The organism is Kitasatospora sp. NPDC029367, from assembly GCF_055569135.1.
Genome location: NZ_JBVHYH010000040.1, coordinates 1 through 56,123, shown reverse-complemented (window position 1 = coordinate 56,123; position 56,123 = coordinate 1). Strand labels below are relative to the sequence as shown.

Here is a 56,123-nt window from a genome sequence, read left to right as displayed (position 1 = left end):
GCGCAGCTCCGGCTCCGGCCCTGGTTCCTGCCCCGGCTCCGGCTCCGGCCCTGGCTGTGACCGCGGCCGGGACGGGCTGGCTCTGCGAGACCGGCAGCCCCTCGCCGACCGGGCGCCAGCCGCCCTCGGGGTCCACCACCAGGTGGGCGCCGTGCAGCCCGGCGCCGGCCGTCGCCGCGAGTTCGCGGGCCAGCGGGGCGAAGCTCGCCGGGCGCATGTAGGCGGTGTAGTCGAAGCCGTCGGGGCGTCGGCGCCGGATCCCGGGGGTGTCGACCATGCCGGCGGGCAGCGCCTGGACGATCCGCAGCGCCTCGGTGCCCGGCAGTTCGGTGGTCTCCTCCTGGGCGACGGAGTCGAGCAGGGCAGCGGCGGCCGCCTTGGTGGCGGCGTAGCCGGAGCGGCCCGGTCCGGCGTTGTAGACGACCTCGGAGGAGATGCCGAGGAACACTCCGGGGCGGTCGGGTCGGCGCAGCACCGGGACGGCCCAGGACAGGGTCAGCCAGAGGCCGTGCAGGTTGACGTCGAGCTGGCGGCGCCACTCGGCCTCGGTGCACTCGCGGAAGAGGGCCCGCCGGTCGCCGTAGTGGACGGCCGAGTAGCAGACGGCGTGCAGCGGTTCGGTGGTGGCGAGGGACAGGTTCTCGGCGACCCGGTCGGCGTCGGTCAGGTCGGTGGCCGCCCAGCGCAGCCGCTCGGCCCCGGGGCCGGTCGGACGGGAGCGGCTGAGCACGGTGACGTCCAGCCCGGCCTCGGCCCAGGCGTCCGCGACGCCGCGGCCGATGCCGGTGGACCCGCCGACCACCAGGGCTCGGCGGCGGGGGCGGTCGGGTGCGGTCACTGGGCCTCCAAGGGTGTGGGCGGCGCCGGGGCGAAGCGCACCGCGAGTTTGACGAGCCGGCTCCCGGCGACGCTGCGCCCGCCGCCGACCGAGAGCCCGGTCATGATCCGGGCGGCTTCCGGCGGCCCGACGACGTGCGTCACCAGGTCGCGGTAGGCCTCGGGGTGGTGGCACAGCTCGGCGGCGGCCTCGGCGAGGTGGTCGTTGCCCACGCCGCGGTGGCCGGTCAGTCGGACGGGCCGGCCGTCGGCGGTGCGGGCGGTGGTGAAGGCGTACGGGACGGGGTGCCCGGCGCAGTTGGCGGCCCGGACGGCGGCGAGGTCGACGCCGGGCAGCTCGGCGGCGGTGGCGCCGGGCGGGAGGCCGCCGAAGAGGTCGACGGTCAGGTCGCCGGTCGGATCACCGGCCAGCTCACCCGTCAGGTCGCCGGTCGGGCGGTCGGAGCGCCCGGGGGTGCCGAGCCGCAGGGCGCCGGCGAGCGCGGCCAGGGTTCCGTCGCGCGGGGTCGCGAGCAGGGCCGCGACCGGCCCGGGGCCCACCGGGGGCGTCGCGTCGAGCGTCAACTCCACTCCGGGTACGGCCCGTTGGGCGCTCCACGCCAGTCCGTCCGGGGTGTGGTGGACGAGCAGGACGCGGACGTCGGTGCCGAGCCGGCGGCGGGCGGCCCGGACGGCGAGCTGCCCGATCGTTCCGTCGCCGTACACCACCAGGGTCCGGGGGCGGCCGGTGGCCAGCACGGCGAGGGCGTACCGGACGGCGGCCAAGGGCTCGATCAGGGCGCCGAGCACCGGGTCGGGCTCCTGCGCCAGCGGTACCACCAGGCCGTCCCGGACGGCCGTCGCGGGTATCAGGGTGCGTTCCTGGAGCAGGCCGTCGACGTTGTGCCCGAGCAGGAAGGACGGGTCCGTCCGGTGGGTCGGGTTGACCACCACCGGGGTGCCCGGGCGGCGCAGGGCGGCGGGGACGCCCCGGCCGGCGGCGACCACCCGGGCGATGCCCTCGTGGCCGATCACCGGCGCCGGGTCGTCGCGCAGCCCGCGCAGCATCTGGATGTCGGTCCCGCACAGCCCGGCGACCTGGGTGGCGACCAGGAGTTCGCCCGGGGCGGGCGCCTGGGTGGGGCGCAGCCGCAGCCGTACGCCGCCGGGCTCGCGGACCAGCGCCCGGTGGCTGGGGAGGCGCTCGGCCGGCGTCATGTCGACGCTCCGGCGGCGGCCGCGATCCCGGCTCCGGCCGCGATCCCGGCTCCGGCGAGGCTGTCGGCCTCGCCGGGAGCGGTGACGGTGATCCGCCGGTGCAGCCAGTCGGGGGTGCGGTCGCTGGTCAGGTAGAGGCCCTCGCGGGTGAGGTGGCCCAGCAGGGCGCGCCGGTAGTGGTGGCCGAGGCCGTGGACGACGCCGCCGGTCAGCACCACCTCGTCCAGCTCGGGGTCGAGGCAGAGCGCGGTGCGCAGGACGGCGGCGACGGGTGCGGTCGCGGCGTCGAGCAGGTCGGCGGCGAGCGTGTCCTGCCTGCCCCGCGCCTCCTCCCGCAGGTCCTGCGGGTCCTGCTCGTCCAGGGCCCGGCGCAGCGCCGTCTCGAAGGCGGTGCCGTCGGCGGTGAGCCGGCCGAGCCGGGAGGCCGCCCAGCGGGCGGGCTCCCGGCGGGCGAGGGTGTCGGCCAGCCGTGCGATGCCGGGGCCGGAGGCGTAGGCGGCGAGATGGCCGGGGCGGCCGCAGTCGCAGGTCAACTCGACGGTGCGGCCGAGGAGTTCGGCGTGGACCGGCAGGTGGCCGATCTCGCCCTGCAGTCCGCTGTCGTCGACCGGGATCCGGCGCTGCCGCTGGTCGAGCACCCGGCAGGCGATGCCCGAACTGATGGTGGCCAGCAGGACCTTGCGGTGGTTGCTGCGCCCGGCGGCCGCGGCGGCGTGCAGCAGGGCGGCGGTGACGTCGTTGACGATGTGCCACCGGACGTCCGGGCGCCGGGCGGTCAGCGCGGCCCGCAGGTCGTACGGCTCGCTGTGCGCGCCCCACAGCGGGGCGGAGGCGTAGACGAGGCCGGAGCGGTGGTCGAGCGCCGCGCCGAAGGAGATGCCGGCGACGGGGGCCGGGGTGTGCGGCACGCCCGCGCACAGCTGGCGGACCATCATGTCCTGGAGCTCGGCGACGGTGGCCGAGGGGAAGCGCTTGAAGTTGGGGGAGGGGTGGGTGGTGCGGGCCCCCAGCCCGCCGCGGCGCTGCCAGACGGCCCGGCGGATGTGGGTGCCGCCGACGTCGAAGACGGTGATGTCCGCGGCCGGGAGGCCGTCCGGCGGAGCGCCCCGGCCGCTGACCGGCGAGGCGTCCCGGTCGCTGCCCGGTAAGGAGTCCGGCATGGCGTCCGGCATGGCGTCCGGCGCGGCGTCCGGCACGGTGTCCGCGCTCATACCGGCGCGCCGACGAGCTCGGCCCGCGCACCCGTCGTCCAGGCGCCGATGAACTCCAGGGCCCGGCCGAGCTCCGCCGGGGTGAGGTCGTTGGCGAAGACGACGGAGCCGATGCCCCGGGTGAGCGGGACGCGCTGGAGGCCGTCCCGGTGCTTGACCGCGTCGGCGAGCGCCTCCTCCAGCAGCTCCTGGGTGAAGATCGGGTGGGCGACGGGGAGTCGGAAGCCCTGGAGGAGTCTCAGCGCCCGGTCGGTGTCGCGCTCGGAGAGGTGGCCGCGGAGGTGGGCGAGGGCGAGGCAAATCGCCATGTCGACGGCGACGGCCTCGCCGTGCAGCAGCGGCGGGTCGGCGCGCAGCTCCAGGGAGGGGCTGAAGGTGTGGCCGTAGTCGACGGAACGTTCCAAAACCTGTTCCCAGAGGTTGGGTTCCAGTTCGTCGAGCATGCCGGAGATGGCCCGGGACAGCACCTCGCTGACCGCCGAGCCGCAGCCGCCCAGGGTCTCGGGGGTGATGTCGCCGACGGTCGCCTCCAGCAGGTCGAACAGGACGGCGTCCTTGACCAGCGCCATCTTGATCACCTCGGCGATGCCGTTGGCGACGTGCCGGGGGTCGATGGTGCGCAGGAAGTGCGGGTCGATCAGGGCGAGTTCGGGAGCGAAGTAGGCGCCCAGGCGGTTCTTGTGGTGGCCGTGGTTGATTCCGGTCTTCACGCCGATGCCGGCGTCGATCTGGCCGACCAGCGTGGTGGGGACGCGGATGTAGGGCACGCCGCGGCGGTACATGCTCGCCGCGAAGCCGACGATGTCGAGGACGACGCCGCCGCCGACGGCGACGACCTTCTCGGCGCGGCGCAGGATGCCCATCCGCGACATGGCCTCGGTGACGAGGACGGCCTGCTCCAGGGACTTGGCGTCCTCGTCGCCCTGGACGACCTGCCAGGTCGCGTCGATCCGCCAGCGGTCGAAGTACGCGGCGAAGCGCTCGTGGTAGAGCGCGTCGACGGCGGAGTCGATCGCGAGCAGGCAGCGGAAGGGGCGGCCGTGCCCGCCGCCGACGGCGCGGGCGAGGGTGGGGTCGTCGAGGTCCAGCAGTCCGCGCACCATGCTGACGCTGTAGTCGACGGGTTGTTCGGCCCGGACGTTCCAGTGCAGGCCGGGCGGCTTGGGGAGATCGGCGACCGGGTTCAGGCCGGTCGGACGGGGGTGCGCGGTCGGACGGGGGTGTGCGGTCGGGCCGGGGAGTGCGGTACCAGACATGACGAAACCTCCGTGAGCGTCCTCGAGCGGGGGAGTGGGCGGTGGGAACGAGTCGACCGTCCGCCGGTTGTCGGCCTCGAACGCTAGTGCTCGATCCGTATACACGGCAACGTGATAGCGGTCACATTAGATGCATTCGAATGCATATATTTCTGCGCCGTTACTTCGCATGGAGTCCTGTTGCCGGGATGTGAACCGGCATGAAGCGGCCCCGGTCGCGGGCGGGGCCTGCGATCGGGGCCGGTACGGGGAGGGTGGGTGCTCAGTCGATCGGCACCGCGGGCGCGTACCGCAGCCGGGCGACGAGCGAGGCGGTGGAGTCGCTCAGGGCGGCCGAGTCGAGCGCCTCGGCGAGGGCCTTGCGCAGGGTCTGCTCGGCCTCCCCGGCCAGTCGCCGGCCGGCGTCGGTGATCCGTACGTCCACCCCGCGCTTGTCGTCCAGGGCGCTGCGCCGCACCACCCACTCGGCGTCCTCCAGGCGGGCGGCCATCCGGCTGACCGAGGGCTGGTTGGCGCCGAGGGTCTTGACCAGGTCCGACATCCGCAGGGTGCCGTCACGCTGCTCGGCGAGCGAGAGCAGGAGCAGCAACTCGTTCATGGAGACCCCGTGGCTGCGGGTCAGCCGCCTGCCCGCGGTCGCGTTGACCTGCTCCATCAGGCGGGTGAGCTGTCGCCAGATGGCGATCTCGTCCCGCCCGCTCCCCGGTCCCCATGTCTCCATCGACGCGGCCCCTCACTGAGTCCTTCGGAACGTTCTGCTTGTCCGTCCGCCACTGTTTTCCAGCGTAACTCTTTGCGGCAGTTGACCACCCAGGCACGTTCGTCCATTATCTATATGCAATCGCATACATCATCCTTGAACCTGGCTCCCTACGAAAGGCTTGGGTCGCCATGCCACTGCCCCTCCTGGCCCTGATGCTCGGAGTGTTCTGCGTCGGCACCGCCGAGGTCGTCATCGCGGGGATCCTGCCCGAGATGTCCGCCGACCTGGACGTGACCATCCCGACCGCCGGCCTGCTGGTCACCGGCTACGCGCTGGGGGTGACGATCGGGGGGCCGATCATCACCCTGCTGACCACCAAGTGGTCCCGCAAGGGGCTGCTGCTCAGCCTGATGGGCGTCTTCATCGTCGGCAACGTCATCGCCGTGCTCGCCCCCAACTACCCCACGCTGATGGGCGCGCGCATCTTCACCTCGCTCAGCCACGGCACCTTCGCCGCCGTCGCCTGGCACGTCGCCGCCCTGATGTCCCCGCCGGACAAGCAGGCCACCGCGATGGCCAAGATCGCGCTCGGCTTCAACTTCGCCAACGTGCTGGGCTCCCCGATCGGCACCTTCATCGGCCAGCACTTCGGCTGGCGCGCCACCTTCGGCTACGTCACCGGCTTCGCCGTGCTGTGCCTGCTGCTGATCGTCAGGTTCGTGCCCGGCGCGCTGTCCACCGAGAGCGAGGAGGGCGCGGAGGGGAGCCTCTCGCTGCGCGAACAGATGAAGGTGTTCCGCAAGGGCAGCCTGCAACTGTCCATGCTGATCACCGTGTTGGCCCAGGGAGCGGTCTTCACCACCTCCACCTACCTGGCCCCGCTGCTGCGCGACATCGGCCACTTCGCGCCCGCCATGGTCGGCATCCTGCTGATCGTCTTCGGCATCGGCTCCGTCCTCGGCAACATCCTGGGCGGCAAGGCCGCCGACGCCAACGTGATGCGCGGCGTGCTGCGCGCCCAGAGCGCCCTGCTGGTCGCCCTGCTGCTGTTCTGGCTCGCCGCGCCCCATCAGGTCCCGGCCGCGATCGCGCTGTTCCTGTTCGGCGCCGCGGGCTTCTCCATCATCCCGGCGCTCCAGGCGCGGATCCTCGCGGTGGCCGCCGCCGCACCCGCCCTCGCTCTCTCGGCCAACGTCTCCGCGTTCAACCTGGGCAACGGGCTCGGCGCCTGGCTCGGCGGCGCGACCATCGACCTCGGCTACGACGCCCGGGCCGTCACCCTGACCGCCGCCCTCGCCACTGCGATCGCCCTGACGCTCTCGGTGCTGATGTGGGCCCGCGGCCGCCGCGAGGCGCTGGAGCCCACCGCTGCCGCCGATGCTTCGGCCGCCGGGTCCGCCGCCGGTTCCGCCACCCACGTGGACGGCGTGGACGGCGAACTGGCCCGGAAGGCCTGACTCCCGGACGCCGCGCTCCCTGCCACGCGCCGCCCGCCGTCCCACCGGTGGGCGGCGCGGCGACGGTTTTCGGCCACCCCGGGGGAAGTGGAAATAGGCTTGCCGACATGACCGTTCGCGCTGGTGTGGACACGATCTTCACTCGCCCCGCGGAGCCCGACACCCGGCGCCGGACCGCCCGCCGCAGCCCGTCCGGCCGCAGCCCGTCCGCCCTCCTCCCGGGTACCGTGAGCCCACCGGGTACAGCGAGCCACCCGGGCACCGCGAGCCCGGGCCCGACCGCCGGCGGCGTGCTGGAGGAGCTGTCCGAGGTGCTCTTCGCCCCGCTGCCGCGCAGCGACCAGCGCGCCAAGGGCGCCCTCTACCTGCGCGGGCTGATCGCGGCGGAGGGCCGCAAGTCGATCCGGAACATCGCCGCCCAGGTCGGCGGGCCCGAACTCGCCCAGAGCCTGCACCACTTCATCGCCGCGTCCACCTGGGACTGGGAGCCGGTCAGCCGGGCGCTGCAGCGCCACGCCGACAACGAACTGCGCTTCACCGCCTGGGTGGTGCAGGCGCTGCCGGTCCCCCGGAAGGGCCGGCAGGCGATCGGGATGTGGGGCGTGGCCAGCGACGTCACGGTGCCGGTCAGATGGCACCTGGTGCCACTCGGCGAGCGGGCGGCCGGGTGCGTCGCGGCGGCCGCCCGGGTGTGCGACCCGAGCACGATCGGGCCCCGCCCGGTCGTCCTGGACCTCCCGGGGGCCGATCTGGGGCCGGTCTTCGACCGTTACGCCCGGGCGGGCGCGCCGCTGCTGTCCGCCGTCCCCGCCGACCTGCCGGTGTTGGACCGGGGGACGGGCCGGGGCGGCCGCTCGCTGCCCGCCGCCCGGGTGCTGCAACTGCACCGGATGCTCCGGCGGCCGGTGGAGTGGACGGACCCGGCGACGGGCGCCGTGCGCCGGAGCCTGGTCGGCGGCGTGCCGGTGGAGTGGGCCGGGCTGCCGCTGCTGCTGCTGGGCCAGTGGGACGCCGGGCAGGAGCAGCCGGTCGGCTGCTGGCTGACGAACCTGACGGCGACGCCGCTCGGGGTGCTGCTGCGGCTGGCGAAGCTCCCGCAGCGGGTCGAGCAGGACTTCGCCGGTTCCGCCTCGCACGTCGGGGCCCTGGACGACTACGAGGGGCGCGGTGCCGACGGCTGGCACCGCCACATGACCCTGGCGGCGGCCGCGCACGTGGCGCAGGTGGTGGCGGCCGCGCGGGCCCGGGTCCGTCCGTGGACCCACTGCATGGTGTCGATGGAGCGGATGGGCCGCTCGCTCTGAGCGTCCGGTGGGGAGGCGCTATGCGGCGCGGCCAACCACACAAATCAGACATCGCGCGTTTCAAACCTCGGAGTTTGCGATGTGTCACCTCGGCGGGAGGTTCTGACACAGGCAACGTGACCGCATCGCCCGGTACGTCCCCCCGGAGCCATCATCGGAAGCATGCGAATTCTGGTTGCCGGCGGTGGTGTCAGCGGTCTGGCCACGGCGGTTGCGCTGGGCGCGCGCGGCCATCACGTCCTCGTCCTGGAGCAACGGCCGGTGCTCACCGAGGGCGGGGCGGGCGTCCGGCTGGCGCCGCACGCGTTCCGGCTGCTGGACCTGCTCGGCGTCGGCGACGCCGTCCGCGAACGGTCCCTGGTGATCGACGAGTTCCGCGTGATGGACGGCGCGACCGGGGAGCCGGTCAGCACGATCGCCCTGCCCGCCCGGCACGGCGACGGCCGCCCGACGCACGCGACGGCCCACCGGCTGGACGTCCACGAGCCGCTGCTGGAGGCCTGCTGGGAGCTGGACGCCGTCCGACTGCTCGCGGACAGCCGGGTGGTCGGCTACACCGAGCACGGCGAGTCGGTGGTCGCGGCGCTCGCCGACGGACGCAGCGTCACCGGCGACGCCCTGGTCCTCTCCGGTACGGCCCGCTCGGTCGTGCGCCGGGACCCTCAGTGGGCGGACCGCACCCCTCGGTCGCGGCTCGCGGTCTACCACACCGTGATCCCGATGGAGCTGGTGGCGGACCGCTGGCAGGACGGTGCCGCCACCTGCTGGGTCGGCGCGCAGTGGCAGGTGGCGCACTTCCCGCTGCCCGACTCCCGCTACCTCAGCCTCTCCGCGACCCGCCACCAGCACACCGGAGCGGACCTGGACGGGACCCGGGTCGACCTGGAGCAGGTGCTCGCGGCCTTCCCGGAGATCGGCTACGCCGCCCGCAACGTGCTGACCATGGGCCGGGACTGGCACGCCTGGACCGTCCCCGACCAGGCCGCCGGGGCGGGCCGGGTCCGCGGCCGGGTCGCCCTGGTCGGCGGGCGCGCCGAGGCGCCCGGCCCGCTGGAGGACCTGGGCCTGCGGCACGCGCTGGAGGACGCCGTCGACCTGGGCACGGGCTGGGACGCCTCGGCGGGCGACGCGCTCCGCTGGCTCGCCGACTTCGAGGCCCGCCGCAGCGAGCCGGCCCCGGAGGTGGCGAGCGGCTGCGGCGGCGGGCTCCGCTGACCGCGCCGCCCCCGGAACGGCGCCCCGGCCCTGGGTGAGCGGCAACTCGCCGTCGTCAACTCGCCGTGCCGGAGCGCCCGTTCGCCCGCTCAGCGACGCCAGACCGGGTCGGTCACGAGCGCCTTCAACCGGTCGGTGTCGAGCGCCGGATCGCCCGGGCGGTAGGTGTAGGCGTTCTCGCCGTTGCCCTCCGAGATCTGCACCTGGCTGCCGTCCGGGTAGTGGACGGCGGCCAGCCAGTGCAGCACCGGGTCGGTCGCGGTCTTCCCGTTGCCGAAGCGGTTGGTGACGACGACCGTCCCGTCCGGCCGCTTCTCCCGTACCTCCAGCGGGGTCGGCGGGTTGCCGTCCATTCCGGCGAGCTCGTCGCGGCCGCGTTGGGACGGCGGCTCCGCGCTGACCATCAGCAGGCTGGTGCGGCCCTGGAAGCTGACGGTGAGCGCGGCGTGCGCGGGGTCCTGGCCCTTCACCTCGGCCCCGGCGGGCAGCAGCGGGACGAGCTTCGCGAGCAGGTCCGGGCCGGTGGGGACGGTGGCGGACGGTGTGGCGGCGGACGCTGCGGGGGTCGGGACGGCGGCCGGCCTCGGGGCGCCGTCGGCCGGTCGGAGGGTGGCGAAGACCCGGTCCCAGGCCGGATCGGTCACCAGGGCCGTCAGCTGGGCGTCGTCGAGCGGCGGGTTCGGCCGGTTCGCCGTGGCGGGCTGCCCGTTGTACTCGGTGAACTTGACCCGTCGGCCGTCCGGGGCGGCCCAGGTGGCCCGCCATTCGCGGCCGTTCTCGGTGTGCTCGCTGCGCAGCTTGTCGATCACCAGCACCGAGCCGTCCGGCCGGACCTTCCGGTCGCAGGAGTCCTGCGGCGTCTGGAACGGGTCCATGCAGACCGCGCCCGCCTCGGGCGCGAGGTTCGTCCGTTCCACGGTGAACATCACGATGCTCGCCCCCGCGCCGTCGTCGAACATCAGGGTGGAGCCGGTCTGGTGCGGGTCGATCTTCCCCATCGAGCTGGCGGTGAAGTCGGTCACCGTGCCCTTCGGCAGCAGTCCGGTGTACAGCGCGGTCAGCTCCTGGGCGGACATCCTCGGCAGGGCGGGGCCCGGCGGGCCGGCCGGGCCGACCGCCGCGAAGGAGCCGCCGCGGACGGCCGCGAAGCCGCCGGCCCCGGCCAGCACCAGCACCGCGAGGCCGCTCGCGAGGGCGGCCCGGCGGTTGCGCCGCCGGCGGCGGCCGCGCTGCTCGGCCTGCGCGGCCAGCGCGTGGTGCACCGGCTCGGGGGCCAGCTCGGCGGCGCCGCGCAGGGCACGGGCGAAGCCGTCGGTCAACGCGTCCGCGAATGCGTCGTCGTCACTGGGCATGGCGCAGCACCGCCTTCCGGGAGGGGCCGTCGGGGCCGGTCTTCGGGCTGGATCCGTCCGTCGCGGTCGCGGGTATTCCTGCCGTCGCGGTTCCGCTCGCCGTCGCGGTTCCTTCCGCCGTCGATCCGTTCAGGACGGCGTCGATGTCCTCGCCCAGGACGGCGCGCAGCCGCGCGAGGGCCCGTCGGGAGCGGGTGCGGACGGCGGGGCCGCTCAGCCGCAGTGCGGCGGCGGTCTCCTCGACGCTGCGGTCCTCCCAGAAGCGCAGCACCAGCACCGCGCGGTCCGGGGCGGGGAGTTCGCTGAGGGCGCGCAGCAGGGTCAGCCGCAGGGCCGGGTCCGGGTCGTCGACGCCGACCTCGGGGAACTCGTCGGTGACGCGCTCGGAGGCACTGCGCTTGCGCCGGTAGGAGAGGAAGGTGTTGACCAGGACGGTCTGGGCATAGCCGCTGGGGTTGTCCAGCCGGGATATCCGCCGCCACTTGACGTAGATCCGGCCGAGGGCCTCCTGCACCAGGTCCTCGGCGAGGTGGGCGTCACCGCCGGTGAGCAGGAAGGCGGTGCGCAGCAGGTGCCGGGCGCGGGCGGCGACGAAGTCCGGGAACTCCGGCCAGGGTGGTTCGGGCGACGCGTCCGCACGCGATTCTTGATCCATACCTTGGTAACGCGGTGGGCCCGGCATCGTGTGACAGTCCGTCCGCCGGGGGTTCGTCAGGGCCCCGTCAGGGATCCGCCGGGGCGCCCGGGCTCGGCTGCCGAGCCCGGCGGGAGCCTACCCGGGGCGGTGCGGGAGGGTCCGCGGGGCCCGGGGGCGGTCGGCCCGGGGCAGGGCGGCCGTGCCGAGGGCGAGCCAGCCGGCGGCGAGCAGCCAGCCGCCGAGGACGTCCAGGGGCCAGTGCACGCCGAGGTAGATCCGGCTGAGGCCGACGGCCGCCGCGAACAGCAGGGCGCCCGCGACGGCGGCCCGGGCGGCGGCCGGGCGAGCGCGGGTCACGGCGAGGGCGAGCAGGCCGGCGCAGAGCACGGAGGTGAAGGAGTGACCGGAGGGGAAGGAGAAGCCGGACGCGGCGGTGGCCCAGTCGGCGTGCGGCGGGCGGGGGCGGGCACAGGCCTCCATCAGGCCGTAGCGCACCAGTTGCCCGGCGATCAGCCAGAGCGGCGGGGCGAGGAGCAGCAGGGCGGCCCGGCGGGTGGGGCGCGGGGCGGGCAGGGCCCGGACGGCGACGGCGCCGGCGGCCAGGGCGAGGAGGTAGGGCACCGCGCCGGTGCCGAGCGAGGTGACCACCACGCCGGCCGTCCGGGCGGCGGCCGGCCGGTGGGCGGCGCTCCAGTCGGCGGCGTCCCGCTCGAAGCCGTACGGTGCCCAGCCGTGCGCGGCCAGTAGGGCCGCCAGGGCCCCGAACAGCAGCAGTGCGACGGCGGCCGCGGCCGCCCACCGGCGGGGCCGGGCGTTCGGCGGGTGGTCCATCGTGGCGGGCGCCCTTCCTCGGGAGACGGGGTGCGGGCTGGCGCCCCCGTGGCCGGGGCGGTCAGCCCGTTGCCATCGGACGGTACATGCCGACCGAGTCGTGGGTCGCGGTGTCCTTGAAGCCGAACCGCTCGTAGAGGAGGCGTGCGGGCCCGTCCGCGATCAGCGAGACGTAGGCGGTGGCGGGTGCCCGGCGGTCCAGTTCCTCGGTGAGGGCGGCCATGATGCGCTTGCCCAGGCCGCGGCCCTGGTGGGCCGGATGGACGCAGATGTCGACGATCTGGAACGCGGTGCCGCCGTCGCCGATGATCCGGCCCATGCCGATCGGCTCGCCCCCGTGGTGCAGGACCACGCCGTACCAGGTGTTGGGCAGGCCGATCGCGACGTCCTCGGGGGCCCGGTCGGAGAGGCCCGCGTCGGTGCGCAGGCGGCGGAAGACCTCGACGGTGGGGACGCCCGGGCGCAGCTCGTAAGGGCCATTCATGCTCTTCATGCATTACATCGTACAGGTCGGGTGGGACGGATCCCGTGCCCGGCGCGTATGCCCGAATCCTCCGGTCCGCCGCCACCCGTCCGTACGGCGATCATCCTTGACGGAGCGTCGGCGGGTGGCGGAAAGCCCGGATCCGCACCCCGGAGACCCCGGGGGGGGAGGTGCCCGAAGGCGGCCGGAGGTTCCGCCGTACCATGTCCGACCTGTGGGTTTCGTCGGGGTGTGGAGGGGGCGGGCGGGTGGCCAGGGTCGAGTGGGCCGGTGGGCTGGGACGGCTGGTGGGGGCGGCGGCCGGGCTGGGAGAGGCGGGCCGGCAGGCGGTGCTGCGCGGCGGACGGTCCGCGGCGGGCGGGCGGTGGGCGCTGGCGGCCCTGGGCTCGGTGGCCCCGCCGCCGGTGCCGGCCACCGAGCCGTGGAAGCTGTCGCTGGGCACGCTGATCGGCCGTCACCCCCGTACCCCGGCCGTGGTGCACAAGCTGCTCGGGCTGCTCGACGGCTACGGCGCGGTACACCTGGGGCCGGTGCGGGTCGGTTTCGACGGTGAGGAGGTCGAGTGGGACAAGGTCGTCGAGATCCGGACCCGCAACGCCTTCGAGGTGCTGACCACCAGCGCCCTGGAACAGGACGTGGACCGCATCCGCGAGTTCCTCCCGCCGGTGCCCGGCCGCAAGTGGGCGGTCACCAAGGCGGGTGAGGCGCTGGCCACGGTCGTCCTCGCGGCGCTCGAACGCGGCTCGGTCGACCAGCGGCTGGACGAGCTGACCGTTCCGGCCCAGATCGTCCACCGCGGTCTGCTCGGCCGGCCGCGCACCCTGGACGCGGGCTGCTTCGCGGCCGCCGTGCTGGTGATCGTCGGACAGGCGGGGGAGAGCCTGATCGCGACCGCCCGGCAGCGGGGCATCCCGGTCCGGCCCGCCGACGCGGCGACCGAGGCGGACCGGGCGGAGCACGTCGCGGTGCTGCGCGAGCGCACCGACGCCGTCGCCCGGCTGCTGGGCCGGATCGAGCGGAGCGACCCGGAGCGGCCCGAGCAGCTGGAGCGGCCGGAGCAGCTGGATCAGCCGGAGCAGTCGGGGGAACTGCCGGCGGTCTCCCTGGACAAGGCCCCGCCCGCCGCGGCCCCGGGCCCGGCCGGGCCGGAGCCCCGCCCGGCGGGATGATCCGATTGTCGGACGGCGTTGCGAGGACGATGGGGGAGCAGCCCGAGGCGGCGGACGTGACGGCAGTGACCGGAACGGTGTTCCGGGGTGAGGAGCTGCCCGCGAGCGAACGCTTCGACTGCTGGCGGGAGTTGCTGGAACGGACCCGGGCCTGCGAGGCGACCAGCGCCCATGCCGGCGACTTCCGGGCCGAGCTGCGGCGAGCCGAGCTGGGCGAGGTGGTCCTGCTCGGGACGTCGTTCCCGTCGGTGCGCTTCCGGCGGACGGAGCGCATGGTACGGCGGGCCGACACAGGGGTCTACCACCTGTCGTTCCTCCAGCAGGGCACCATGGCGCTGACCCGCGGGGCCGGCCGGACGGAGACGCTCGAGCCGGGCTCCCTGCACCTGGTGGACAGCTCGCACCCGTACGACCTGCGGACCTTCGGCGGCCCGACCGCCGGGAGCACGGTCCCCCGGCTCTCCGGGGTCGGCATCGACTTCCCGGCCGAGCTGCTGCCGCTGCCGCCGCACCGGCTGCGCGACCTGCTCGGCCGCGCCTTCGACGCCCGGGAGGGCTCGGCGGCGCTGCTGTCGCAGTTCCTGGTCGGACTGGACCGGCAGGCGACGGTACTGAGACCGGCCGAGGCGGCCCGGCTGGGGACGATCGTGGTCGACCTGGTCGCCGCCTGGGTCGCCGGGGAGCTGGAGGCCGAGGCGGCCGTGCCGGAGGAGACCCGGCACCGGGCGCTGGCGGAGGCGGTGCGCGCCTTCGTCCGGCGCAACCTCGCCGACCCCGACCTCACCCCCGCGACGATCGCCGCCGCCCACCACGTCTCCGTCAGCCATCTGCACCGGGTCTTCACCCGGCACGCGCCGGACGGCGAGACCCTCGCCGCCTGGATCCGGGCCCAACGCCTGGAGCGCGCCCGCCGCGACCTCGCCGACCCCGCCCGGCGCACCACCCCGGTGCACGCGGTGGCCGCCCGCTGGGGCTTCCTCCGGGCCGACGATTTCAGCCGCGCCTTCCGGGCCGCGTACGGGCACCCGCCCCGGGAACACCGTCAACGGGCGCTGGCCGAACGGGCGGCCGAGGGCGAGTGAGGCCGGGCGGGCCGGGTGCGGGCGGGTGCGAGCGCGGGCCTGGCCTGGTGAGCGGCGGCCCGGCGGTGCTACTCGGAGCGAGCGGCCCGCCGGGGTGCCCGGTGGTGGTGGCCGGAGGAGCCCTGGCCGTCACGGTCGGTGGCGGTCCGGGCGCCGCCCCCGGCGCTCCGGGCACTGCCGCCGCCGCTCCGGCCACCGCCGGAGCCGGAGCCGGAGGAGGGACGCCCGTACCGACCGTGACCGGCCGACGGGCCGCGTCGCGGCCGCTCGACCACGGGATCGGGAACGGTGACGGGCACGCCGCTGGGCACCCGGGCCCCGGTGATCCGGGCCAGGTCCTCGTCACCGGCGGTGACCCTGGTGGTGACGGGCGTGATCCCGGCGGTGCTCATCATCCGGACCGCCCCGCGGCGCTGCTTGGGCAGCACCAGCGTGACGACGGTGCCGGACTCGCCGGCCCGGGCCGTGCGCCCGCCCCGGTGCAGGTAGTCCTTGTGGTCGGTCGGCGGTTCCAGATTGACGACGAGGTCGAGACCGTCGATGTGGATGCCCCGGGCGGCGACGTTGGTCGCGATCAGCGCGGTCACCTCGCCGGTGCGGAACTGCTCCAGGGTGCGGGTGCGCTGCGCCTGGAGCTTGCCGCCGTGCAGGGCCGCGGCCTTCACCCCGTTCGCCAGCAGCTCCTCCACCAGCCGGTCCGCGCCGTCCTTGGTCTCGGTGAACATGATCACCCGGCCGTCGCGGGAGGCAATGTGGGCGATCGTGGCGCCCTTGTCGTAGTTCTGCACGTGCAGCACGTGGTGCTCCATGGTGCCGACCGTCCCCTCGGCCGGGTCCACCGAGTGGGTGACCGGGTCCTCCAGGAAGCGGCGCACCAGGCCGTCGACGCCGCGGTCCAGGGTCGCGGAGAACAGCATCGTCTGGCCGGCCCGGTCCACCTGGTCGAGGAGCTCGGTGACCTGCGGCAGGAAGCCCATGTCGGCCATCTGGTCGGCCTCGTCGAGCACCGTGACGCCGACCTGGTCCAGCCGGCAGTCGCCGCGCAGGACGAGGTCCTTGAGCCGGCCGGGGGTGGCCACCACGATCTCCGCCCCCCGGTTCAGCGTCCAGGCCTGGCGGCTGAGCGACGTCCCGCCGACCACGGTCGCCGTGCGCAGCCGTACGGCGCGTGCGTACGGGGTGAGCGCCTCGGTGACCTGCTGGGCGAGTTCGCGGGTGGGGACCAGCACCAGGACCAGCGGGCAGCGCGGCTCGGCCCGGCGTCCGGCGGTGCGGGCGAGCGCGGCGAGGCCGTACGCGAGGGTCTTGCCCGAGCCGGTGCGGCCCCGGCCGAGGACGTCGCGGCCGGCCAGCGAGCTGGGCAGCGTCGCGGCCTGGATCGGGAACGGCGTGGTGACGCCCTGACCGGTCAGCGTCGACAGCAGCGGCTGCGGCAGGTCCAGCTCGGTGAAGGACTCGACCGCCGGCAGCGCCGGGGTGGTGCTCGCCGGAAGCGCCGACTCGCCCTCTCCGGCGGGGCCTTGGGGCGTGTTCCGGCCGGCGGGGCGGCGGCCCCGGAAGGGCCGGCCGACGGAGTGGGAACCGGTGGTGGAGCCGATGTCCGAGTCTCGGTAGGAGGAGCGACCGGAACGGGTCATGCGGGAACCTTCCTCAGGGCGGCACGTCACGAGGAAGGCTCCGGTGGCGCGGGGCGCAGGGGAGACCGCAGGGAACGGGCCGGACGTGTGACGGGCGGAGCGGGGACGGTCGGACCGTGCGGGGTACGTCGCCGCAGTCGGCCCTCACCGCGGAGGGGCGGGTGCGCAGAACCTCGAACCGTGGGCGGTCGCGGCAGGGAAACGCAGAGGGGCCCGCACCGGGCATGTACGCGGTGCGGACCCCTCACCACCAGGCAGGTACCCTGGCGGGTGAACTACAGCGGGCGAATGTTCTCGGCCTGCGGGCCCTTCTGGCCCTGCGTCACGTCGAACTCGACCTTCTGGCCCTCAAGCAGCTCACGGAAGCCATTGGCGTTGATGTTCGAGTAGTGGGCGAAGACGTCCGGGCCGCCACCCTCCTGCTCGATGAAGCCGAAGCCCTTCTCCGAGTTGAACCACTTCACAGTGCCATTAGCCATTAAAAGTCTCCTTCAAGGGACTGTCCGAAGCGCGCACGGTGCGGGCTTCGAGTCACCGCATGAAGTGCCCACCGGGGAAGAGCCGGGGAACGAAAAATGCGCCTGCAAGATCAGCAGGCGCACACAAAGTTCATGGGAACCACTACTGCAACTAAGTCGACTGTAGCAGGCCGCCGCCCGCGGTGTCGGCACTTTTCGCGACGACGTCGAAATCGTGACGTCGAAATGGGTCCGTACCCGTGGTGCTGCGGCGCATACTGAATGACAAATGACGAATTTTTCAGCAGGTCGCCGCCCCCTGCCCACCAGCCCCTTCAAGCCCCGGACTGAGGCGCCACGCAAGCACTTCGCCGTCGGGGACCGGGTCACCCACGACGGGTTCGGCCTCGGCCGGGTCATCGCCGTCGAAGGTGACGGAGACATCGCGGTGCTCGTCGACTTCGGATCGCGCCAGGAACGCATCCCCCAGCCGTACACCGCGATGTTCCGGCTCTGACCCCGGCGCCCCGCCCCTGGAAGGGGTGACCGCCCGCGCGGGGCCCCCGCGCGGGCTCCCCGCTGGGGGCCGGGGTCAGCTCGGGCGGCTGGCGGCCAGCAGGCCGTGCAGGAGCGGCAGCAGCTCCTCGGGGTCGGCCGCCGCGAGTTCGCTGAACGCCCCGCTGGAGCGGGCCAGCACGACCCCGGCGAAGGCGGCCGCGGCGAGCTCGGCCCGCAGCTGCGGCCGGTCCACCCGTTCGGCGGTGAAGCGCTCGCGCAGCGGGTCCACCACCCGCTCGTACAGGTAGCTGCGGGAGGCCTGCTGCACCTCGGTGTTGTCGCCGGGCAGCACCGCGGACTGGAAGGACGGGCCGGGGCCGCGCTGGGTGAGCCGCACCAGCAGGGTGCGCAGCCGTTCCTCCTCCAGCAGGTCGGCCGGGGTCTCGTTGCCGAGTTCGAGCCGGACGGTGGCCAGGTAGAGCTGGGTCTTGCCGCCGAAGTACCGGGCGATCAACGCCGGGTCGACACCGGCCCGTTCGCCGATCTCCCGGGTGGTGGTGCGGTCGTAGCCGCGTTCGGCGAAGAGCTCCAGGGCCGCCTGGACCAGCAGTTCGCGGCTGCGGGCGGCGTCCCGGCGGCGCGGGGGCGCGGGCTCCGTACGGCCTTCGGCGTCTCCGGCCCGGTCGGGGGCGCCGGACGACGCGGTCACCGTTCGGCCCCCGCCCGCAGCACGGGTACCTCGCCCTCGCCGGCCACGGCGTCGGCGATGCTCTCTTCCACCATCAGCTCCTCGTCCACTCGCACCCCGTTCCGGGCGGCGGCCGCGGCACTGACCCGCGGCAGGACGATCGTAGTCAGACCGATCACCACCCAGACCGCACAGCCGATCAGCGCGGCGTCCCGGTAGCCGCTGTCGGCGGGCAGCAGTTGCCCGGGCGCGGTGTGCGCCTGGAGCACGGCGCCGCACAGCGCGCTGCCGGTGGAGTACCCGATGGTGCGCAGCAGTTGGTTGAAGCTGACCGCGCTGCCGACCTCCTGGGCGGGCACGGCGGCGACGATCAGACCCGGCATCACGGCGAAGGTGCAGCCCACCCCGAGTCCGGCGATCCCCATCACCACCAGGTGTTCCCACAGCTGGTCGCGGGCGAGGAGGAAGACCAGCATCGAGACGAGCGAGACGCCGCAGCCGATCGGCAGGACGAGGGCGGAGGAGGTGCGTCGGGTGAGGACGGGCACCATCTTGCTGGACAGCAGGCTGACCGCGGAGAAGGGCAGCAGCACCAGCCCGGCGACCACGACGGAGGCGCCCAGGCCGTAGCCGGTGCCGGTCGGGGTCTGGACGTAGCGGATCACCAGGGAGATCAGCAGGTACATCCCGACGCCCGCGACCAGGCCGGCCACGTCGGCGCTCAGCACCACGGGGTTGCGCAGGCTGCGCAGGTCGACCAGCGGGTGGGCGGTGCGCAGTTCGTGCCGGATCCAGGCGGCGAGCAGCAGCAGCGACAGCGCGGCCACCGTCCACAGCCGGCCGGAGGCCCAGCCCCAGCTCTCGCCCTCGCTGAGCACCAGCAGCAGGCCGACCAGGGCGAGGCTGAGCAGGACGGTGCCGGGCACGTCGAGCGGCCGCCGTTCGCGGTGCTTCGCCGGGGGCAGCACCAGCACGGCCAGCAGCAGGGCCAGGCCGCTGATCACCGCGCCGAACCAGAAGCCCGCGTGGATGCCGAAGGACTGGGCGATCAGCCCGGTGATCGGGTAGCCCAGGCCGACGCCGGCCACGGTGGTGATGGACAGCAGTGCGACCGCCGAGCGGGAGGCCGCGGCGGGCAGCGCGTCCCGGGCGGTGGCGATGGCCAGCGGGGTGAGGCCGACGCCGACGCCCTGGAGCGCGCGGCCGGCGATCAGCCACCAGAAGCCGAGCGGCAGCGCGGCCAGCACGCTGCCGAGCACGACCACGGCGGCCGCCGCCAGGGTGACCGTACGGCGGTCCGGGCCGTCGCCGAGGCGGCCGAGCACCGGGGTGGCGATCGCGCCGACCAGCATGGTGATGGTCAGTGACCACTGGGCCTCGGCGAGCGAGACGTGGTCGACGGCGGCGATGGTCGGGATCATCGGGGCGCCGAGGCTGCTGATCACCGCCACCACGGCGCTGAGGAACACCAGGACGGGCACCAGGGCCCGCTCACGTCGCGTCGACAGGCCCGTCGGGGTCTCCATGGACGCGCCCTCCCTTGTCACAGATCGAGAGATCGAACCGGGGAGCGGGATGCGGCCCCGGGCACCCCGGGGCAGAGCTGACCGAGGGATGTCACCAGTCGATGTCATCAGCTGATGTCTTCACATGATGACATGGCTGGCGAGGGTTGCGGGAGCGGGGTCCGAGCGGGCCCCGTGCCGGGGCCGTCCGGGTGATAGCCCGGTCCGGTCCGGGCGGCTTCACCGGGAGCGCTCGGTACGGGTGGTTGGCTGTCCGGCGGGCTGCGGCCGACCGGTCGTCGACGCCGAACGGAGCGTCGGCGCACGCCCGTTCCCTTCCCGGTGGCAGGCGGCCGACGAGCCGCGCCGCCCCGCGGATTCCCGGGCGACTGGAGGTGGTCGGTGGACACGGCGCACAACGGTGACGAACCGCCGGGGAAGCGGCCCCGACGGCTGGGCGCTGCGCTGGGCTCCCTCGGCCGGGCCGTCGGGCGCGGCCGCGCCGTGGTCACCGCCCGGGTGTCCGGCTCGGCGGCGGCGCTCGCCGAGCGGCTCGGCCGGTTGCCCGCGCCGCCCGGACCGTTCCGGCCCCGGTTCTGGCGCAGCCCGATCCGCGGGCCCTGGCTGACCTCGGTGTTCGGGCTGGTGCTGCTGCTCGGGATCCCGGTGCTCTTCGTGACCGGCGCCCTCTCGTACGCCGCCTACAACCCCGACCTCGACCCGCTCAACGACCAGACGCCGGACAAGGGCGTGCTCGGCTTCTACCTGTTCGACTGGCCGACCGATCCGTCCTGGCTGTACCGGCTCACCCAGGGCGTGCACGTGACCCTCGGCGTCGTCCTGGTGCCGGTCCTGCTGGCCAAGCTGTGGTCGGTGATCCCCAAGCTGTTCGAGTGGCCGCCGGCGCGCAGCGCGGCCCACGCGCTGGAGCGGCTGTCGCTGCTGATGCTGGTCGGCGGTGCCGTCTTCGAGTTCGCCACCGGCATCCTCAACATCCAGCTGCACTACGTCTTCCCGGGCTCCTTCTACACCCTGCACTTCTACGGCGCGTGGGTGTTCATCGCCGCGTTCGCCGTCCACGTCGCGCTCCGGCTGGGCCGGATGGTCCGCGCCCTGCGGTCCCGCTCGCTGCTGGTGGAGCTGCGCACCGGCCGCATCGGCACCCGGCCCGAACCCCCGGACGCCGACGGGCTGGTGGCGCCCGAGCCCGCCCCGCCGACGATCGCCCGCCGCGGGGCGCTCGCGCTGGTCGGCTCCGGATCCCTGGCACTGCTGGTGGTCACCGCGGGGCAGAGCATCGGCGGCCGGCTGCGCGGCACCGCCCTGCTGGCGCCGCACAACCGGGACCGGGACTCCGGGCCGAACGGCTTCCAGGTCAACAAGACCGCGGCCGCCGTCGGCGTCACGGCCGCGATGGTCGGGCCGGACTGGCGGCTGGAGCTCCACGGCAGCGGGCCCGCCCGGGTGTTCACCAGGGAGCAGCTGCTCGCCCTGCCGCAGCGCTCCGCCCGGCTGCCGATCGCCTGCGTGGAGGGCTGGTCCACCGAGGACCAGCACTGGAGCGGACTGCCGCTCGCCGACCTCGCCGCCCTGGCGGGACTGCCCGACGCCGCCAACGTCCTGGTGGAATCGGTCCAGCCGCCCGGCCCGTACACCTCCGTGGTGCTGCGGGGCAACCAGATCTGCGACCCCCGCTCGCTGCTCGCCCTGCGCGTCAACGGCGCCGAGCTCTCGCTCGACCACGGCTACCCCGCGCGGATCATCGTCCCGGCCAACCCCGGTGTGAACAACACCAAATGGGTCGGCCGCCTCACCTTCCGGACGGGGCCGGCATGACCGGGCCGAGGAGCCGCCGGGCGGCCTTCACCCGCTGGTACGGCGCCGGACCGCTGCGCCTGCTGGCGCTGCTCGCCTCCCTCGCCCTGACCGGCTACGCGGTCGAGCGGCTGGTGACGGTCCGGCCGCTCGCGGTGGCGGTCTGGTTCGTCGGCGCCGCCGTCGCCCACGACCTGATCCTGCTCCCGCTGTACTCGCTGGCCGACCTCTCGGCCCGGTCCGTGCTGCGCCACCGAGCCGTGCCGGCGCCGACGGTGGGCTGGATCAACTTCCTCCGGGTCCCGGCGTTCCTCTCCGGTCTGCTGCTGCTCGTCTGGTTCCCGCTGGTCCTCGACCTCTCCGCGCCCTACCCGGGTGCCACCGGGCTCTCGGAGGGGGTCTACCTCGGCCGCTGGCTCGCCGCCACCGCCGCCCTGTTCGGGGCCTCCGCCCTCGCCCTCGCGGTCACGCTGCGCCGCGCCCGGCGTCGGGGCGCCCGCGACGTTCGGGAACCGTAAGCAGGCGCCTCGCCCTACCCGTCCCGGTCCGCTCCTACATTGGTCGGGATCGGACTCCCGAGGAGAGGTTGACGAAGGTGACGGTGCATCAGGAGGGCCCCCGGGCCGAACTGGGCGTGATCGGCGGTTCGGGGTTGTACGCGCTGCTGGAGGAGGTGGCGGAGGTGCGGGTGGAGACGCCGTACGGTCCGCCGAGCGACGCGGTGTTCGTGGGGGAGGTGGCGGGGCGCCGGGTGGCGTTCCTGCCGCGGCACGGGCGGGGGCACGGAGTGCCGCCGCACCGGATCAACTACCGGGCGAACCTGTGGGCGCTGCACTCGCTGGGGGTGCGGCAGGTGCTGGGGCCGTGCGCGGTGGGCGGGCTGCGGGCGGAGTACGGGCCCGGCACGCTGCTGGTGCCGGACCAGTTCGTGGACCGGACCTCGGGGCGGGTGCAGACCTTCTACGACGGCCGGCCGTTGCCGGACGGCTCGGTGCCGGGGGTGGTGCACGTGTCGATGGCCGATCCGTACTGTCCGGCGGGGCGGGCGACGGTGCTGGGGGCGGCGCGTTCGGCGGCGTGGGAGCCGGTGGACGGCGGCACGCTGGTGGTGATCGAGGGCCCGCGGTTCTCCACCCGGGCGGAGTCGCGCTGGTTCGCCGCCAACGGCTGGTCGGTGGTCGGGATGACCGGGCACCCCGAGGCCGTGCTGGCGCGTGAACTCGGGCTCTGCTACAGCTCGTTGGCGCTGGTCACCGACCACGACGCCGGGGTGGGGAGCGGCGAGGGAGTCACCCATGCCGAGGTGCTGGAGGTCTTCGCCGGGAACGTCGACCGGCTGCGCGCCGTCCTGTTCAAGGCCCTGGAGGCCCTCCCGGTCGACCGGGACTGCCCCTGCCCGCACGCCCTGGACGGCCTGACCACCGGTCTGCCCGGTGTCCCCGGTGCCTGACCGCCCGGCGCTCACCCGGACCCTGCCCTGCGCCGCCGCCCTCGCCGCCCTGGTCGCCGCCCTCGCGGGCACCGTGACCGGTGGCGGCACGCTCGCCGACCGGGCGCCGCTGCACGACTGGTACGCCCTGGACGCCGCGCTCTTCGCCCTCGCCCTGCTCCTGCTGCGGCGGGTGGCGGAGCGCCGGGTGGCGCCGCTCGTGCTGGTAGGGAGCGTGCTGGTCGCCGCCGTCGGGCTGCTCGCGCCGCCTCGCACCAGCGACGACGCCTACCGCTACGTGTGGGACGGGCGGGTCCAGGCCGCCGGCATCTCCCCGTACGCCCACGCCCCGGACGACCCGGCGCTGCTGCGGCTGCGCGACCCCGGCCTGTTCCCCGCCGGGGGCGACTGCACGGCCTGGGACGAGCACCGGACCGCGGCCGGGGACTGCACCCGGATCAACCGGCCCGCCGTGCACACCATCTACCCGCCGGTCGCCGAGGCCTGGTTCCTCGCCGAGCACCCCTTCGGCGGCGGGGTGCGCGGGGTGCAGGTCGGCGGCGCCCTGCTGGCGGTCGCCACCACCGCCCTGCTGCTGCGGCGTGGTCGGCGGGCGGCGCTCTGGGGCTGGTGCCCGGGTGTGACGGTGTGGGCCGTCAACGACGCCCATGTCGACACCCTCGGCGCGCTGCTCATGGTGGCCGGGCTCGGCTGCGCCGCCCGCCGCCGGGCCGGGCCCGCCGGCGCCCTGCTCGGAGCGGCGGTGGCGACCAAGCTGCTGCCCGCACTGGCCCTGCCCGGGGCGTTCTCGGGCCTGCTCGCCCGGCGGCCCGCCAAGCGCGACCTGGTGCTGCTCGCGGCGGCCCTCGGCACCTTTGCCGTGGTCTACCTCCCGTACGTCGCGGCCTCCGGCGTCGGCGTCCTGGGCTACCTGCCCGGCTACCTGCGGGAGGAGGGGTACGAGCAGGGCCATCTGGAGCGCTTCGGCCTGGTGCGGGCGGTGCTGCCGGACCGCTGGGCGCCGTGGGCGGCCGCCCTGGTGCTGGCCGCGGTGGTGCTCTGGGTGCTGCGCCGGGGCGACCCGGACCGCCCCTGGCGGGGCGCGCTGCTGGTGACCGGGACGGCCCTGCTGCTGGTCGCGCCCAGCTACCCCTGGTACGGGCTGCTGGTGGTGGCCCTGGTCGGGCTGGACGGGCGGTGGGAGTGGCTGGCCGTCCCCGCCGCCGGGCAGGTGCTCTACCTGGTGGGCGGCGAGGACGCCCAACGCACCGCGTACGGTGCCGCGCTGGCCTGCGTACTGGCCGTCCCGGCGCTGCGTGCACTGGCCGGGGTGTTGGGGCCCGTCCTGGGATCGCGACCGGTGCGCGAGGGCGGGCCGGAGATGACGAAAGTCTGACGGGACGCCCCCGCCACTGGCCCCGGACCGGTCCGACCTGGTCGAATCCTCCCGTGGACAGTACAGACGAAGACGGCCGGGGCACCCCGGTCGGGCGCCGGGTGGTGCTCGGCCTGCTCGGCCTCGGCGCACTCGGCGTGGCCGCCGGGCCGTTCCTCCAGCGGGTGGAGTCCGGGCTGGCGGAGCGCGACCCGAGCGGCCTGTCCGGGCTGCTGCCCGGCAACAACGGCTTCCGCTACTACTCGGTGGTGACCTCCGTCCCCGAGCGGACCGCCGCCGACTACACCCTCACCGTGGGCGGCCTGGTCGAGCGCCCCGCCACCCACCGGCTCGCCGACCTCCAGGCCATGCCGCAGCGGCGGCTGGTCAAGGACGTCCAGTGCGTCACCGGCTGGCGGGTGCCGGACACCCCGTTCGAGGGCGTGCCGCTGGCCCACCTGCTGGACGCCGCCGGGGTGCGGCCGGGCGCGAAGGCGGTGCGCTTCGACTGCTTCGACGGCGCGTACAGCGAGAGCCTCACCCTCGAACAGGCCCGGCGCGACGACGTGCTGGTCGCGCTGCGCCTCCAGGACAAGCCGATCAGCCACGACCACGGCGGGCCGGTGCGGCTGTACGTCGCGCCGATGTACTTCTACAAGTCCGCGAAATGGCTCTCCGGGATCACCGTCACGGACTCCGTCCAGCCGGGGTACTGGGAGGGCAACGGATACGACGTCGACGCCTGGGTCGGCCGGTCGAACGGGCGGGACGATGCACCGACGAGCTGAACTGGTCCTGCGCTTCACCCGGGCCGAGCGCTGGGTGCACCGCACCTCCGCCGCGCTGATGGGCGTCTGCCTGGCCACGGCCGCCTGCCTCTACCTGGGGCCGCTGGCCGTGCTGGTCGGCAACCGGCCGCTGGTGGTCACCGTGCACGTCTGGTGCGGCCTGGCCCTGCCGGTGCCGCTGCTGCTCGGGCTCGCCTCCCGGGCGCTGCGCGCCGACTTCTCCCGGCTGAGCCGCTTCACCCCGGCGGACCGGCAGTGGCTGCGCGCCCTCCGGGCCCGGGCCGGGCACCGACCGGCGGGCAAGTTCAACGCCGGGCAGAAGCTGTACGCCCAGTGGACGCTCGGCTCGATGCTGGTGATCGTCGGCACCGGCCTGCTGATGTGGCTCACCCACCTCGCCCCGCCGGCCTGGCGGATCGGCGCCACCTTCGTGCACGACTGGCTGGCCGCCGCCATCGCCGTGGTGATCGCCGGGCACGTCCGGATGGCCTGGCGGGACCGCGAAGCACGCCTCGGGATGCGCACCGGCCTGGTCGAGCGCGCCTGGGCCGAGCGTGAGCACCCGCAGTGGCGGCCCGCCCCGCCGGAGCCGGTGCGGACCGCTGCCGGGGACCCGCGGGAGTAGCCCACCTCACCTCAGCCCACCTCACCTCACCTCACCGCCCCGCCGCAGGCCGCCCCGGTCGCGGCAGGGGCAGCAGCAGCCCCCAGACGTCGCGTTCGGCCGTGGCCGACCAGACCATGTCCCCGTGGCCGTAGTCCGGCACCACCCGGTAGTCGACCTCGGCGCCGCCCCGGGCGATCAGCCGGGCGCCGAGGTCGTGGTCCCCGCGGCCGAACTCGGCGTTCAGCCAGACCACTTCGGCCCGGGTCGCCGCCCAGTCGAGCAGGTCGGGGTCGGCCCGGCCGGCCCAGAGCGCCGCCAGGTCGCGCAGCAGCGCGGTGGGCTGGAGGCCACTGCCGAGCCGGGCGACCGCCTGCTGCCAGACCGGGAGCGGGGAGTGGGCCAGGGCGAAGCGGTCCTCGGCGGGGGCTGCGCCGAAGGTGTAGCTGCCGGTGCTGTGGCCGCGGTGGTGGATCCAGTTGGTCGGGCCGGGCAGGTCCCGGGTACGGATCAGCGCGTAGTGCAGCAGCCCGAGGTTGCTGAACGGCGCCCCGCCGTCCACCGGCCGGGGCAGCCCGCTCGGGGCGTCCGGGGCGGCGGCAGCGCGGGCGAACAGGCCCTTGAGCCCGGGGTCGACGGTCCACTCGCCCGCCGCCAGCCGCTGTTCGAGCAGCTGGTGCAACTCCTCGGCGCGGGACAGCAGTTCCGGATCGCGCTGCGGGTCGTACGGGCCGGTGGTGTCGAGCACCAGCACCCGCCGCGGGCCCTCGCCGCCGATCCGGGCGGCGGTGGCCAGGGCGAGCGCGGCCCCGGCCGAGTGGCCGAGCAGCTCGTACGGCAGGCCGGTGACGGAGCCGGCGGCGGCGACGACCCGTTCGAGGTCCGCCCGCTGTCCGTCCAGGCCCCAGTCGGCGCACCGGGGGCCGATCCGGTCGGGGGTCAGCGCGTCCTCGCGCGGGGTGGTGCCGAGCACCAGGCAGCCGTGGTCGGCGAGGAAGCGGGCCAGGCTGCGGCCCTGGGCGGTGCAGTAGTTGGCGGCGACGTTGAGGCCGCCGCCCGGCAGCAGGTGGACGACCCGGTCCGCCGTACGCGGGTCGCCGAGGACGTCGACGGTGAGCTGGTCCCCAGGCCCGACCGGGACGGTGAGCCGGTGGTGGTCGCGGTCGACCCGTGCGACCGCCGTGCCACCGCACCCGAGTGCCGCTGCCAACTCCCCGACGATGCCGCTGCCCACCGCTGCCCCCTCCTGTGCCCGGCCGCCCAGCCGCCCGGTACGCCCGCGGTGCGCACCAGTGTGACGCATCCTCCGGACGGGCCCGAGGGCCGGCCGCCCCTTGCCCGGGCGGCTCAGCCCTTGCGCAGGGCGAGGAAGCGGCGGCCGTGCGAGGTCCAGCGCTCCGCCTCCGTCAGGCCCGCGGCCCGGGAGCGCCGCAGGGTGGCGGCCGTGCCGAGCCGGGCCCAGGGGAAGGCCGGGCCGAGCCGCCCGTCCGGCCCCTCCACCCGGACCACGGCCCGCTCGTCCACCTCCTCCGGCTCCACCTCCACCAGCAACAGCCCGTCCGGGGCGAGGAGTTCGGCGCTCCGGCGGAGCAGTGCGTCCGGGTCGCCGCCGATGCCCAGGTTGCCGTCGGCGAGCAGGGCGGCGCCCCAGCGGCCCTCGGCGGGCAGCCGGTCGAACACCGAGCGGCAGAGCGCCGCGCCGCCGAGGCCCACCGTGCGGGCCACCGCCGCCCTGGTCACGTCCACACCGAGCGCGGGCACCCCGAGGGCGAGCAGCTCCGCGACCAGGCGGCCGGGGCCGCAGCCGAGGTCCAGGACGGGCGCGGCGAGCCGGGCACAGCGCCGCAGCAGGCTGTGGTCGGCTCCGGCCGCCGGGGCGCACCAGCGCTCGATGTCCAGGTGCAGCCGCCGGCCGTCCTCGCGGCGCAGCCAGAGCGGGCCGAAACCGGTGCGGACGGCCTCGGCGAAGGGGTCGTCCACCCAGGGCGCGGCGAGGCTCAACCCGCCACCTCCGGAACGGAGTCGAGGGCGCGCAGCCGGGCGGCGAAGCGGCTGCGCGGGGCCTGCGCGGCGACCAGCCGGGCGTCCTCGACGGTGTCCACGTCGGTCAGCCCGGGCAGCCGGTGGACGGTCAGGCCGGCCTCCGCCAGGCGGTGCAGCAGAGCCGCGCCGGTGCCGGGGGTGGACATCGGCACGCCGTGCAGCAGCCGGGCCGCCAGCCGCTCGCTCGGCCGGGCCAGGCCCAGCGCCCAGAACCCGCCGTCGGCCGCCGGGCCGAACCAGGCGTCCACGCCCGGCCGCCGGGCGGCGGACAGCGGCTCGGCCAGCGCGGCCGGGTCCAGCTGGGGGGTGTCCATGCCGACCAGCAGCGCCGGGGCGTCCGGGGCCAGCCGGGCGGCGTGGGCGAAGGCGGCGGCCAGCCGGCGGTCCAGGCCGCCGGTGCACTGGGGGACGACCTCCCAGCCCGGCGGCAGCCAGCCGCCCGGCTCGCCGTCCAGGACCAGCAGCCGCCGGCCGGCGGGCATCGCGGTCAGGGCGTCCAGGGTGTCGGTCAGGGCCGCCTCGGCCAGCGCCGCGGCCTGCGCGGGGGTGCAGGGCGGGGTGAGCCGGGTCTTCACCCGGCCGGGCACCGGCGCCTTGGCGATCACCAGCAGGGTCGGCGGCGGCGCGGCCAGGACGGCACGCATGTCGCGGACGGCCTGCCGGGTGCCGCGCAGGGTGCCGGTCACCTTGGAGCGGCCCGCGCGCGGCAGGTAGTCGACCGGGGTCTCGGCGATCCGCAGCCCGGCGGCCGAGGCCGCGAGGACCATCTCCAGCGGGTAGCCGGAGCGCCGGTCGCCGAGCCCGAGGGCCAGCAGCCGCTCGCGGCGGGCTGCCCGCATCGGGCCGAGGTCGTGCAGCGGGGCGCCGGTCCGCGCCCGCAGCCGCCGGGCCAGCACGGCGTTGGCGAGCCGGGCGTGCACCGGCCAGGCGCCGGCGGTGGCCGGTCGGCGGCGGCCGAGGACCAGGTCGGCCGTGCCGGCCAGCACCGGTCCGGTGACCCGGGGGAGTTGGGCGGGGTCGAGCGAGCCGTCGCAGTCCATGAAGCAGACCAACTCGGCGGTGGCGGCGCGCAGCCCGGCGTGGCAGGCGGCGCCGAAGCCGCGCCGGGGCTCCTCGACCACGGTCGCGCCGAGGGAGCGGGCCAGGTCGGCGGAACCGTCGCGCGAACCGTTGTCCACCACGACGGCCCGCCAGCCGGCCGGGATGCGTCCGAGCACCCAGGGCAGGGCGGCGGCCTCGTCCAGACAGGGCAGCACGACGTCGACGACCGGGGCAAGGGGGAGGGGAGGAGTCACGCCGGTCACGCTAACCGCGCCCGGCGCCGTCGGAGCCGAGCCGCGCCCTTACGGAAGTACGACGTCGGGGCGGTGCGCCCCGTTCGGGGGACGGCCGGGGCGCCGCCGCGCCGGGCGGGGGATCTTACGGAACTCGGACGTGTCGTCCGGGTGGCCGCCGGTGGCCGCCGTCGGCTCGTATCCTCGGCGAGGTGAACGAGAGCCCCACCGCCGCCGCACCGGCGCCCGCCGCCCCCGGCCCGGTGCCCGCCGCCGACCCGGAGCCCGCCGTTGGTCCGGCGCCCGCCGCCGGACCGACCCGGCCCGGCCGCATCCTGGTGGTCGACGACGACCCCACGGTGGCCGAGGTCGTCGCCGGCTACCTGACCCGCGCGGGCCACCACGTCGACCGAGCCGCCGACGGCCCCCAGGGCCTCGCCCTGGCCCGTACCGCCCCCCGGCCGGACCTGGTGGTCCTGGACCTCATGCTGCCGGGCATCGACGGCCTGGAGATCCTCCGCCGGTTGCGCACCGACCCGGACGGCGCCGAGCTGCCGGTCGTGCTGCTCACCGCCAAGGGTGACGAGACCGACCGGATCCTCGGGCTCGAACTCGGCGCGGACGACTACGTCACCAAGCCGTTCAGCCCGCGCGAACTGGTGCTGCGGGTCCAGTCGGTGCTGCGCCGCTCCCGCGCGGGCGCGGCGGGGGCGTCAGCCGGGCCGGGCGGCGGGCGGCTGGTCTCGGGCGACATCGCGCTCGACCCGCAGGCCCGCCGGGCGTACCGGGGCGGACGCGAACTGGCCCTGACCCTGCGGGAGTTCGACCTGCTGGCGTTCCTGCTCCGGCACCCGCACACGGTGTTCTCCCGGCAGGAGCTGATGGAGCGGGTGTGGGGCTGGGACTTCGGCGACCTCTCCACGGTGACCGTCCATGTGCGCCGGGTGCGCGAGAAGATCGAGGACGACCCGGCCGCGCCGAGGCTGGTCTCCACGGTGTGGGGCGTCGGCTACCGCTACGACCCGGCACCGGCCGAGGGCGCGCCCACCGGCGGGAAGGGCGGCCCGGCGTGAAGGACCTGCTGCTGATCGCGCTGTTCGCCGCGCTCGGCGCGGGCGGGGCGGGCCTGCTCGGCTGGGCGGCCGTCCGGCTGCTGCGCCGCCGCTCGCTCGCGCTGTCGCTGTTCAGCGTCGCCGCCGTGACCGTGCTGGCGGTCACCTCCGGGACCTTCGCGGTGGCCCAGGCGATGTTCCTGTCCCGGCACGACCTCGGGGTGGTGATCACGGTGCTGGCGATGGCCGCCGTGGTCTCGTTGGCCACCGCCGCGCTGCTCGGCCGTCAGGTGGTGGCCGGGAGCCGGGCGTTGACCGTGGCCGCCCGGACGGTCGGCAGCGATGCCGGGTTCGCCGCGCCCGAGCGCCCGCTCGGCCTGGAACTGGCCCAGCTCGGCGCCGAGTTGGCGGCCACCAGTGCCAGGCTGGCCGAGTCCAGGGCGCGCTCGCAGGCCCTGGACACCTCCCGGCGGGAGCTGATCGCCTGGATCTCGCACGACCTGCGTACCCCGCTGGCGGGCCTGCGCGCCATGGCGGAGGCCCTGGAGGACGGCGTCGCCGAGCATCCGGAGGAGTACCTGCGGCGGATGCGGACCGAGGTCGAACGGCTCACCGGGATGGTCGACGACCTCTTCGAGCTCTCCCGGATCCAGGCGGGCGCGCTGGCCCTGTCGGTGTCCCGGGTGTCCGTGTACGACCTGGTCGACGAGGCGCTCGCCGGGGCCCACCCGCTGGCCCGGCAGCGCGGGGTCCGGCTGGAGGGCGGGCAGGTCGCCGCCGAGCCCGTCGAGGTGGACTCCGGGGAGATCACCCGGGTGCTGGGCAACCTGCTGGTCAACGCGATCCGCTCGACCCCCGAGGACGGCGTGGTCGCCGTCTCCGCCCGCCGGGAGGCGGACGAGGTGGTGCTCGCCGTCACCGACGGCTGCGGCGGCATCCCGGAGCCGGACCTGCCCCGGGTGTTCGAGACGGGCTGGCGCGGCAGCGCCGCCCGCACCCCGCCGCCGGCCGGGCCGGACGGCGCCCGGGAACGGGGCCAGGGCGGGGCCGGGCTCGGGCTGGCCATCGTCCGGGGCATCGTGGAGGCCCACGCCGGGCAGGCCCGGGTCCGTAACGTCGCCGGGGGCTGCTGCTTCGAGATCGTCCTGCCGGCCGCCCGGGGCTGAGCGCCTCCGGGTGGGCGGTCACCCTGGGCGGCTCACTCTGGGTGGCCCCCTCGCCCGCGCTCGCCCGGAATCCCGCCCGGACGCGCTCAGGCGCTCAGGTGCGCTGCGCCGCCGCTGCGAACTCCACCATGCCGTCGGCGAAGCCCACCCGGGCCCGCCAGCCCAGCTCGGCGCGCAGCCGCGCGGAGTCCGCGGTGATGTGCCGGACGTCGCCGAGCCGGTACTGCCCGGTCACCACCGGCGCCGGCCCGCCGTGGGCGGCGGCCAGGGCCCCGGCCATCTCGCCGACCGTCCGGACCTCGCCGCTGCCCGTGTTGTACGCCCGCACGCTGCCCGGGGCCCGGTCGCCGACCGCCGTGAGCGCGGCCAGGTTGGCCGCCGCGACGTCCCGGACGTGGACGAAGTCCCGGCGCTGCCCGCCGTCCTCGAACACCCGCGGCGCCTCGCCCCGGGCCAGCGCCGAGCGGAACAGCGAGGCCACCCCCGCGTACGGGGTGTCGCGCGGCATCCCCGGGCCGTACACGTTGTGGTAGCGCAGCGTCAGGAGCCGGCCGCCGCAGGCGCGGGCCCAGGCTCCGGCCAGGTGTTCCTGGGCGAGCTTGGTGGCGGCGTAGACGTTGCGCGGGTCGGCGGGGGCGTCCTCGGCGACCAGGCCGGGGCGCAGCCCGGTGCCGCACTCGGGGCAGGGCGGCTCGAAGCGTCCGGCGTCCAGCTCGCCGGGGTGCCGGGGGCCGGGGGAGACCTCCCCGTGTTCGGGGCAGTGGTAGCGGCCCTCGCCGTAGACCACCATCGACCCGCCGAGGACGAGGCTGCGCACCCCCGCCCGGGCCATGGCGGCGAGCAGGACGGCGGTGCCCAGGTCGTTGCAGCCCGCGTAGGCGGGCGCGTCGTCGAGGTCCAGGCCGAGCCCGACCATGGCGGCCTGGTGGCAGACCGCGTCCACCCCGGCCAGCGCGGCCTCGACCGCCTCCGCGTCCCGGACGTCCCCGTGCCGGAAGTCGACGCCGTCCGGCAGCGGGGGCACCGCCCCGGTGGGGTGGACGGCGGGCAACAGCGCGTCCAGCACGCGGACTTGGTGGCCCGCTGCCGCGAGGGCCCGTACGACGGCCGAACCGATGAACCCGGCGCCGCCGGTGACCAGAATCCTCATGACCGGGGACGCTACCGCCCTCGACCCCGGCGGAGGGCCGATCCGGGGGCCGTGTCACGCTTCGGTAAGGAACCGCGCGTCGGTAAGGAACCGCGCGCAGGCGCCGGGTCGGGCCGACCCGGTTGACGGCGAGGTAGCGCTGGGTAGAGATGACATGTACGCTGCGTGTCGCCGGATGAACAGTCGACGGGCCCGGCCGCTGCTCCGTGGGGGGAGTCACGCCCAGGCCCGGTCGCCGGTCGGGGCTCGGTCGCACTCGTGGGGGAGTTGCGGCCGGGCCCGTATCCGGTTGTCAGTACTGTGCCCGCCGGCTCGCCCCGCCAGACCTGACAACCGTCCAGCGGGAGACCGGTTCCAGGCGCATCCGTCCAGAACGGCCGCTCGGCGGAGTGGAGTTGAACGGGCGTCGCGCGCCGGGCCGGGCGGTCAGAGGCGCAGCTCCATCCGCTGCTCCACGGTGTCCAGGCCGAACTTGTGGGCCGGGCGGGAGAGGGTCAGTTCGAACCCGGCCGTCGCGTACAGGTGGTGGGCGGCGTCGAGACCGGCGATCGTCCAGAGCAGGACGCCGTCGTACCGGCGGTCGCGGGCCTCGGCCAGGGCGAGTTCCAGCATCCGGCGGCCCAGGCCCCGGCCGCGGGCCACCGGGTCGAGGACCACCCAGCGCAGCTGGCCCCAGCCGGGGCGCTCCTCGGCCCGGACCAGGCCGACGGCGCCGACGACCCGGCCCTCCAGCTCGGCGACCCACAGGCGCCCGGGCGCCGCGGAGCCCTCGACGGCGCCGGCCAGCACCAACTCGGCCATGCCGGCGGCGACATAGGCCTCCATGGTGGCGTCCATGCCGTACTCGCGGGTGTACAGGACGCCGTGCAGGGCCGCGACGGCGCCCAGGTCCCCGGGCCGGTCGGCCTCGCGGACGGTCACGGTTCCGGGTGCGGTGGTGGCCATGGCTCCATCCCCTTCCACTGAAACACTCGTTTCAGTGGAACGATAGACCACGTGTCCACCCCAGCCACCGCACCCAGCCACTCCGCACCCAGCCACCCCGCGCCGCGCCGCCCGTCACCGCGCCGCGAGGACCTGCTCGCCGCGACCGTCCGCTACGTCGCCGAGCACAACGTGTCCGACCTCTCGCTGCGCCCGCTCGCGGCCGAGATCGGCACCAGCCCGCGCGTGCTGCTCTACCTCTTCGGATCGAAGGAGGAGCTGGTCCGGGCGGTGCTGGCGGTCGGCCGGGCCGAGCAACTCGCGCTGCTGGAGCGCTCGGAGGAGGAGGGCGGCAGCGCCCGGGAGACCCTCGAACGGCTCTGGGCCTGGCTGGCGGACCCCGCACGCCGGGGCGCGCTGCGGCTGTTCTTCGAGGGGTACGTCCGCGCCTTCGGGCAGGTCGAACCCTGGCGGGACTTCGGCACCGCCTCGCTGGCCGAATGGCTCCCGCCGCTGGCCCGGGTGCTCGACGGCACCCGGCCCAACCCCACCGTGGTGCTCGCCGTGCTGCGCGGGCTGCTGCTGGACCTGCTGGCCGGTGAGGGCGAGGCCCACGCGGCACGGGTGCAGGCCGCCTGGCGGGACTTCCTGGACGCCACCCTCGGCTGAGGCCGGACGGCTGTGGCCGGACAGCTGCGGCCGTGGCCGGGGCGCTCAGACCATCCGGGCCGTGGTCGGGGCGTCCGCCCCCTGGCGGCGGGCGTCGCGCCGGGCCAGCCCCGGGGTCGGGCCGGTGCCCAGGACCCGGCCGGCGCCGAGGGCCAGCCAGCTGCCCGGCGGCGTGCCCTCGGGCACGGGCGCGGCCAGCGCGGCCGCGAGTTCGATGCCGGACGGCGCCGGTGCCGGGCCGGGCCGGCCCTCGCGCCAGCGGGCGGTGCTGCGCTCGCCGCCCGAACGCCGCCGCCAGTACAGGTGCTGGGCGAGGATCAGCGGCCCCAGCGCGGTCAGCAGCGGGAAGCCGCCGGACAGCACGCCGAGGGCGAAGCAGGCGCTGACGGCGCTGGTCACCAGGACGCCCGTGACCGCGGCGGACCAGGCCGCCGCCCGGCCGTACGCCTTCGCCGCGACCAGCGGGAACAGGACCAGCAGCAGCAGGTCGCCGAGGCCGACCGCGACCGGCCGGTCCCCGCCGGTGAGGGCCAGCATCGGCGCGAACGGGCGGTCCTGGACCTGGGCGAAGAAGCGCGCCGTGGTGTCGGTGAGCGTGGTGGCGGCCAGGTCGTACCCGGCGAGCGCGGCGGCCAGCGCCGCGGTGTGCCCGGCCCGCAGGCCGCTCTGCGTCCACAGGTTGGCGACCCCGACCACCGCGACGGCGATCAGCAGGCCGCTGCCCGTCCGGGCGCCGCCCGGGTGGCCGGTCAGGGCGGCCAGCGCGGTCGCGGCGGTGCCGGTCAGGGCGGCGCCCCAGGACCACGGCGCGGCCCGCAGCCCGGCGGCGGTGAGCAGCGGGGCGAGGGTGAACTGCACGGCCAGGCACAGCACCAGGCCGAACACGGCGGAGACCGCCGCCCCGGGCAGCGCGGCGTACAGCAGCGGCGCGACGACCACGCCCGCGCACAGCACGGCGACGTCGCCCCCGGTGTACACCCCGACCGGCGGCCGGGGCATCCGGACCCGGGCCAGGTAGGAGGCCGCGACGGCGATCTCGACGGCGACGGCGGCGCTCAGCGCGGTGAGCGCGAGGGGGCTGACGCTCATTCAACGCCTCCTGGGGTCGGTGGCGCCCGGTGCCTCGAAGCTGTGCTCGCGCAGGTCGGCGCGGGCGGGTGCGGTCGGCGGCATGGTGGCCCGGTCCTCGTGCGGCACGATGGCGGACAGCCGCAGGCCGGCCGCCGCCGCCCGCTCCTCCAGCCGCCCGAGCAGGGCGGTCGCGGGCAGCCGGGGGACCAGCAGGTGCAGTCGCGCCGGGCCCGCCGGGCCTTCGGGTCCCTCGGTGAGCGCGTACCGGGCGGGCAGCGGGACTTCGGGCTCGGCCTCCACCAGGTCGAGCACCTCGCGGGTGGTGACGGCCGTGCTCAGCGGGCCGGACCAGCGGCCGAGGATCCCGGAGGTGGCCGGCAGATGGGCGAGTTCGCAGTCCGGCGGCTCGTCCGGGAGCCGGACCAGGTCCCCGGTGGCGTACCGCAGCAGCAGGGTGCACTCGCGGTAGGGCACGTACGGGGTGTGCACCACGGTGCCGATCCCGCCCGGGGCGGTCGGCTCCCCGCTGACCGGGTCGAGCACCTCCAGGTGCCCGAACTCGGTGGTGTGGTGCAGATGGCCCTCGGCGCAGGGGCTCGCGCCCGAGGGCAGGATCTCGGTCATCAGGTACGCCGAGTCCACGGCCGCGCCGAACACCGCCTCGGCCCGGCGGCGCAGCGGCGCGGACAGCACCTCGCCGCCGACGCTGACCGACTCCAGCCCGAAGTCGCCGCGCTGCCACTTCTGTTGCTCGGCCTCCTGGACCAACGCGGCCAGGTAGGAGGCGGAGGTGGTCAGGTGGGTGATCTGCGGGGCCCGGCCGGGCAGGCCGAGCGGGGCGGCCAGCCGGTCCAGCGCCAACGCCGGGTCGACGGTGCCGAACTGGACGAAGCCGGCGCCGGCGCGGGTGGTCGACTCCTCGGCGTAGACCAGCGGCAGGGTGGCGCGCGAGCAGCCCGCGTAGGCGACGGTGTGGCGCGGTCGCAGGCCGAGGCCGAGCACGGCGGAGATGGTGCTGAACGCGATGGCAGTCTCGATCTCGGTCCGGGAGAACCACACCGCGGTGGGGGTGCCGCTGGTGCCGGTGGTGAGCGCCATCAGGGCGGGTGTGGCGGCGGCGGAGACGAAGGCGGCGGGCAGCGCTTTGAGCGCCTGCTTGGGGGTGACCGGCACGCGTGACCAGTCCTCCGGCTCCAACTTGGCCGGATCGAGGTCGAGTTCGGCGAACAGTCGGCGGTAGTAGGCGGTGTGCCGGACGGCGGCGCGGGCGGTGGCGCGCAGGCTGCGCCGGGTCACCTCGCGGCGCAGCTGGGGGTCGACCTGCCCGGCCCGGCCGGGCAGCAGCGCCGAGTCCTCGCCGGGCTCGCCGAACTCGGCGATGGTGTCGACCAGGTCGCGGGCGAGGCGCTCCAGGTCGCCGGGGCGGATCCGGCGGTTCGTCAGAATCGCTGCGCTGTAGCGCAGTTGGCTCATGGCGGTCGCGAACAAGCGGGCTCCCCGGGCCAGGGTCGGACGGTGGACCACCCGGCCCTGGCCGGGGTCGGCCGGATCAGGCCATGTGCAGGAACATCGCCGCGGTGAGGGTGCTGTAGGCGTACTTGAGGTAGTGCTTGACCATGGTCGGTTCCTCCTCCGAGCGGGCGCGCGGCCGCAGGGGTCGCGCGCTGCGGTGTCGCCCGCGGCCGAGAAGTGGTCGGCGGGCAGCGGCAGTGTAGGCACGGGGCGGGGCTTCGGAACAGCCCATGTGCATGCGTAATTCTCCGCCGATTCACCTCAGTTGTCGGCGGGCGCCGATGGCGCGGCGCCCGCCGTTGCTCAACCGCGCTCCGCCGGAGTCGAGTCGACTCGGCTGAAAGCCCAGGTCCGGGAAGCCGTAGGCGTCCCACGGCGCGCACCCCCGGGTGGAGGGCGCGGCCGGACGTCACCGTGCCGCTACTCGTGCCGCAGGGCGCCGGGGCTCATCAGCCGCAGCAGCTGAGGCAGCCCGAGGACGGTGGTGAGCAGCACCGCGGCGGCCGCGATCGCCGACATGGTCAGCATCGCGCCCCAGTCCACCGCCGCCGAGACGCCCGCCGAGTACTGCAGCACCGCCCCCATCAGCAGGCCCGCGACGGCCGCCAGCGCCAGGCCCAGGGCCATCGGGACCAGCGTCTGCCACAGCACCGACAGCCCCAGGACGCGCCGGCGGGTGCCGACCGCGTTCAGCACGCCGAGGACGCGGCGCTGCTCCCGGAAGCGCTCCAGCTGGCCGACCAGCAGGCTGAGCGACACCAGCAGCAGGGTGATCGTCGAGCCTGCCGTCAGCAGCCGTTTGACCGCCAGATAGGTGGGGTCGAGCGTCCGGTTGAGCGGGAACTCGGCCCGGGCCTGCGGGTCGATCGCCATCACGGCGGTGGTCAGCCGCTCCTCGGCGTCCGGCAGTCCGTCCGCGAGCGACACCAGGACGGTCGCGGGCTGCCCGCGCAGCGCTTCGGCGGGGACGGCCGCCGGGGTGAGGAGCAGCAGGCCGGCGCCGATCCGCCGGTTGGGGTCCGCGCCCTCGACGGCCGGAACGGTGGCGGTCACGGCGGGCAGCGGGAAGGCGGCCGGCTCGCCCGAGCCGCGGAAGTGGGCGGCGTGGACGACGGTGCCGGGCCGGACCGGTTCACTGCCCCGCCGCGCCGGACCCTGGACGGCGAAGGAGTCCCCGTCCTTGCAGTCGGGCAGGGTCGCGAGCTCGCGCAGTACGGGGCAGGAGGCGATCCGGACCGAGGGCAGCTCCCAGGACTTGGCCGTCGCACTCTCCAGGGAGAACCCGGTGAAGGCGGCGGCGGCCCGCACCCCGGGGCTGTGTGTCAGGCGCTCGGCGAGCTGCTCCGCCCGGGGCCCGCCGCCGGGGAAGTCCACCGACTGCCGGTACGGCCCGGCGGCGACCTGTGGCCGGGCTCCGGCCTCGTAGCGTGCGCCGATGCCGAGGAAGAGGGTCTGCAGGGCGATCGCCCCGGCGACGGCCACCACGATGCCGCTGACCGCCGCGGCGGCCGGACCGGAGCCCAACTGGAGGCGGCGGAGGGCGAGTTGCCAGGAGAGCGGGCCACCGCCGACCCGCCGGGTGACGGCCTCCACCAGCCAGGGCAGCAGGGTGCAGACACCGACCAGCATCAGCAGCACACCGGACGCCACCAGGATCGAGCCCCGGGTGTCGCCCACCGGGTCGAGGACGCCGGTGCGCGGGAGGGCGCCCGGCACGGCCTGGGCGGGCAGGATCAGGGCGCACACCGTCACGGCCAGCCCGGCGAGCGGCAGCATCAGCCGCCAGCCGATCCGGCGCCGGGCGGGGCCGGATCGGCGGACCGTACCGAGCGGGTCGACGGTGGCCCGGCGCATGGCCAGCAGGGTGACGCCGATGCCCAGCAGCGGCACGACCACGGCGATCGCGGCGGCGATCGCGGGCTGCGGCGCGACGTCCTCGGGGTAGAAGCTGAACCCGGCCAGCCGGATCCGGCCGATCAGCTGACGGCCGAGCAGGAACAGCGCCGCGCCCGCGACCAGGCCGAGCACCGCGCCCACGAGGGACTCCCCGGCGGCGAGCCGCGCGGTCATCCGGCGGTCCGCTCCGCCCAGCCGCAGGGCGGCGAGCCGGCGGTCGCGCCGTTCGCCGCCGAAGCGCGCGGCGGCGGCGAGGAAGACGCCGACCGGGGCCAGCATTACCGTCAGACCGACGGCGTTGAGCAGGATCAGCTTGGGATCCATGGGTTTGGGCGGCGAGAAGTGGCCGAACTCGGTGATCCGCAGGGCGCCGGTGTCGACCGAGAGGTGGTCGCCGCCGAGGACGTAGGCGGCCTGGCCGGGCCCGAGCAGGCCGGCCGACCCGATGGTGCCGACCACCGGGTAGGGGAGGCGGTCGCGCAGCAACTGGTTGGCCGGGTCCGCGAGCAGCTCGGCCAGCGCCGGGGAGACGACCATCTCACCGGGCCGGGGGTAGCCGGCCACTCCCGGCGGGAGCGCCGCCCGCGCCCCCTCGGGCTGGACGATCCGGCCGCGTACGGGCGTGCCGTGGAAGGTGGTGTCGGCGACCGCGATCAGGACGGTCCGGTCCCCGGGGGTCGGCAGGTCCTCGTCGTGGAAGGTGTCGTTCTGGATGTACAGCCGCTGGTCGCGGTGGTGCACGATGCCCGGGAAGGAGGCGGTGAACAGCAGCAGGGCCACGCCCAGCCCGACGCCCAGCGCGGTGAGCAGCAGTCGGCCCCAGCCGTCCCGCCCGCTGGTGACGGCCAGTCGGACGCCCAGGCCCAGCTGGTCCAGGAACGGCGAGCGGACCTCGGGCCCGTCGGCGGCGCTCACCGGGCGGGGGCCGGGTCGAGGGTGCGGCCGTCCCGGACGACGATCTCCCGGTCGGCGTAGGCGGCGACCCGCATGTCGTGGGTGACCAGCACGACGGCCGCGGCGGTCTCCCGGGCGGCGCGGGTCAGCAGCTTCATGACGCGCTCGCCGTTGAGGGAGTCCAGGGCGCCGGTCGGCTCGTCGGCGAACACCGCCTTGGGGCCGGTGATCAGGGCGCGGGCGGCGCCCACCCGCTGGCCCTGGCCACCGGAGACCTCGCCGGGGCGCTTGGCGGCGAGGTCCGCGACCTCCAGCCGCTCCAGCCATTCGGCGGCCCGGGCCTCGGCGGCCCTGCGGCGGAGGCCGTTGAGGCGCAGCGGCAGCGCGACGTTCTCCAGGCAGGTGAGTTCCGGGACGAGCTGGCCGAACTGGAACAGGAAGCCGAACTCGGTGCGCCGCAGCGCGCTCAACCGGCCGTCGGAGTGAGTGGTGAGGTCGCGGCCCTGGTAGCTGACGGTGCCGCGGTCGGGCCGGGTGATGCCGGCCAGGCAGTGCAGCAGGGTGGACTTCCCCGAGCCGGACGGGCCCATCACGGCGACGAGTTCACCGGCGGCGACGGTCAGGGAGGCGCCGTCGAGGGCCGGGGTCAGGCCGAAGGACTTGTGCAGGTCCCGGGCCTGGAGCAGGGGTTGGTCGGTGGTCAACGCGGCTTCTCCGTCAGGCGGGTGGTGAGGTCGTCGAGCCGGGCGGCGGTCAGCTCCAGCCAGCGCAGGTCGGCCTCCAGGTGGAACAGGGCGTGGTCGCAGATCAGTTCGTCGGTGAGGTCGCCGCCGAGTTTGCGGCGGGTCAGCTCGCGCATCGTCCGCAGGTGTTCGGCCCGCTGGACGTCCAGCACCTCGGTCGCCGAGCGACCGGTCAGGATGGCGAGCACGACCTTGTGGTAGAGCGTGCTCTGCAGGTACGGCTGCGGGTCCTCCGGGCGGGCGAGCCAGCCGGCGAGGTCGGTGACGCCCGCGTCGGTGATCGCGTACCGCTTGCGGTCCGGGCCGCCGCCGGCCTCGACGCCCTCCACCACGACCAGGCCGTTCTTCAACAGCCGGGAGAGGGTGGCGTAGACCTGGCCGTAGTGCAGGGCGCGATCGCGCCCGAAGTGGTCGTCGTAGAGCCGTTTGATGTCGTATCCGTGGCGGGGCTGGTCTTCCAGCAGTCCGAGGAGCATCTGTCCGAGTGCCATGATCGTTGACTATACACAGCAGCTATACATGGTGTGTATAGCCGGGCATGCGACCCCGCCGGGCATGCGACCCCGCCGGGCATGCGACCCCGCCGGGCATGCCGCCCCGCCGGACGGCCGTCGCCCTGGCGCACCGACGGCTACGGCCGCCCGCGCAGGGCGGCCGACGAGGTCACCCGCCGCGCTTGATCCACTCGCCGCGGTCCGACGGGTAGTCGAAGCCCGGGCGGTCGACGTCGGCGCTGGTACGGAAGGGCGTGCCGCCGTTGTCGATCCGGACGGTGCCGTGGCGGTCGCCGCTGGACCAGTCCAGGGCGAGGTCCCAGCGGACGTCGTGCGCCTTGGTGTGGGCGGTGATGTAGAAGACCTCCGGGTCGGACTTGCTGACCTTGTACGGGAAGTCGCGCTGTCCACCCTTGACGGTGACGACGGGACTGCCCCGGTCGAGGTCGATGTCGAAGGACTTGGTGTCGACGCCGCCGCCGCAGCCGATGCCCATCGAGTAGTCGTTCCAGGCCAGCGGCGCGCCCTTGGCGGTGACCCGCACGTGCAGCCCCAGCAGGACGACCGTGTCCGTACCGGTGCCCTGGACGGTGAGGGCGACCTCCTGCTCGCCGGCGGACACCGCGCCGTAGGCGGCGGCCCAGCGCGGCGCGTCGCGCTCGGGGGCGGGCGGGCCGACCTGGGCGGGCCCGCTGTTCACCAGGAAGTGCTGGCTGCACGGGTCGGCGTAGACGTACGGGCGGGTGTCGACGGTGAGCGGCGCGGGGCCGCTGTCGGTCGGGGTGCCGGTCGGAGTGGGGCCGGCCGCGCCGGTCGTGGCCGAGCTCCCCGTCGTCGCTGCTGTCGGCGCTGTCGTTGCCGCCGTCGCTGCTGCCGGCGCCGTCGTTGCCGCCGTCGCTGCTGCCGTCGCACCGGCGGCCTGCTGGTCGCCGTTCGCCTCGCCCCCGGCGCCCCAGTTCATGGGTCGTGCGACGACCAGTACGGTGGCCAACAGGGCGACGGCCGTGGCGGACACGATCAGCGGGTGGCGGCGCCGACGCGTCGGTGCGGGCGGCTCCGGCGCCACCGAGACCACCGGCTCAGCCTCCGCCGTGGGCAGGTTCGCCTCCGCCGTGGGCTGGTCGGCCACCGCGGGCTGGTCGGCCGCAGCGCCCTCCGGCGCCCGCTGCTCGGCCCGGCGCCCCCGGACCGCGTCGGCCAGGATCCAGCTCCGGTGCAGCTCCACGACTTCCTCGGGGGTCGCCCGGCACAACCGCGCGAAGCGCTCCACCGAGGCGAACTCGTGCGGCAGTGCCGTTCCGTTGCAGTAGCGGTGCAGCGTGGAGGTGCTGGTGTGCAGCCGCTTGGCCAGCGTCCGGTAGCTCAGCCCCGAGCGCGTCTTGAGCTCGCTCAGCAGCCGCGCGAACTCCTCCGCCTCCGTAGTCCACGTCCCGTCCGACACCCGACGTCCCCCGTTCCCCGCGTCCCGCCCCCGCCGGCCCGGCCCCTTTGCGCGTTACCGCTGTTCAGGGCCGGTATCGGCATCCCACCTTACTCATCGTGCTGATGGACGTGGCAGTCGGCACGACCGGTTGCGCGAGCGCCGGTGATCCGATTTCCAGCAGGACCGGATCCGGTGGAGATCGGCCAGCCAGTCGGCCGGCCAGTCGGCCGGCCCGGCACCGACCCCGGTCGATCGGCTCCGGGCGGGCTCCGGCACCATGAGCGGATGCCGAACACCGCAGCACGCACCGCCCTTCTCGATCACCTCCGCCGGACACTCCCCGGTCGCGTCATCGACGAGGTCCCCGGTGTGGACGGGCCGATCGAGGACCGCGTGCCCGGATTCCGGGTGTTCCGGGTCCATCCCGCGTATCCGGGCGACTGGTGGCTGTACGTGACGTCGGGGTGCTGGGAGGCGACCCAGCACGACGGCCACGGCACGGAGTTCTTCCTCGCGGCGCCGCGAGACGAATGGATCAACCTGGAGAGCATCACCGTCAACGCGTACTACCACTGCGGACCGGTGCACCAGCGACTCGACGTCGGACACACCGTCCCGATCGGCCGCCCGTGGCTCGACGAATCCGCCTGCGACCACTACCTGGTGAGCCTGCCGTACCCCTTCGGTCCCGACTTCGAGGTCTGCACCTGGGAAGGCGGAGCCCACGCCCGCATCCTGTGGCTGTTGCCGATCACCGAGGCGGAGAAGGTCTTCCGGCGGGAGAGGGGACTCGAGGCGCTCGAAGTCCGTTTCGACGAGCAGTCCATCGACCCGGTCGATCCCGGGCGCGCCTCCGTGGCCTGAGCGGAGGCCGGACAATTCGCATGACAACTGCGGCCGCTTCCCCGATCCTTGGCCGATGCCCAAGGAACCGGATGTCCTCGACCTGAGGCTCCTCCACCCACCGCCCGAGGACCGCCATCTGGAGGTCCGGCCGATCGTCAACGGTCGGGACCTCCTGGCGGAGGCGTCCCCCCAGGTCGTCGGCGGCCCCCGGTACGCGGGGGTCGGTCCCCGCCGACTGCTGGGCCCGGACGGGCCGTTGCACGCCACGGCGGTGCCCCACGAGGTCCGGCTCGCCTGGGGCGGCTGCGGCTACGAACGGTGCTGCGGCGCGCTGTACGTGACGGTCCGGCGCGACGGGGACCAGGTCGTCTGGACGGGCTGGCGCGACCCGGCCTTCCCGGACTTCGGCCTGCCGGAACTGCGCTTCGACGCGGGGCCGTACGAGACCGAGGTGCGGCGGGCCGAGGCGGACCGCGGCTGGGAGACGGTGACCGGAGCGGTCGCGCGGCTGCTCGAAGCGCGGCTCAGGGGCCGCGCGGACTGGCTGCTCAGGTGGGACTGCGAGGTGGACGCCGTCTGGTCCCACCGGGAGAATCCCGATCGGATCCACCTCGTCCTGCTGCACCCCCGCGACCGGTACGAAACGGACCTGCCCTGGGTCCAGTTCGGCATCACCCTCCCGGTCTCCGCCGACGACCCGTCGGCCCAGGCCGAGCAGTTGGAGGCCCGGCTGACCGCGGCCGACCCGCGCGCCACCGCCCAGGTCTGGGGCGGTTCGCACCACGCCGAGCAACTGGGCTACCCGTGGCCGCCGGTGGATCCGGATTTCGGCTGAACTGGCAGGGGAGCGGCAGGCGGCGCGGGGCACGCCCGTGGGCCGCTCACGGCAGCCGGTGCACCGGGGAAGTCCGGCGGACGTGCACGAGCACGTCGAAGGCCTCGGCCAGCGAGTCCACGGCCAGGTGCTCGACGGCGTCGCGTTCCGGGGTGTAGATGCCGCTGATCACCCGGGCCTTGGCCGGGCCGTCCCACTCGCGGCGGACGTCCTCCCGGCGCAGGTCCAGCCAGCGGGCGGGCAGGCCGGGCTCGCCGAGCTTCGCGTCGACCAGGTCCGCGGCCGGGGCGGGGGCGACGGCGGTGCCGAGGTCGCCGTGGTGGAAGCCGATCGCCACGGAGACGTACCCGGCGCCGTAGCGCTTGCGGAGCAGGCTGCCGGCGGTGGCCTGCGGGCCGCGCTCGGCTGCGACGCCGAGCGTCGCTTCGGTTGCCGCGGTGTGCGCGATGCCGTCCCAGTAGACGGTGCGCAGGCCGGTGCGCTGCTGGAAACCGGCGATGGTCCCCGCCCACAGTTCGGCCTCGCCCGCGTAGTTGCCGCGCCCGGCGACGCTGTGCTCGTGGAAGTCCACGATCAGCCGCACCCTGGCGACGGCGTCACCGGCACCGGCACCGGCACCGGTGCCGGCTCCGGCCAGGGACTCGACCAACGCCCTTGCGTCGCGGGCGTGTTCGGCGAACGGCCGACCGGGGTGGATGCCCCGCGCCCGCTGCACGTGCTCGTCGATCCGGTGGGCCGTACGGATCGGCTCCAGGTGGGCCGCCAGTGCCGCGAGCCGCTCCGGCGCCACCGTGCGGACGTACGCCAGGACGGCGTCGTAGTCGGCCTCCCCGGCCTGGACCGGCTTCACGCCGAGGATCCGGACCGGGTCGTCCGGGTGGTCACGGTTGAAGTCCCGGATCCACTCCAGGGCGCCGGCCATCTCCTCGGTGCGCCCCGGCCGCCAGGCCCCGGCCAGGGCGTCCGCCGCCGAGCCGGCGCCGCCGCGCACGTACGCGTCGAGGGCCTGGCCGACTCCCGCGCTGTCCTGGACGGCCAGGGCGCGGAAGCCGTGGTCCCGGACGAGCCGGCGGAAGAGCTGCTCCCGCACCCCGAAGGTCTCCCGGGAGAAGCGGGTGGACTCGCCGAGGCCGACCACCGCCGCCCCGGCGGCCAGCCGCCCGGCGAGCGCGTCGAGTTCGGTGGCGGGCAGCGGCAGGGGCAGGGGCATGGTGTCGGCGTGGGGCGGGGTGTCGGCGTGCTGGCGGGGAGCTGCGGTGTCGTTCGGCATGTCGATCAGTCTCGACCCTCAAGCTGACTTGAGGTCAAGGGTCGGCCGGGCGAGGGTGGTGTCGAGCCAGTCGAAGGTGATCTGCTGGAAGCGCGCCATGGCGCCCATGTGGCAGTGCTCGCCCGCGCCTTCGGACTCGGGGAGGGTGATCAGGGTGTGCGGGCAGGTGAGGGCGGCCGCGACCCGCTGGGCCTCGCCGCGGAAGAACTGGTCGTCCTCGGCGTCGAGGACGAGCGTGGGGCAGGCGATGAGCGGGGCGACGCCTTCGAGGGTGTAGGCGGCGGTCCGGCGGATGTAGTCCGAGGCGGAGGCGGCGCCGAAGGTCCACACACCGTTGCGCAGGGCCCAGCGCAACTGGGTGCTCACCTGCATCATCAGGCTCAACACCGGGTCGGCGAGGTCGTCGCGCCCGCTCTGGACCCAGTCCCGGAGGAACGGCGGCATGACCCGGGTGTGGGCGTCGTGGTAGTCGTACAGGCCGTCGTCCAGGACGAGGGCGGCCAGTCGGTGCTCGTGGGCGGCGGCGCGGGCGGTGAGGTACCCGCCGAGGCTGTAGCCGAACAGGGCGATCCGGTCGGGGGCGATCTCCGGGCGGGTGAGGGCGTAGTCGACCACCGGGGTGACCACGGCCTCCCAGTCGGGCCGGAAGGTGAGTCCCTGCTCGCGCAGTACGGCGCCCTGGCCGGGGCCGTCGTAGGCCAGCACGTTGTAGCCGCGGCGCAGCGCGGCCGCGCCGATGACGAAGTAGGCCTCCTCCAGGGTGGAGTCGAAGCCGCTGGTGAAGACGACGGTCGGGCGGGGGAGGCTGGACCCGTCCTCCAGGACTCGGTGACCGAGGCCATTGCCGAGGCGTTCTTCGAGGAGCTCGCCGCGGTCGGCTACGCCCGGCTCTCCCTGGAGGCGGTGGCCAAGCGCGCCGGCGCGGGCAAGGCGGCCATCTACCGCCGCTGGGCCTCCAAACTGGAGATGACCGTCGACCTGGTCTCCGCCTTCGCCGTGGCCGACACCGGACCGGCCGACACCGGAACCCTGCGCGGCGACGTCCTGGCCTTCGTCACCGAGGTCGCCGACGCGCTCAACCAGCGGCTGCCCGCGCGGATCATCCCCGACCTGCTCGCCGAGGCCGGCCGCACCCCCGAACTGGCCGAGGCCCTGCTCACCAACGTCCGCGACGCGCGCCGCAGCAGGGCCGCCCAGCTCCTGGAGCGGGCGGTCGACCGCGGCGAACTCCCCGCCGACGTGGACCGCGAGATCGCCCTCGACCTCCTGGCCGGCCCGCTCTACTGGCGCCTCGCAGTCGTCCACACCCCGACCGCCCCCGACTACCTCGACCGCCTCACCGACAAACTGCTCGCGGCCTTCCGCGCCTGACGGGGCGCTGAGCGGGCCGCCTGCTGCTGATCCCGGGCCCGCAGGGACGCGCGGGCCCGGGATCAGCGGGTCAGGCTTGGACGGTCAGGGATGGACGGTCAGGGTGGGGCGGGTCAGGCCTGGACGGTCAGGGCGAACACGTGGATCGCGGGGGCGTCGGGCAGGGTGACGGAGCGGATCGTCCGCCCGGGCGTCAGCGGGACGGTGTTGGTGAAGACGCCGTAGGTGGTGCCGTAGTTGGCCGGGCCGGTGGGCGTGTTGCGGTGGTCCATGGTGAAGGCGGTCTTCGCGCCGTAGGCGTCGGTGGGGGAGCAGCACCAGTTGGGGAAGCCGAGCTGGCCGGTGCTGGTGGTGCCGTCGGTGTAGGTGACGGTGACCGTGCCGGCGGTGAACCCGGCTTCGGCGCCGAGGAAGCCCAGCGCCTTGCCCTGGCCGGTGAGGGTGATCTGCTGGCCGGCGGCGGACACGTTGTCGGCGGTGCCCGGGGCTGCGGACGGCCAGGTGAAGGTGAGGCCGTTGGCGCTGACGGTGGCGCCCGGGGTGGCGCCGGCGGCGGCCAGTGCCTGAGTCGAGTAACTGTCGCCGTTGCCGTCGAAGTTGCCGGGTGCGGGGGCGCTCTCGGAGGTGGTGCCGACGTTGTCGAACGCGGCCGCCAGCGAGGGGTAGGGCACGGTCTGCACGATCGTCCGGTCGCCGCTGACGGTGTCGACGGCGGCCGGCCGGGCCCGGTAGCTCGCGGTGGCGGTGATCGCCGTGACGGTGGTTCCGGGGGTGCCCTGCGGGCCGTGCACCGTCACGGTGGCCGAGGCCGTTCCGCCGGGTTCGACGCGGGGCAGGGCGGTGCCGGCCGGGGTGACGGTCCACCCGGCGGGGGCGGTGACCCGCAGCTGGGTGTCGTTCAGCGCGACGGCGCCGTGGTCGGCCAGGGTGATCCGGTACGTCCCTGGGGTCTGTGCCGTGCTGATGTCCTGCCAGGTGAGGGCGGTCGCGGGCGCCGCGCCGCGGGTGGCGCCGGGGTGGACCCGGTAGAGCACGGTGGCGTGCGGGGGCACGTCCGCGGAGATCACGCCGGTCGTCCCGGTGACCTGCTTGGTCACCAGGTCGTGGAGCGCGTAGCCGGTGGCGGAGGGCAGGCCGGCCCGGGCGGCGGTGGTGGTGATGGTCTGCGCGGTGTCGGAGGAGTTGAAGAGCGCGACCGCGCGGTCCCCGCCGGCCAGCGGCTTGCTGAGCACGTCGTAGCCGGTGTCGTGCTGGACGACCTGGCCCTGGACACCGAGCCGGTCCTGGTCGACGGCGATGACGTCCTCGTTGCCGAGCACGGCCAGCGCGGCGGGGGAGAGGTGGGTGAGGTCGGTGCTGGAGATCAGCGGCGCGGCCATCATCGCCCACAGCGAGGCCTGGCTCTGGATCTCGTCCTGGCTGAGCCCGGAGTCGCCGGCGAGCAGGAAGTCGGGGTCGTTCCAGCGTCCCGGTCGTTGCAGCGCGGGCAGTCCGACGTTGTAGCCGTAGTTGCCCTTGATCGAGGCCCACTTCTCGCGGCCGGGGGCCTGGCCGAGCGCGATGTCGGCTCCCTCCCGCCACAGGTTGCCGAGTTGGGCGGACCAGCGGATCACCGAGTCCCAGTTCGCCGCGCCCTGGAAGTACGCGGGGGCGGAGATCGAGAAGACGATCGGGCGGTGGGTGTTGAGCAGGGCCTTGCTCATCGCGGCGTAGGTGTCGCGGTAGCTCTGTTCCTCGGTCTCGCCCGACTTGGTGGGGACGTTGCAGCCGTCGAGTTTGACGTAGTCGACCTCCCAGGACGCGAACAGGTCGGCGTCCTGCTGCCAGTGGTCGAGGGAGCCGGGGTAGCCGCCGCAGGTGCTGGTCCCGGCGTCCTCGTAGATGCCGAACTTGAGGCCGAGCTGGTGGAGCTGGCGCCCGACGTAGGCCATTCCGTGCGGGAAGAGCTCCGGGTTGGCGACCAGGGTGCCCTTGGCGTCGCGCTGTTGGGCCATCCAGCAGTCGTCGATGGTGACGGTGTCGTAGCCCTTCTTCGCCAGTCCGGTGGTGACCAGGGCGTGGGCGTTGTCGAGGATCGTCTTCTCGTCGATCCCGCACTGGTAGTAGGACCAGTCGTTCCAGCCCATGGGCGGGGTGGGGGCGTAGTCGGGGTACTGGGCGGTGCTGCCCGGCGGTGCGGGTTCGGCGGCGGCCGCGGGGTGAGCCAGGAGCGTTCCGGTGGACGCTGCGGCGAGCGTCGTACAGCAGGCGACGGCGGCACGGAGCCACCGGGGGAGGGAAGTTGACACGCTTCGACCTCACGGAATCTCGGGGTCAGGGCATGGTGACGTGTTGCCTCGGCGGGATCAGTTGTACGGGGCGCTGCTCATTTCTGACAAGACCACGGCAGGAACAATCAGGAACAAGCAGATCTGACGGGGGTTCGGAGCAAGGGTGCGCAGCGCGATGAGCAGGTGATGAGCAGGCACTCGGCGGTGTGCCCAAGTGCGGTGTGCCCGAGTGCGGTGTGCCGAGCGAGGGGCAGGCGCACGGCGAAATGGCCGGGCCCCGTGCGGTTCCGTCGCACGGGGCCCGGCCACTTCCTGGGCGGGGGTGTCGCTAGGGCGCGTCTGACAATTCGCGTCGGATCAGCGCGCGGCGTTGGGGTGCGTGCATCGCAAGGCGGAGGAGGGAGTCCATGCGGTGGGGGCACCTCCCGGCCGAAGGCTGGGGGCCATCGGCGACTGACGACAACGCGGCGAGGTGCGCTTGTGCCCTGGGGGTACCTCCCGGCCGAAGGCTGGGGGAGCGTCGCGCGCCCGGCGGGAATTGTCAGACACGCCCTACGGCAGGGTCCAGCGCTGGTTGGCGCCGGCGTTGCAGTCCCAGATCTCCAGCCGGGTGCCGTTGGTGGTGGCGAGGGCCGGGTCGTCGAGGCAGCGGCCGGACTGGGTGCTCCGCAGGGTGCCGTCCGGCTGGGGCGTCCACTGCTGGTTGGGGCCGGCGTTGCAGTCCCAGAGCTCGACCGGGGTGCCGTTGACGGTGGCGGCGCCGGTCACGTCGAGGCACTTGCCGCCGTGGGTGAGGGTGCCGTTGGACCAGGTCCACACCTGGGCGGGGCCGCCGTTGCAGTCCCAGAGCTGGACGGCGGTGCCGTTGGCGCCGGAGTCGCCGGCGGCGTCGACGCACTTGCCGGGCAGGGCGGAGGCGATCGGGCCGGTGTGGCTGGTCGGGGTGCCGGGCGTCAGGCCGAAGCGGTCGAACTGGTCGGTCTGGTAGCCCGTCACGCCGAGGCCGGCCTGTCCGTTGGTGAAGCTGCCGTCGGTCGCGCTGCCCACCGTGACGCCGTCGATGCCGGCGGTGAGGGTGGTGCCCTGCATCGACAGCGTGACGGTGTGCCAGCTGCCGGTGCCCGGTGCGGTGGTGGTGCCGTGGGCGAGGGTGGTGAAGTGCCAGCTGGTGTCGCTCTTGTCGATGGACCAGGCGCCGGTGTCGCTGAACCGCAGGTGGTAGGCGTTGAGGCCGTTGTTGTTGCGGCCCTGCTGGTTGACCCGGCCGAGGAGTTCGACGCTGCCCGACTGCTCGAACAGGGTGTCGGCGGTGACGGTGTAGTTGGACCAGCTGCCGTCGCCCATGATCGTGTACGGCGCGTTGTACGACTCGTCGGTCCAGCGGATCGGCGAGGTCGGGGCCATCTGGCGCAGGCAGGTCCCGGTGCGGCCGCCGCCGCACGGGACGGTCTGGAAGGCGCCGTTCATGTCGGTGAAGTACTTCGGCGAGGTGGTGGTGGCCGCCTTCTCGAAGTCGTCCGCGTAGGGCAGGCCCATCGGGGCGGCGGCCGGTGCGGTGGCGGTGCCCCTGCCCTGGCCGGTGGTGGTGGTCACGGTGTAGACGTGGCCGGGCTGGAGGGTGAGGGTGTACGAGCCGCCCTGCGGGGTGACGTCCTGGGCGTGGACGAACCAGTCCGCGGGGTTGTCGGAGCCCAGGTCGGTGGACCAGACGTGGACGGTGCCGGTGGACAGGCCGCCGGCGACGGTGAAGCTCGCGGTCTGGGCCGCGGTGGCGTCCATGGTCTCGATGACCGTGCTGTAGTCGCGGTTGTTGGTGGACTTGAGCGTGACGTAGCTGCCGTTGGTGCGCGCACCGCCGAGGTAGCCGCTCGCGGAGTCGATGTAGTGCCACCCGGGGCGGGCGAACTGGGTGGTGTGCGCGGTCACCCAGGTGGTCCGGCCGATCGTGTAGTGGCCGGACCACGGCTGGTTCGCGATCGACATGCCGTCGCTGGAGAAGTACAGGTTGGGGTAGAGCGCGGCGATGACCGGCCAGTTGACGAAGGAGGTCATCCTGCCGTCGAGGTAGTCGCGGTTGATCCCGCGGGCGACCGAGGCGGCGCCGCCGTCGGCGTCCTCGGAGCCGTTCTCGCTGGCCCACAGCGGCTTGCCGAGCCCCTGTGCGGTGGGGGTGCTGGGACAGCTGGTGAAGCTGCCCAGGTAGCCGCACGGGTAGTGCACGCCGACGACGTCGACGGCGTTGCGGAACGCCGGGTCGGTGGCCATGGCGTCGGCCACCGCCCAGGTGTCGTCCGCGGCGACGACCTTGGTCGAGCCGTAGCCGTGCGAGACCAGCGCGGACTTGAGGTGCTCGTACCAGGTGGCGTCGAAGCCGCGCTCGTTCCAGCCGCCGAGGTAGGAGACGTTCAGGTGGTGCTGCGCGGCGCAGCCCATCCAGGACATCAGGTAGTCGACGGTGTCCTGGGACCAGAAGCTGCCGCCGCTGCCGGTGTTGCCGATCCAGCCGGGGGCGCCCCAGGACAGGCCGTAGAACACGATGTTCGGGTTGCGGGCCTTCGCCTGCTCGGCGAGCCACCACTCGTAGCCCTGGCCGCAGTCGACGGTGCCCTTGGTGTGTTCGATGCTCGGCTCGGCGCCGTCGGTGGAGTTGGTGTCGCCGCCGATCTCCAGTTTCAGCACCTGGAGCGAGGCGCCGTAGCCGGGCTTGAACAGGTAGTCCAGCAGTTGGCTGCGCTGCGGCTCCGGATAGTCCACCAGGAGACGGGAGTTGCCGCCGCCGCCGGAGATGGCGCCGACCCCGTCGAAGGCGAGGCCGGGCTGGGTGCCGTCGACGGTGACGGCGGTGCGGACGGCCGCTTGGGCTGCGGCGGGGGCTGCGGCGGGGGCGGTGCCGGGTGCCGCGGGGGTCGCCTCGGCGGCGGGGGGCGTGGCGAGGCCGCCGAGGGAGCCCAGCAGCAGGGCTGCGGCGCCGAGGGCGGTGCGCAGCTTCGGGGGTAGGCGTCTACGGGACATGGGCGTCTCCGGTGCTGGAAAGGTGCGGGGGAGGACCGGCGTTGGCGGGAGCATGCCGGACGCCAGGTCGGTGCGGAGCGTAGACCCGAGTTCCAACAGTAATCAACAAGAAGGGAAAAGAATCAACGTCGCAGACCGCCGGTCGCGGCCCGCCGCACACGATCGACCGCGGGCCCGGCGCCCCGGGGCGGGGCTGCGGGGCCGGCGGTGCCGCACGGTCGCCCTCTTGACGTGACCTCGCCCATGTCAGAAGCTGTTCCCGGCGCCTACCTACCGACCAGTAGGTGCCTGCGCGTGCTCCGTCGAACGCCTCTGACCAGCGCGATCAGCTGGCCTCAGCCGAGCCTGCCGATGCACCCGCGCGGTCTCGGGCCGCCGTGCGGGCGCCTTCGCACGCGCGGAACCGCCCGTCGGCCCGTCCCTTCTCGCGCCGTACGGAAACGGGTGGCATAACGAGACGGTGTCGATCGTGCTCCGGAGGTAATCGACGCTTGACTCCCGTGTGAACTGGGCGTTTCCTGTTGCCTCGTCGCGTTTGATTGCGATGTTTTCTGATTGACTCTGTTGCTTATGGTCGATCGGTCTCACACCCTCAGGAGCCCCCACCATGCACCTCACCCTCCGTGGCCGCCTGGCCTCGCTCGCCGCGCTGAGCCTGGTCACCTCGCTCGGTCTGACGGCCTGTTCCACCGGACAGACCTCCTCCTCCGGGGCCGACGCGCCGGTGGCCCCGGTGTCCGGCAAGGTCTCGATCACCTACCTGCAGAAGCAGGGTGACCAGCAGTACTTCGTGGACGAGGCGGCCGGGGCCAAGGCCAAGGCCGCCGAACTGGGCGCCGACCTCAAGGTGGTGAACCTCGGCAACGACGCCAACAAGACGGTCAGCGAGGTGCAGGCCGCGATCGCCCAGAAGAGCAACGGTCTGATCATCGTGGTGCCGGACCCGGCGGTCGGCCCGCAGGTGGTCCAGACGGCCCGGGACGCCAAGGCCGCGCTGCTCACCTCGGACGACCAGGTCTGCGCGAGCGGCCCCGCCCCGTCCCAGTGCGCCGCGGGCGACTTGGTACCCCGGATCGGCTTCTCCGGCCAGCAGATGGGTCAGCAGGTCGGCCAGCGCGCGGCCGAGGAGTTCAAGAAGGCCGGCTGGAACGCCGCCGACACCCGGATCATCTCCGCCTGGAAGCAGGACGTCACCGTCTGCGGCGACCGGGTCAAGGCCGCCAAGACCGCCTTCGACCAGGCCGTGCCCGGTGTGCAGGCCATCGACGTCGCCACCGACAACACCCCGACCGGCGCCCAGGACAAGGTGGCCGCCACCATCACCGCCAACCCGGGCGTCAAGCACTGGGTGACCTGGGGCTGCAACGACGAGAACGTCCAGGGCTCCGTCACCGCCCTGCAGAACGCCGGGATCAGCCCGGACGACATCGACGGCGTCGGCCTGGGCGCCTACCTGGCCTGCAAGGACTGGTCCGCCGGCAAGCCCTCCGGCATGAAGGCCGCCCTGTTCATCAACGGCAAGGACGTCGGCGCCCTGTCCGTGCAGACCATGTACGACAAGCTCAAGAACGGCAAGGACTTCCCCAAGGAGGCCTTCGCCCCGACCAAGATGGTCGACGCCGCCACCTGGCAGTCCGCGGGCGTGTCCTGCAGCTGACGCCGCGCCCGACACCGTGCCCGACCCCACCTCGGGCCGGTCGTGCGGCGGAGCCGCCGGGTTCCGCCGCACCGTCGCCGCCGCCACGGCCCGTCCGCACCTCCGCCCGTACCGCACCGCCAACGAGGCCCCGATGACCCCACCCGAACCCTCGCCCCTCCCACCGCCGGGCGGCTCCGCCGGCCTGAGCGCCGAAGGGGTGTCCAAACGCTTCGGCGCCGTCCAGGCGCTCACGGACGTCACGCTCTCCTTCCCACCCGGCCAGGTCACCGCGCTGATGGGCGAGAACGGCGCCGGAAAGTCCACCCTGCTGCGCATCCTGACCGGCGACCACCGACCCACCGAGGGCCGCGTCCTGCTGGACGGCCTGCCCCTGGACCTGCACTCCCCGCAGGACGCCCGCCGGGCCGGGATCCGGATCATCCCGCAGGAACCCGAGATCATCCCGCACGTCCCGGTCGCCGAGAACGTCTACGCCGGCTCGCTGCCGCGCACCGCCCTGCGCCGCCTGGACCGCGCCGAGCTGCGCCGCCGGATCACCGCCGACCTGGCCCGCCTGGGCTTCGACAAGGTGCTCGACCCGGACCTGCTCGGCTCCGAACTCACCGCGGCACAGCGCCAGTTGGTCGAGATCATGCGCGCCCTGACCGGCGCGGTCGCACCGCGGGCGATCGCCTTCGACGAGCCCACCTCCTCGCTCTCCGAGCACGAGGTCGAGGCGCTGTTCGCGCTGATCAGGAGGCTGCGCGACGAGGGCATCGCGGTCGTCTACGTCTCCCACCGGATGAAGGAGATCTTCCAACTCGCCGACCGGATCGCCGTGCTGCGCGACGGCCGCGTCGCCGGGGTGGTCCAGGCCGCCGCCACCGACGAGGGCGAGCTCGTCCGGCTCATGGTGGGCCGCGACCTGTCCTCGCTGTTCGTCCGTCAGCAGGTCGCCACCGACCGCGTCGTGCTGGACGTCGACGGCCTCACCACCGACGACGTACGCGACGTCAGCCTCCAGGTCCGGGCCGGCGAGGTCGTCGCCCTGGCCGGGCTGATTGGCGCCGGACGCTCCGAACTCGCCCTCGCGCTGGCCGGGGACGCCCCGATCCGCTCCGGCACGGTGAGCCTCAACGGCGAGGTGCTGCGGCTGCGCAGCCCGCGCGACGCCATCGCCGCCGGGATCGGACTGGCGCCCGAGGAGCGCAAGGCCCAGGCCCTGTTCCTGCACCGCACGATCCGTGACAACACCTCGCTGGTCAGCCTGCGCCGACTCAGCCGGTGGCGGTTCGTCAAGCAGCGCCAGGAGAAGGCCCTCGCCCAGGAGTACGCCGACCGGCTGCGGGTCCGCGCCCCCTCGGTCGAGGCGGAGGTGCGCACCCTTTCCGGCGGCAACCAGCAGAAGGTCGTGCTGGCCCGCTGGCTCGCCCGCCGGCCCGACCTGCTGATCCTCGACGAGCCCACCCGGGGCGTCGACATCGGCGCCAAGGCGGAGATCTACCAGATCATCGCGGACCTCGCCCGCGAGGGTACCGCCGTGCTGGTCATCTCCTCCGAACTGCCCGAGGTGCTCGGCCTCGCCGACCGGATCGTGGTGATGCAGAACGGCCGCACCACCGGCGAGCTCGGCCGGGACCAGGCGACCGAGGAGGCCGTCCTCGCCCTCGCCATGGCCGACGACCTGGGCACCGCCGCCGACCACCGTGCCGCCGACCTCGGTGCCGCCACCGACCGACCTGCCGCGTCCGACGACCGCGCCGCTGCCACCCCCGCCCAGACCGGAGAGACCCGATGACCACCGCCACGCCCCCGACCGCCCCGGCGCCGGACACCGGAGCCCTGCCCGCGCGGTCCGGCGGCCCGCGCGCCCTGCTCGCCGCGATCGGCGGTCAGAACCTCAGCCTGATCGGCGCCCTGATCGCCGTCGTCGCCCTGTTCGGCAGCCTCAATTCCAACTTCGTCGGCTGGGACAACATCCAGGTCATCGCCGAGGCCGCGACCATCTCCGGCCTGCTCGCGGTCGTCCAGACCGTCGTGATCATCTGCGGCGGCCTCGACATCTCGGTCGGCTCCCAGGCCGGACTGGCCTCCGTCACCAGCGCCATGGTCTTCACCTCCACCGGCGCCAACCCCTACCTGGGCATCGGCGCCTCGCTCGCCATCGGCGCCGGCATCGGCCTGTTCAACGGCGTCGTCATCATCTACGGCCGGGTCAACCCGACCATCGCCACCCTCGCCGGCCTCGCCGCCTACAAGGGCGTCGCCCAACTCGTCTCGGACGGCCGCGCCCAGGGCTACGTGCTCAACGACCCGGTCTTCGTCTTCCTCAGCCGGGGCAAGATCGCCGGACTACCCACCATGGTCTGGCTGCTGATCCTCACCGCCGTCGCCGTGCACGCCCTGCTGACGTACACCGACATCGGCCGCAACATCTACGCCATCGGCGGCAACGACACCGCCGCCCGGCTGGCCGGCATCAACCTCAACAAGTACCTGATCGCCGCCTACGCCCTCTCCGGCACGGTCGCCGCCCTGGCCGGCGTGCTGCTCACCGCGCGCACCGGCAGCGGCCAGCCCGTCTCGGGCAGCGAGGGGCTGGAGCTCCAGTCGATCACCGCGGCCGCGCTCGGCGGCTGCGCCCTCAAGGGCGGCAAGGGCAGCATCGGCGGGACCCTGCTGGCGGTCGCGCTGCTCGGCGCGCTCCAGAACGGGCTCACCGTGCAGGGCATCAACGCCTTCTGGCAGAACGTCGCCCAGGGCGCCCTGCTGGTGGCCGCGGTGGTGATCCAGCAGCGTCGCAACCGGGAGCGTGCGGTCGGGCTGCCGGCCTGACGTCCTTCCCACGCTCCTGCCCCTCGTAACCCCTCGTACTCCCGGGGGACGGACCGGACGGACGGTCCCACCGGTCCGTCCCCCGGGACAGGGGGGGGGGGGGGGGGGGGGCCCCCACAAAGGTGGGCTCCTTTCCACGCCCTTGCCCCCCCCTCCCCCACCACCCATTCCCTCCCCGGGGCCGAGGACCCGCGGGGGCAGA

Annotated in this window: 49 protein-coding genes and 2 pseudogenes (1 of these 51 running past the window's edge); 21 read left to right on the top strand and 30 right to left on the bottom strand. The window is 74.7% G+C overall.

Features of this window, described 5'->3' with window-relative positions; all coding sequences use genetic code 11:
- From ACZ4W5_RS21895 to ACZ4W5_RS21875, 5 genes are all read right to left on the bottom strand, one after another.
- On the bottom strand, positions 1-838 hold the 5' portion of the coding sequence (locus ACZ4W5_RS21895; RefSeq protein ID WP_465656308.1) for an SDR family NAD(P)-dependent oxidoreductase. It extends 17 nt beyond the left edge of the window; only the first 838 of its 855 coding nucleotides appear in the window; the start codon lies at positions 836-838; its stop codon lies off the left edge, out of view.
- Positions 835-2,034 (bottom strand): alcohol dehydrogenase catalytic domain-containing protein, encoded by a 1,200-nt coding sequence (locus ACZ4W5_RS21890; RefSeq protein ID WP_465656307.1) that lies wholly within the window; start codon positions 2,032-2,034, stop codon positions 835-837. Before ACZ4W5_RS21890 ends, ACZ4W5_RS21895 begins: the two co-directional genes overlap by 4 nt.
- Complete coding sequence (locus ACZ4W5_RS21885) at positions 2,031-3,245, bottom strand: ROK family protein (protein WP_465656305.1); 1,215 nt, start codon at positions 3,243-3,245, stop codon at positions 2,031-2,033. The genes ACZ4W5_RS21890 and ACZ4W5_RS21885 overlap by 4 nt, the downstream gene beginning before the upstream one ends.
- On the bottom strand, positions 3,242-4,501 hold the full coding sequence (locus ACZ4W5_RS21880) for a sedoheptulose 7-phosphate cyclase (protein WP_360235675.1): 1,260 nt from the start codon (positions 4,499-4,501) through the stop codon (positions 3,242-3,244). Before ACZ4W5_RS21880 ends, ACZ4W5_RS21885 begins: the two co-directional genes overlap by 4 nt.
- A gap of 262 nt (positions 4,502-4,763) precedes the next feature.
- Positions 4,764-5,222, bottom strand: a complete 459-nt coding sequence (locus tag ACZ4W5_RS21875) for a MarR family winged helix-turn-helix transcriptional regulator (protein WP_465656303.1) — start codon at positions 5,220-5,222, stop codon at positions 4,764-4,766.
- A gap of 170 nt (positions 5,223-5,392) precedes the next feature.
- Here ACZ4W5_RS21875 and ACZ4W5_RS21870 point away from each other — a divergent pair, with 170 nt between their 5' ends.
- The 3 genes from ACZ4W5_RS21870 to ACZ4W5_RS21860 all read left to right on the top strand — a co-directional run bounded on the left by ACZ4W5_RS21870 (position 5,393) and on the right by ACZ4W5_RS21860 (position 9,180).
- The gene (locus tag ACZ4W5_RS21870; protein ID WP_465656301.1) at positions 5,393-6,661 is read left to right on the top strand and encodes an MFS transporter; all 1,269 of its coding nucleotides are present in this window, start codon (positions 5,393-5,395) and stop codon (positions 6,659-6,661) included.
- Positions 6,662-6,768: 107 nt separating this feature from the next.
- A complete protein-coding gene (locus tag ACZ4W5_RS21865) occupies positions 6,769-7,965 on the top strand; it encodes a transposase (RefSeq protein ID WP_465656299.1) in 1,197 nt (398 codons plus the stop codon).
- A 162-nt stretch (positions 7,966-8,127) separates the two neighbouring features.
- Positions 8,128-9,180 carry an FAD-dependent monooxygenase gene (locus ACZ4W5_RS21860; RefSeq protein ID WP_465656298.1) on the top strand — a complete coding sequence of 351 codons (1,053 nt, stop codon included), beginning with the start codon at positions 8,128-8,130 and terminating at the stop codon, positions 9,178-9,180.
- A gap of 89 nt (positions 9,181-9,269) precedes the next feature.
- Here the strand turns inward: ACZ4W5_RS21860 and ACZ4W5_RS21855 are convergent, their stop codons facing one another.
- The 4 genes and pseudogenes from ACZ4W5_RS21855 to ACZ4W5_RS21840 form a co-directional block, all read right to left on the bottom strand.
- Positions 9,270-10,532, bottom strand: a complete 1,263-nt coding sequence (locus ACZ4W5_RS21855) for a hypothetical protein (RefSeq protein ID WP_465656296.1) — start codon at positions 10,530-10,532, stop codon at positions 9,270-9,272.
- A gap of 142 nt (positions 10,533-10,674) precedes the next feature.
- A pseudogene (locus tag ACZ4W5_RS21850) lies at positions 10,675-11,187 on the bottom strand (SigE family RNA polymerase sigma factor); the annotation flags it as partial.
- Positions 11,188-11,304: 117 nt separating this feature from the next.
- Complete coding sequence (locus ACZ4W5_RS21845) at positions 11,305-12,000, bottom strand: phosphatase PAP2 family protein (RefSeq protein ID WP_465656294.1); 696 nt, start codon at positions 11,998-12,000, stop codon at positions 11,305-11,307.
- Positions 12,001-12,061: 61 nt separating this feature from the next.
- Positions 12,062-12,493 carry a GNAT family N-acetyltransferase gene (locus ACZ4W5_RS21840; protein ID WP_465656292.1) on the bottom strand — a complete coding sequence of 144 codons (432 nt, stop codon included), beginning with the start codon at positions 12,491-12,493 and terminating at the stop codon, positions 12,062-12,064.
- A gap of 239 nt (positions 12,494-12,732) precedes the next feature.
- On the opposite strand from ACZ4W5_RS21840, the gene ACZ4W5_RS21835 reads away from it, so the two are divergent.
- Both ACZ4W5_RS21835 and ACZ4W5_RS21830 read left to right on the top strand, forming a co-directional pair.
- Positions 12,733-13,653 carry a hypothetical protein gene (locus ACZ4W5_RS21835; protein WP_465656291.1) on the top strand — a complete coding sequence of 307 codons (921 nt, stop codon included), beginning with the start codon at positions 12,733-12,735 and terminating at the stop codon, positions 13,651-13,653.
- Between the two features lie 65 nt (positions 13,654-13,718).
- Complete coding sequence (locus ACZ4W5_RS21830) at positions 13,719-14,735, top strand: helix-turn-helix domain-containing protein (protein ID WP_465656340.1); 1,017 nt, start codon at positions 13,719-13,721, stop codon at positions 14,733-14,735.
- A gap of 68 nt (positions 14,736-14,803) precedes the next feature.
- On the opposite strand, the gene ACZ4W5_RS21825 is transcribed toward ACZ4W5_RS21830, so the two are convergent.
- Both ACZ4W5_RS21825 and ACZ4W5_RS21820 read right to left on the bottom strand, forming a co-directional pair.
- Positions 14,804-16,372, bottom strand: coding sequence for a DEAD/DEAH box helicase (locus ACZ4W5_RS21825; protein WP_465656289.1), 1,569 nt, complete (start codon positions 16,370-16,372; stop codon positions 14,804-14,806).
- A 275-nt stretch (positions 16,373-16,647) separates the two neighbouring features.
- Entirely contained in the window at positions 16,648-16,851 is a 204-nt protein-coding gene (locus ACZ4W5_RS21820) for a cold-shock protein (RefSeq protein WP_045694210.1), read from the bottom strand.
- A gap of 268 nt (positions 16,852-17,119) precedes the next feature.
- Here ACZ4W5_RS21820 and ACZ4W5_RS21815 point away from each other — a divergent pair, with 268 nt between their 5' ends.
- Positions 17,120-17,347 carry a hypothetical protein gene (locus ACZ4W5_RS21815; protein ID WP_360235708.1) on the top strand — a complete coding sequence of 76 codons (228 nt, stop codon included), beginning with the start codon at positions 17,120-17,122 and terminating at the stop codon, positions 17,345-17,347.
- A 75-nt stretch (positions 17,348-17,422) separates the two neighbouring features.
- On the opposite strand, the gene ACZ4W5_RS21810 is transcribed toward ACZ4W5_RS21815, so the two are convergent.
- Positions 17,423-18,037: a TetR/AcrR family transcriptional regulator gene (locus ACZ4W5_RS21810; RefSeq protein ID WP_465656287.1), complete on the bottom strand. Its 615-nt coding sequence runs from the start codon at positions 18,035-18,037 to the stop codon at positions 17,423-17,425.
- A complete protein-coding gene (locus ACZ4W5_RS21805; RefSeq protein ID WP_465656285.1) occupies positions 18,034-19,542 on the bottom strand; it encodes an MFS transporter in 1,509 nt (502 codons plus the stop codon). Before ACZ4W5_RS21805 ends, ACZ4W5_RS21810 begins: the two co-directional genes overlap by 4 nt.
- A 540-nt stretch (positions 19,543-20,082) precedes the next feature.
- On the opposite strand from ACZ4W5_RS21805, the gene ACZ4W5_RS21800 reads away from it, so the two are divergent.
- The 6 genes from ACZ4W5_RS21800 (at position 20,083) to ACZ4W5_RS21775 (ending at position 25,553) form a co-directional block, all read left to right on the top strand.
- Complete coding sequence (locus tag ACZ4W5_RS21800) at positions 20,083-21,357, top strand: molybdopterin-dependent oxidoreductase (protein ID WP_465656339.1); 1,275 nt, start codon at positions 20,083-20,085, stop codon at positions 21,355-21,357.
- Positions 21,354-21,854: a hypothetical protein gene (locus tag ACZ4W5_RS21795; protein WP_465656284.1), complete on the top strand. Its 501-nt coding sequence runs from the start codon at positions 21,354-21,356 to the stop codon at positions 21,852-21,854. The genes ACZ4W5_RS21800 and ACZ4W5_RS21795 overlap by 4 nt, the downstream gene beginning before the upstream one ends.
- A gap of 83 nt (positions 21,855-21,937) precedes the next feature.
- The gene (locus ACZ4W5_RS21790) at positions 21,938-22,786 is read left to right on the top strand and encodes an S-methyl-5'-thioadenosine phosphorylase (protein ID WP_465656338.1); all 849 of its coding nucleotides are present in this window, start codon (positions 21,938-21,940) and stop codon (positions 22,784-22,786) included.
- The gene (locus ACZ4W5_RS21785; RefSeq protein ID WP_465656282.1) at positions 22,779-24,161 is read left to right on the top strand and encodes a glycosyltransferase 87 family protein; all 1,383 of its coding nucleotides are present in this window, start codon (positions 22,779-22,781) and stop codon (positions 24,159-24,161) included. The genes ACZ4W5_RS21790 and ACZ4W5_RS21785 overlap by 8 nt, the downstream gene beginning before the upstream one ends.
- 53 nt (positions 24,162-24,214) lie before the next feature.
- The gene (locus ACZ4W5_RS21780) at positions 24,215-24,928 is read left to right on the top strand and encodes a molybdopterin-dependent oxidoreductase (RefSeq protein ID WP_360235726.1); all 714 of its coding nucleotides are present in this window, start codon (positions 24,215-24,217) and stop codon (positions 24,926-24,928) included.
- Positions 24,912-25,553: a cytochrome b/b6 domain-containing protein gene (locus ACZ4W5_RS21775; protein ID WP_465656281.1), complete on the top strand. Its 642-nt coding sequence runs from the start codon at positions 24,912-24,914 to the stop codon at positions 25,551-25,553. The genes ACZ4W5_RS21780 and ACZ4W5_RS21775 overlap by 17 nt, the downstream gene beginning before the upstream one ends.
- A gap of 31 nt (positions 25,554-25,584) precedes the next feature.
- On the opposite strand, the gene ACZ4W5_RS21770 is transcribed toward ACZ4W5_RS21775, so the two are convergent.
- From ACZ4W5_RS21770 to ACZ4W5_RS21755, 4 genes and pseudogenes are all read right to left on the bottom strand, one after another.
- A complete protein-coding gene (locus ACZ4W5_RS21770; RefSeq protein WP_465656280.1) occupies positions 25,585-26,766 on the bottom strand; it encodes a thioesterase domain-containing protein in 1,182 nt (393 codons plus the stop codon).
- A 113-nt stretch (positions 26,767-26,879) separates the two neighbouring features.
- Positions 26,880-27,533: a methyltransferase domain-containing protein gene (locus ACZ4W5_RS21765; RefSeq protein WP_465656278.1), complete on the bottom strand. Its 654-nt coding sequence runs from the start codon at positions 27,531-27,533 to the stop codon at positions 26,880-26,882.
- Complete coding sequence (locus tag ACZ4W5_RS21760) at positions 27,530-28,057, bottom strand: TIGR04282 family arsenosugar biosynthesis glycosyltransferase (protein ID WP_465656336.1); 528 nt, start codon at positions 28,055-28,057, stop codon at positions 27,530-27,532. Before ACZ4W5_RS21760 ends, ACZ4W5_RS21765 begins: the two co-directional genes overlap by 4 nt.
- A gap of 108 nt (positions 28,058-28,165) precedes the next feature.
- Positions 28,166-28,870 (bottom strand): annotated as a pseudogene (locus ACZ4W5_RS21755) (glycosyltransferase family 2 protein); the annotation flags it as partial.
- A 242-nt stretch (positions 28,871-29,112) separates the two neighbouring features.
- Between ACZ4W5_RS21755 and ACZ4W5_RS21750 the strand changes: the two are divergent.
- Both ACZ4W5_RS21750 and ACZ4W5_RS21745 read left to right on the top strand, forming a co-directional pair.
- Entirely contained in the window at positions 29,113-29,922 is an 810-nt protein-coding gene (locus ACZ4W5_RS21750; protein ID WP_465656334.1) for a response regulator transcription factor, read from the top strand.
- The gene (locus ACZ4W5_RS21745) at positions 29,919-31,067 is read left to right on the top strand and encodes a sensor histidine kinase (RefSeq protein WP_402476369.1); all 1,149 of its coding nucleotides are present in this window, start codon (positions 29,919-29,921) and stop codon (positions 31,065-31,067) included. Before ACZ4W5_RS21750 ends, ACZ4W5_RS21745 begins: the two co-directional genes overlap by 4 nt.
- 94 nt (positions 31,068-31,161) lie before the next feature.
- Here the strand turns inward: ACZ4W5_RS21745 and ACZ4W5_RS21740 are convergent, their stop codons facing one another.
- On the bottom strand, positions 31,162-32,217 hold the full coding sequence (locus ACZ4W5_RS21740) for an NAD-dependent epimerase/dehydratase family protein (protein ID WP_465656276.1): 1,056 nt from the start codon (positions 32,215-32,217) through the stop codon (positions 31,162-31,164).
- Positions 32,218-32,643: 426 nt separating this feature from the next.
- Positions 32,644-33,162, bottom strand: coding sequence for a GNAT family N-acetyltransferase (locus ACZ4W5_RS21735; RefSeq protein WP_465656275.1), 519 nt, complete (start codon positions 33,160-33,162; stop codon positions 32,644-32,646).
- A 51-nt stretch (positions 33,163-33,213) separates the two neighbouring features.
- On the opposite strand from ACZ4W5_RS21735, the gene ACZ4W5_RS21730 reads away from it, so the two are divergent.
- Positions 33,214-33,810, top strand: a complete 597-nt coding sequence (locus ACZ4W5_RS21730; protein WP_465656274.1) for a TetR/AcrR family transcriptional regulator — start codon at positions 33,214-33,216, stop codon at positions 33,808-33,810.
- Positions 33,811-33,855: 45 nt separating this feature from the next.
- Here ACZ4W5_RS21730 and ACZ4W5_RS21725 read toward each other — a convergent pair whose 3' ends face one another.
- From ACZ4W5_RS21725 to ACZ4W5_RS21695, 7 genes are all read right to left on the bottom strand, one after another.
- Entirely contained in the window at positions 33,856-34,899 is a 1,044-nt protein-coding gene (locus ACZ4W5_RS21725) for a hypothetical protein (protein WP_465656272.1), read from the bottom strand.
- Positions 34,900-36,369 (bottom strand): phenylacetate--CoA ligase family protein, encoded by a 1,470-nt coding sequence (locus tag ACZ4W5_RS21720; protein ID WP_465656270.1) that lies wholly within the window; start codon positions 36,367-36,369, stop codon positions 34,900-34,902.
- 61 nt (positions 36,370-36,430) lie between these two features.
- Positions 36,431-36,625, bottom strand: coding sequence for a hypothetical protein (locus ACZ4W5_RS21715; protein WP_465656269.1), 195 nt, complete (start codon positions 36,623-36,625; stop codon positions 36,431-36,433).
- A 188-nt stretch (positions 36,626-36,813) separates the two neighbouring features.
- On the bottom strand, positions 36,814-39,204 hold the full coding sequence (locus ACZ4W5_RS21710; protein ID WP_465656268.1) for an FtsX-like permease family protein: 2,391 nt from the start codon (positions 39,202-39,204) through the stop codon (positions 36,814-36,816).
- Positions 39,201-39,887, bottom strand: coding sequence for an ABC transporter ATP-binding protein (locus ACZ4W5_RS21705; protein ID WP_360235763.1), 687 nt, complete (start codon positions 39,885-39,887; stop codon positions 39,201-39,203). The genes ACZ4W5_RS21710 and ACZ4W5_RS21705 overlap by 4 nt, the downstream gene beginning before the upstream one ends.
- Positions 39,884-40,417: a PadR family transcriptional regulator gene (locus ACZ4W5_RS21700; RefSeq protein WP_360235766.1), complete on the bottom strand. Its 534-nt coding sequence runs from the start codon at positions 40,415-40,417 to the stop codon at positions 39,884-39,886. Before ACZ4W5_RS21700 ends, ACZ4W5_RS21705 begins: the two co-directional genes overlap by 4 nt.
- A 172-nt stretch (positions 40,418-40,589) precedes the next feature.
- Positions 40,590-41,861 carry a helix-turn-helix domain-containing protein gene (locus tag ACZ4W5_RS21695; RefSeq protein WP_465656266.1) on the bottom strand — a complete coding sequence of 424 codons (1,272 nt, stop codon included), beginning with the start codon at positions 41,859-41,861 and terminating at the stop codon, positions 40,590-40,592.
- Positions 41,862-42,128: 267 nt separating this feature from the next.
- Between ACZ4W5_RS21695 and ACZ4W5_RS21690 the strand changes: the two genes are divergently transcribed.
- Both ACZ4W5_RS21690 and ACZ4W5_RS21685 read left to right on the top strand, forming a co-directional pair.
- On the top strand, positions 42,129-42,707 hold the full coding sequence (locus ACZ4W5_RS21690; protein ID WP_360235772.1) for a suppressor of fused domain protein: 579 nt from the start codon (positions 42,129-42,131) through the stop codon (positions 42,705-42,707).
- 55 nt (positions 42,708-42,762) lie between these two features.
- Complete coding sequence (locus ACZ4W5_RS21685) at positions 42,763-43,524, top strand: hypothetical protein (RefSeq protein WP_465656264.1); 762 nt, start codon at positions 42,763-42,765, stop codon at positions 43,522-43,524.
- A gap of 46 nt (positions 43,525-43,570) precedes the next feature.
- Here the strand turns inward: ACZ4W5_RS21685 and ACZ4W5_RS21680 are convergent, their stop codons facing one another.
- Both ACZ4W5_RS21680 and ACZ4W5_RS21675 read right to left on the bottom strand, forming a co-directional pair.
- Positions 43,571-44,794, bottom strand: coding sequence for an erythromycin esterase family protein (locus ACZ4W5_RS21680; protein WP_465656263.1), 1,224 nt, complete (start codon positions 44,792-44,794; stop codon positions 43,571-43,573).
- A gap of 18 nt (positions 44,795-44,812) precedes the next feature.
- Positions 44,813-45,553 carry an alpha/beta hydrolase family protein gene (locus ACZ4W5_RS21675; RefSeq protein WP_465656333.1) on the bottom strand — a complete coding sequence of 247 codons (741 nt, stop codon included), beginning with the start codon at positions 45,551-45,553 and terminating at the stop codon, positions 44,813-44,815.
- Positions 45,554-45,622: 69 nt separating this feature from the next.
- On the opposite strand from ACZ4W5_RS21675, the gene ACZ4W5_RS21670 reads away from it, so the two are divergent.
- Entirely contained in the window at positions 45,623-46,165 is a 543-nt protein-coding gene (locus tag ACZ4W5_RS21670) for a TetR-like C-terminal domain-containing protein (RefSeq protein ID WP_465656332.1), read from the top strand.
- A 113-nt stretch (positions 46,166-46,278) separates the two neighbouring features.
- On the opposite strand, the gene ACZ4W5_RS21665 is transcribed toward ACZ4W5_RS21670, so the two are convergent.
- Positions 46,279-48,453 carry an NEW3 domain-containing protein gene (locus ACZ4W5_RS21665; protein WP_465656261.1) on the bottom strand — a complete coding sequence of 725 codons (2,175 nt, stop codon included), beginning with the start codon at positions 48,451-48,453 and terminating at the stop codon, positions 46,279-46,281.
- Between the two features lie 534 nt (positions 48,454-48,987).
- Positions 48,988-51,447, bottom strand: a complete 2,460-nt coding sequence (locus ACZ4W5_RS21660; RefSeq protein ID WP_465656259.1) for a ricin-type beta-trefoil lectin domain protein — start codon at positions 51,445-51,447, stop codon at positions 48,988-48,990.
- Positions 51,448-52,054: 607 nt separating this feature from the next.
- Here ACZ4W5_RS21660 and ACZ4W5_RS21655 point away from each other — a divergent pair.
- The 3 genes from ACZ4W5_RS21655 (at position 52,055) to ACZ4W5_RS21645 (ending at position 55,921) form a co-directional block, all read left to right on the top strand.
- Positions 52,055-53,104, top strand: coding sequence for a substrate-binding domain-containing protein (locus ACZ4W5_RS21655; protein ID WP_360235793.1), 1,050 nt, complete (start codon positions 52,055-52,057; stop codon positions 53,102-53,104).
- A 133-nt stretch (positions 53,105-53,237) separates the two neighbouring features.
- Positions 53,238-54,884, top strand: coding sequence for a sugar ABC transporter ATP-binding protein (locus ACZ4W5_RS21650; protein ID WP_465656257.1), 1,647 nt, complete (start codon positions 53,238-53,240; stop codon positions 54,882-54,884).
- Positions 54,881-55,921, top strand: coding sequence for an ABC transporter permease (locus ACZ4W5_RS21645; RefSeq protein WP_360235799.1), 1,041 nt, complete (start codon positions 54,881-54,883; stop codon positions 55,919-55,921). Before ACZ4W5_RS21650 ends, ACZ4W5_RS21645 begins: the two co-directional genes overlap by 4 nt.
- Positions 55,922-56,123 lie beyond the last annotated feature (202 nt).

Bases quoted from the DNA above. Each gene is read 5' to 3' on its own strand.
- ACZ4W5_RS21890 (WP_465656307.1), bottom strand. From the start codon at position 2,034: ATGACGCCGGCCGAGCGCCTCCCCAGCCACCGGGCGCTGGTCCGCGAG.
- ACZ4W5_RS21885 (WP_465656305.1), bottom strand. From the start codon at position 3,245: ATGAGCGCGGACACCGTGCCGGACGCCGCGCCGGACGCCATGCCGGAC.
- ACZ4W5_RS21880 (WP_360235675.1), bottom strand. From the start codon at position 4,501: ATGTCTGGTACCGCACTCCCCGGCCCGACCGCACACCCCCGTCCGACC.
- ACZ4W5_RS21875 (WP_465656303.1), bottom strand. From the start codon at position 5,222: ATGGAGACATGGGGACCGGGGAGCGGGCGGGACGAGATCGCCATCTGG.
- ACZ4W5_RS21870 (WP_465656301.1), top strand. From the start codon at position 5,393: ATGCCACTGCCCCTCCTGGCCCTGATGCTCGGAGTGTTCTGCGTCGGC.
- ACZ4W5_RS21865 (WP_465656299.1), top strand. From the start codon at position 6,769: ATGACCGTTCGCGCTGGTGTGGACACGATCTTCACTCGCCCCGCGGAG.
- ACZ4W5_RS21860 (WP_465656298.1), top strand. From the start codon at position 8,128: ATGCGAATTCTGGTTGCCGGCGGTGGTGTCAGCGGTCTGGCCACGGCG.
- ACZ4W5_RS21855 (WP_465656296.1), bottom strand. From the start codon at position 10,532: ATGCCCAGTGACGACGACGCATTCGCGGACGCGTTGACCGACGGCTTC.
- ACZ4W5_RS21845 (WP_465656294.1), bottom strand. From the start codon at position 12,000: ATGGACCACCCGCCGAACGCCCGGCCCCGCCGGTGGGCGGCCGCGGCC.
- ACZ4W5_RS21840 (WP_465656292.1), bottom strand. From the start codon at position 12,493: ATGAAGAGCATGAATGGCCCTTACGAGCTGCGCCCGGGCGTCCCCACC.
- ACZ4W5_RS21825 (WP_465656289.1), bottom strand. From the start codon at position 16,372: ATGACCCGTTCCGGTCGCTCCTCCTACCGAGACTCGGACATCGGCTCC.
- ACZ4W5_RS21820 (WP_045694210.1), bottom strand. From the start codon at position 16,851: ATGGCTAATGGCACTGTGAAGTGGTTCAACTCGGAGAAGGGCTTCGGC.
- ACZ4W5_RS21815 (WP_360235708.1), top strand. From the start codon at position 17,120: ATGACGAATTTTTCAGCAGGTCGCCGCCCCCTGCCCACCAGCCCCTTC.
- ACZ4W5_RS21805 (WP_465656285.1), bottom strand. From the start codon at position 19,542: ATGGAGACCCCGACGGGCCTGTCGACGCGACGTGAGCGGGCCCTGGTG.
- ACZ4W5_RS21795 (WP_465656284.1), top strand. From the start codon at position 21,354: ATGACCGGGCCGAGGAGCCGCCGGGCGGCCTTCACCCGCTGGTACGGC.
- ACZ4W5_RS21775 (WP_465656281.1), top strand. From the start codon at position 24,912: ATGCACCGACGAGCTGAACTGGTCCTGCGCTTCACCCGGGCCGAGCGC.
- ACZ4W5_RS21760 (WP_465656336.1), bottom strand. From the start codon at position 28,057: ATGCCCGCCGGCCGGCGGCTGCTGGTCCTGGACGGCGAGCCGGGCGGC.
- ACZ4W5_RS21740 (WP_465656276.1), bottom strand. From the start codon at position 32,217: ATGAGGATTCTGGTCACCGGCGGCGCCGGGTTCATCGGTTCGGCCGTC.
- ACZ4W5_RS21735 (WP_465656275.1), bottom strand. From the start codon at position 33,162: ATGGCCACCACCGCACCCGGAACCGTGACCGTCCGCGAGGCCGACCGG.
- ACZ4W5_RS21725 (WP_465656272.1), bottom strand. From the start codon at position 34,899: ATGAGCGTCAGCCCCCTCGCGCTCACCGCGCTGAGCGCCGCCGTCGCC.
- ACZ4W5_RS21715 (WP_465656269.1), bottom strand. From the start codon at position 36,625: ATGGGCTGTTCCGAAGCCCCGCCCCGTGCCTACACTGCCGCTGCCCGC.
- ACZ4W5_RS21700 (WP_360235766.1), bottom strand. From the start codon at position 40,417: ATGGCACTCGGACAGATGCTCCTCGGACTGCTGGAAGACCAGCCCCGC.
- ACZ4W5_RS21690 (WP_360235772.1), top strand. From the start codon at position 42,129: ATGCCGAACACCGCAGCACGCACCGCCCTTCTCGATCACCTCCGCCGG.
- ACZ4W5_RS21685 (WP_465656264.1), top strand. From the start codon at position 42,763: ATGCCCAAGGAACCGGATGTCCTCGACCTGAGGCTCCTCCACCCACCG.
- ACZ4W5_RS21680 (WP_465656263.1), bottom strand. From the start codon at position 44,794: ATGCCGAACGACACCGCAGCTCCCCGCCAGCACGCCGACACCCCGCCC.
- ACZ4W5_RS21660 (WP_465656259.1), bottom strand. From the start codon at position 51,447: ATGTCCCGTAGACGCCTACCCCCGAAGCTGCGCACCGCCCTCGGCGCC.
- ACZ4W5_RS21655 (WP_360235793.1), top strand. From the start codon at position 52,055: ATGCACCTCACCCTCCGTGGCCGCCTGGCCTCGCTCGCCGCGCTGAGC.
- ACZ4W5_RS21650 (WP_465656257.1), top strand. From the start codon at position 53,238: ATGACCCCACCCGAACCCTCGCCCCTCCCACCGCCGGGCGGCTCCGCC.
- ACZ4W5_RS21645 (WP_360235799.1), top strand. From the start codon at position 54,881: ATGACCACCGCCACGCCCCCGACCGCCCCGGCGCCGGACACCGGAGCC.